This is a genomic window from Mycobacterium paraffinicum (assembly GCF_001907675.1).
Classification (GTDB): domain Bacteria; phylum Actinomycetota; class Actinomycetes; order Mycobacteriales; family Mycobacteriaceae; genus Mycobacterium; species Mycobacterium paraffinicum_A.
On the sequence record NZ_MPNT01000043.1, the window covers coordinates 1 to 41,749 of the forward strand.

At 69.9% G+C, this 41,749-nt stretch carries 37 protein-coding genes and 1 pseudogene; 19 read left to right on the top strand and 19 right to left on the bottom strand.

Annotation, left to right across the window (positions count from 1 at the left end):
• Window positions 1–73: 73 nt before the first annotated feature.
• Window positions 74–325, top strand: a pseudogene (locus tag BRW65_RS27700) (hypothetical protein); the annotation flags it as partial.
• A gap of 58 nt (window positions 326–383) precedes the next feature.
• Here BRW65_RS27700 and BRW65_RS27705 read toward each other — a convergent pair.
• Genes BRW65_RS27705 through BRW65_RS27720 form a run of 4 tightly spaced genes read right to left on the bottom strand, consistent with a single transcriptional unit; the run spans window position 384 to window position 4,462 of the window.
• Entirely contained in the window at window positions 384–1,274 is an 891-nt protein-coding gene (locus tag BRW65_RS27705) for an alpha/beta fold hydrolase (RefSeq protein ID WP_244168245.1), read from the bottom strand.
• A complete protein-coding gene (locus BRW65_RS27710) occupies window positions 1,271–2,074 on the bottom strand; it encodes a class I SAM-dependent methyltransferase (RefSeq protein WP_073880188.1) in 804 nt (267 codons plus the stop codon). The genes BRW65_RS27705 and BRW65_RS27710 overlap by 4 nt, the downstream gene beginning before the upstream one ends.
• The gene (locus BRW65_RS27715) at window positions 2,071–2,895 is read right to left on the bottom strand and encodes a class I SAM-dependent methyltransferase (RefSeq protein WP_073880190.1); all 825 of its coding nucleotides are present in this window, start codon (window positions 2,893–2,895) and stop codon (window positions 2,071–2,073) included. The genes BRW65_RS27710 and BRW65_RS27715 overlap by 4 nt, the downstream gene beginning before the upstream one ends.
• A gap of 31 nt (window positions 2,896–2,926) precedes the next feature.
• Entirely contained in the window at window positions 2,927–4,462 is a 1,536-nt protein-coding gene (locus BRW65_RS27720; RefSeq protein WP_073880192.1) for an MFS transporter, read from the bottom strand.
• Between the two features lie 81 nt (window positions 4,463–4,543).
• Here BRW65_RS27720 and BRW65_RS27725 point away from each other — a divergent pair, with 81 nt between their 5' ends.
• Window positions 4,544–5,185, top strand: a complete 642-nt coding sequence (locus tag BRW65_RS27725; protein ID WP_073880194.1) for a winged helix-turn-helix transcriptional regulator — start codon at window positions 4,544–4,546, stop codon at window positions 5,183–5,185.
• 41 nt (window positions 5,186–5,226) lie between these two features.
• Here BRW65_RS27725 and BRW65_RS27730 read toward each other — a convergent pair whose 3' ends face one another.
• From BRW65_RS27730 to BRW65_RS27740, 3 genes are read right to left on the bottom strand one after another with little or no spacing between them, the layout of a single operon-like run.
• The gene (locus tag BRW65_RS27730; RefSeq protein WP_073880196.1) at window positions 5,227–5,826 is read right to left on the bottom strand and encodes a TetR/AcrR family transcriptional regulator; all 600 of its coding nucleotides are present in this window, start codon (window positions 5,824–5,826) and stop codon (window positions 5,227–5,229) included.
• 12 nt (window positions 5,827–5,838) lie between these two features.
• On the bottom strand, window positions 5,839–6,669 hold the full coding sequence (locus BRW65_RS27735; RefSeq protein ID WP_073880198.1) for an SDR family oxidoreductase: 831 nt from the start codon (window positions 6,667–6,669) through the stop codon (window positions 5,839–5,841).
• Window positions 6,670–6,671: 2 nt separating this feature from the next.
• Complete coding sequence (locus tag BRW65_RS27740) at window positions 6,672–7,475, bottom strand: SDR family NAD(P)-dependent oxidoreductase (protein ID WP_073880200.1); 804 nt, start codon at window positions 7,473–7,475, stop codon at window positions 6,672–6,674.
• Window positions 7,476–7,669: 194 nt separating this feature from the next.
• Between BRW65_RS27740 and BRW65_RS27745 the strand changes: the two genes are divergently transcribed.
• The 4 genes from BRW65_RS27745 to guaA are packed head-to-tail and all read left to right on the top strand — an operon-like array spanning window position 7,670 to window position 12,943.
• The gene (locus BRW65_RS27745) at window positions 7,670–8,098 is read left to right on the top strand and encodes an MmpS family transport accessory protein (protein WP_073880202.1); all 429 of its coding nucleotides are present in this window, start codon (window positions 7,670–7,672) and stop codon (window positions 8,096–8,098) included.
• A 26-nt stretch (window positions 8,099–8,124) separates the two neighbouring features.
• The gene (locus BRW65_RS27750; protein ID WP_432206462.1) at window positions 8,125–10,935 is read left to right on the top strand and encodes an RND family transporter; all 2,811 of its coding nucleotides are present in this window, start codon (window positions 8,125–8,127) and stop codon (window positions 10,933–10,935) included.
• Window positions 10,932–11,312 (top strand): SRPBCC domain-containing protein, encoded by a 381-nt coding sequence (locus BRW65_RS27755; protein WP_073880206.1) that lies wholly within the window; start codon window positions 10,932–10,934, stop codon window positions 11,310–11,312. The genes BRW65_RS27750 and BRW65_RS27755 overlap by 4 nt, the downstream gene beginning before the upstream one ends.
• A 47-nt stretch (window positions 11,313–11,359) precedes the next feature.
• Window positions 11,360–12,943 (top strand): glutamine-hydrolyzing GMP synthase, encoded by a 1,584-nt coding sequence (guaA, locus tag BRW65_RS27760; RefSeq protein WP_139273272.1) that lies wholly within the window; start codon window positions 11,360–11,362, stop codon window positions 12,941–12,943.
• An 85-nt stretch (window positions 12,944–13,028) separates the two neighbouring features.
• On the opposite strand, the gene BRW65_RS27765 is transcribed toward guaA, so the two are convergent.
• Complete coding sequence (locus BRW65_RS27765) at window positions 13,029–13,631, bottom strand: hypothetical protein (protein ID WP_244168246.1); 603 nt, start codon at window positions 13,629–13,631, stop codon at window positions 13,029–13,031.
• A 74-nt stretch (window positions 13,632–13,705) separates the two neighbouring features.
• Here BRW65_RS27765 and BRW65_RS27770 point away from each other — a divergent pair, with 74 nt between their 5' ends.
• From BRW65_RS27770 to cmaA1, 3 genes are all read left to right on the top strand, one after another.
• Window positions 13,706–14,356 (top strand): hypothetical protein, encoded by a 651-nt coding sequence (locus tag BRW65_RS27770; protein ID WP_073880210.1) that lies wholly within the window; start codon window positions 13,706–13,708, stop codon window positions 14,354–14,356.
• Between the two features lie 8 nt (window positions 14,357–14,364).
• Window positions 14,365–15,927 carry a DNA polymerase Y family protein gene (locus BRW65_RS27775; RefSeq protein ID WP_208611939.1) on the top strand — a complete coding sequence of 521 codons (1,563 nt, stop codon included), beginning with the start codon at window positions 14,365–14,367 and terminating at the stop codon, window positions 15,925–15,927.
• A 128-nt stretch (window positions 15,928–16,055) separates the two neighbouring features.
• A complete protein-coding gene (cmaA1, locus tag BRW65_RS27780) occupies window positions 16,056–16,943 on the top strand; it encodes a cyclopropane mycolic acid synthase CmaA1 (RefSeq protein ID WP_073880212.1) in 888 nt (295 codons plus the stop codon).
• 233 nt (window positions 16,944–17,176) lie between these two features.
• Here cmaA1 and BRW65_RS27790 read toward each other — a convergent pair whose 3' ends face one another.
• The 4 genes from BRW65_RS27790 to BRW65_RS27805 form a co-directional block, all read right to left on the bottom strand.
• The gene (locus BRW65_RS27790) at window positions 17,177–18,199 is read right to left on the bottom strand and encodes a nucleoside hydrolase (RefSeq protein WP_073880216.1); all 1,023 of its coding nucleotides are present in this window, start codon (window positions 18,197–18,199) and stop codon (window positions 17,177–17,179) included.
• A gap of 20 nt (window positions 18,200–18,219) precedes the next feature.
• Entirely contained in the window at window positions 18,220–18,963 is a 744-nt protein-coding gene (locus BRW65_RS27795; protein WP_073880218.1) for a 2OG-Fe dioxygenase family protein, read from the bottom strand.
• A gap of 42 nt (window positions 18,964–19,005) precedes the next feature.
• Window positions 19,006–21,021 carry an SDR family oxidoreductase gene (locus BRW65_RS27800; RefSeq protein ID WP_073880220.1) on the bottom strand — a complete coding sequence of 672 codons (2,016 nt, stop codon included), beginning with the start codon at window positions 21,019–21,021 and terminating at the stop codon, window positions 19,006–19,008.
• Window positions 21,022–21,204: 183 nt separating this feature from the next.
• Entirely contained in the window at window positions 21,205–21,918 is a 714-nt protein-coding gene (locus tag BRW65_RS27805; RefSeq protein WP_073880222.1) for a histidine phosphatase family protein, read from the bottom strand.
• An 83-nt stretch (window positions 21,919–22,001) separates the two neighbouring features.
• Between BRW65_RS27805 and BRW65_RS27810 the strand changes: the two genes are divergently transcribed.
• Window positions 22,002–22,874, top strand: coding sequence for a MaoC family dehydratase (locus tag BRW65_RS27810; RefSeq protein WP_073880256.1), 873 nt, complete (start codon window positions 22,002–22,004; stop codon window positions 22,872–22,874).
• Here the strand turns inward: BRW65_RS27810 and otsB are convergent.
• A complete protein-coding gene (otsB, locus tag BRW65_RS27815) occupies window positions 22,871–23,998 on the bottom strand; it encodes a trehalose-phosphatase (RefSeq protein WP_073880224.1) in 1,128 nt (375 codons plus the stop codon). The two genes, BRW65_RS27810 and otsB, sit on opposite strands and share 4 nt — an antisense overlap.
• Before the next feature lie 41 nt (window positions 23,999–24,039).
• Entirely contained in the window at window positions 24,040–25,383 is a 1,344-nt protein-coding gene (locus tag BRW65_RS27820) for a wax ester/triacylglycerol synthase domain-containing protein (RefSeq protein ID WP_073880258.1), read from the bottom strand.
• A 173-nt stretch (window positions 25,384–25,556) separates the two neighbouring features.
• Here BRW65_RS27820 and BRW65_RS27825 point away from each other — a divergent pair, with 173 nt between their 5' ends.
• Both BRW65_RS27825 and BRW65_RS27830 read left to right on the top strand, forming a co-directional pair.
• Window positions 25,557–28,850 carry an error-prone DNA polymerase gene (locus tag BRW65_RS27825; RefSeq protein ID WP_073880226.1) on the top strand — a complete coding sequence of 1,098 codons (3,294 nt, stop codon included), beginning with the start codon at window positions 25,557–25,559 and terminating at the stop codon, window positions 28,848–28,850.
• Window positions 28,851–28,961: 111 nt separating this feature from the next.
• Complete coding sequence (locus BRW65_RS27830; RefSeq protein WP_073880228.1) at window positions 28,962–29,306, top strand: hypothetical protein; 345 nt, start codon at window positions 28,962–28,964, stop codon at window positions 29,304–29,306.
• A 98-nt stretch (window positions 29,307–29,404) separates the two neighbouring features.
• Here the strand turns inward: BRW65_RS27830 and BRW65_RS27835 are convergent, their stop codons facing one another.
• Window positions 29,405–29,815 carry a TIGR03667 family PPOX class F420-dependent oxidoreductase gene (locus BRW65_RS27835; RefSeq protein WP_073880230.1) on the bottom strand — a complete coding sequence of 137 codons (411 nt, stop codon included), beginning with the start codon at window positions 29,813–29,815 and terminating at the stop codon, window positions 29,405–29,407.
• A gap of 22 nt (window positions 29,816–29,837) precedes the next feature.
• Here BRW65_RS27835 and BRW65_RS27840 point away from each other — a divergent pair, with 22 nt between their 5' ends.
• The gene (locus BRW65_RS27840; RefSeq protein WP_073880232.1) at window positions 29,838–30,482 is read left to right on the top strand and encodes a nitroreductase family protein; all 645 of its coding nucleotides are present in this window, start codon (window positions 29,838–29,840) and stop codon (window positions 30,480–30,482) included.
• On the opposite strand, the gene BRW65_RS27845 is transcribed toward BRW65_RS27840, so the two are convergent.
• Both BRW65_RS27845 and BRW65_RS27850 read right to left on the bottom strand, forming a co-directional pair.
• On the bottom strand, window positions 30,483–30,809 hold the full coding sequence (locus tag BRW65_RS27845) for a YciI family protein (protein ID WP_073880234.1): 327 nt from the start codon (window positions 30,807–30,809) through the stop codon (window positions 30,483–30,485).
• A gap of 35 nt (window positions 30,810–30,844) precedes the next feature.
• Window positions 30,845–31,309, bottom strand: a complete 465-nt coding sequence (locus tag BRW65_RS27850) for a tRNA (cytidine(34)-2'-O)-methyltransferase (protein WP_073880236.1) — start codon at window positions 31,307–31,309, stop codon at window positions 30,845–30,847.
• A 17-nt stretch (window positions 31,310–31,326) separates the two neighbouring features.
• On the opposite strand from BRW65_RS27850, the gene BRW65_RS27855 reads away from it, so the two are divergent.
• From BRW65_RS27855 to BRW65_RS27880, 6 genes are all read left to right on the top strand, one after another.
• Window positions 31,327–31,947 (top strand): class I SAM-dependent methyltransferase, encoded by a 621-nt coding sequence (locus BRW65_RS27855; protein ID WP_073880238.1) that lies wholly within the window; start codon window positions 31,327–31,329, stop codon window positions 31,945–31,947.
• 296 nt (window positions 31,948–32,243) lie between these two features.
• Complete coding sequence (locus BRW65_RS27860) at window positions 32,244–35,039, top strand: ATP-binding protein (RefSeq protein WP_073880260.1); 2,796 nt, start codon at window positions 32,244–32,246, stop codon at window positions 35,037–35,039.
• Complete coding sequence (locus BRW65_RS27865; RefSeq protein ID WP_073880240.1) at window positions 35,036–35,458, top strand: roadblock/LC7 domain-containing protein; 423 nt, start codon at window positions 35,036–35,038, stop codon at window positions 35,456–35,458. The genes BRW65_RS27860 and BRW65_RS27865 overlap by 4 nt, the downstream gene beginning before the upstream one ends.
• A 6-nt stretch (window positions 35,459–35,464) precedes the next feature.
• Window positions 35,465–35,851 carry a DUF742 domain-containing protein gene (locus tag BRW65_RS27870; protein ID WP_073880242.1) on the top strand — a complete coding sequence of 129 codons (387 nt, stop codon included), beginning with the start codon at window positions 35,465–35,467 and terminating at the stop codon, window positions 35,849–35,851.
• Window positions 35,832–36,428 (top strand): GTP-binding protein, encoded by a 597-nt coding sequence (locus BRW65_RS27875; protein WP_073880244.1) that lies wholly within the window; start codon window positions 35,832–35,834, stop codon window positions 36,426–36,428. Before BRW65_RS27870 ends, BRW65_RS27875 begins: the two co-directional genes overlap by 20 nt.
• The gene (locus BRW65_RS27880; protein ID WP_073880246.1) at window positions 36,425–36,976 is read left to right on the top strand and encodes a pentapeptide repeat-containing protein; all 552 of its coding nucleotides are present in this window, start codon (window positions 36,425–36,427) and stop codon (window positions 36,974–36,976) included. The genes BRW65_RS27875 and BRW65_RS27880 overlap by 4 nt, the downstream gene beginning before the upstream one ends.
• A gap of 2 nt (window positions 36,977–36,978) precedes the next feature.
• Here the strand turns inward: BRW65_RS27880 and BRW65_RS27885 are convergent, their stop codons facing one another.
• Together BRW65_RS27885 and BRW65_RS27890 are read right to left on the bottom strand one after the other, a co-directional pair.
• A complete protein-coding gene (locus BRW65_RS27885) occupies window positions 36,979–39,534 on the bottom strand; it encodes an ATP-binding cassette domain-containing protein (RefSeq protein WP_073880248.1) in 2,556 nt (851 codons plus the stop codon).
• A 1-nt stretch (window position 39,535) separates the two neighbouring features.
• The gene (locus tag BRW65_RS27890; protein ID WP_073880250.1) at window positions 39,536–41,551 is read right to left on the bottom strand and encodes an ATP-binding cassette domain-containing protein; all 2,016 of its coding nucleotides are present in this window, start codon (window positions 41,549–41,551) and stop codon (window positions 39,536–39,538) included.
• Window positions 41,552–41,749 lie beyond the last annotated feature (198 nt).

Here is a 41,749-nt window from a genome sequence, read left to right on the forward strand (position 1 = left end):
GTGTCGTCGGTGGCCCGGCACCTACCTATCTCGGGGTAACCGGACGGCTGCCAGGAGGGTATATTAGGAACTTGTCACCAACCTGGTGCTGGTCTGCCCGTATCACCACCGGGCGCATCACCGCGGCCTGATCACCATCACCGGACCCGCCGACGATCTCGTCGTCACCGACGACTCCGGTCGACCATTGAGCCCCCGATCACTGGCCCATCCCCCCAACGATCCCCCGCCCACCGTCCCACCATGGCCCGGGCCCCTCGGCGAACGCGCCGACTGGTGGTGGTACGACCCCTTCCAACCCCAGCCACCACCCAACACCAACTAGGTTGGGGCGTAGGGGTTTTCGTTCGCCGCAGCCACCCAAGTTGGTCCGCGTTACCAGCTCATGGCCGCCGTGCGCGCCGGATGATGCGCACCACCTCGGCGGGGCGCTCCAGGGCCGAGAAGTGACCCGCGCCGCTCACCGTGACGGCCCGGGCACCCAGCAGGCGGGCTACTTGGTCGCGCTCCGCGGGGCGCGACCAGTCGTGCTCGCTGTAGACCAGCGTGACCGGCGTCTTCACCTGCGGGTAGCGGCTTTTCGCGTCGATGAGGCCGGGGAGGACGCGCATGATGGCCCGATTGACTCTGGGGTAGCCGCGACGGCGGCCGCTGCGACGGAGTTCGACGAGGAGATCCTTCGGCAACGCGCCGTCGTCGGCCAAACCGCCCCGCAGCACGCCGCGCAGGATAAGGCGATTCTCGAGCGCGGCGAAGACCGGTCCGGATCCGGGCAGGCGGACGCCCGTCCCGATCACGCGGGCGAACCAGTTGCCGCGCTCGAGGCCGCCGGGGTAGTCGTAGGGGTTGAACGCGATCACGTTGCTCACCCGGTCCGTCAGTTCGATCGAGGACAGCAGCGCCAGAGCGCCGCCCATTGACTCGCCCGCTAGCGTGACGTCGCGGAGGTCCAGAGTCCTGACGAATTCGACGACGGCGCCGCGTAATTCGGGCTCTCCGTACCGGGCGCCGGGCACGACGTCGGACCAGCCCATGCCGGGCAGGTCCAGCGCGTACACGGTGAAGTCATCCCACAGCGCCGGCACCACCCGCTGGAAGTAGTCCAGCTGCGTGCGGACGGTGTGCAGCAGGACGAGCGGTGGGCCGGTTCCCGCCGTGAAGTAGCGCAATCGGGAGCCGTCCGACCGCCGGAGGAACCTGACTTCGCCGCGGCCCCGGCTCCACGCCAGCGTGTAGCGCTGCTGCGGAGTACCGTTGAGCGACAGAGTATTCACCGTTCGCACACCGCCTGGATGGCGCGCAGGCGGCCGTCGGCCAGGGCCCGGGTCAGGTTTTCGGCCTTGCGGTCGAAGTCGGTGACGAAGGCGTGCAGGCCCAGCGGGCCGGCGGGCTGGGCCAGGATGACCTGCATGAGCGCGGCCGCCGGGTCGGTGAGGTCGTTCCACGCCGTGACGGCGAAACCCGCGGACTCGATCGCGGCGCGCAGCCCGTCGGGCGTCGTCAGGTGGCTGCGCGCGGGTTCGTCGGCCCAGGGCAGCGGATAGATGAGCTCGCCGCCGTCGCCGATCGTGAGGTCCCACAGGGCGAGTCGCCCGCCGTCCTTGAGAACTCGATGCGCCTCGGAGTACAGGCGCGCCTTGTCGGCCACGTTCATCTGGACGTGCTGGCTGATGGCGACATCGAAAGTGCCGTCGCCGAATGGCAGTGCCGTGACGTCGGCCTGACGAACCGCTATTAGCCCGTCGAGGCCGACCAGGCGGTTGAGCCAGCGGTTCGTTTCGCAGTATTCGTCGGTGAGGTCCACCGCGCAGACTCGGCAGCCGAAGCGGTCGGCCACGTAGCGGGCGGTGCCGCCGACCCCGCTGCCGGCGTCGAGGACGTCGCTGTGGCCGGTGATCCCCGCCAGGTCCACCAGCTGGCCGGTGGCGATGCGGCCCATGGTGTGGAAGTCCTCCAGCATCGCCAGGTCGGCGGGCGCCAGGTGGTCGAGGTCCATCCCGGCGGTGCGCAGCGCACGCTCGATGTTGTTGCGCGACAGGCCGGTCGAGTACTGGGCCTGGATTGTGTCGTTCATTTCCGTACCTCGGCCCATGCGGTGATCATCGGCGCCATCAAGATGAGGGCGTCGGCCGCGAGCGCTTCGCGTCGGAATCGCGGGACGAATTCGTCGATGTCGTCGAGCCCGTCGGTGACCAGGCCCGCCTGTTGTGCGACGGGCAGGACCAACCGCCACACCTCGGCGGCGTAGGCCAGGATGTCGGTGTCGGCGGCGGTCCCGATCGGAGCGCCGAGGGTCAGCCGCGGCGCGCCCAGGCCGGCGTCGCCGAAGACCGCGTGCAGCGTGGTGCCGAACCGGGCGGACAGGCCCATGGCCTCGAAGGAGCGGACGATCCCGTCGGTGACCCGCCCGAACAGCGGCATGTCGGGGATGCTGCGCGTCGCGGCGATGTCGTTCTCGGAAAACGCGATCACGCCGCCGGGCCGCACCAGGGAGCTGAGGCGCCGCAGCGTGGCGGCAGGGTCCGGCAGGTGCATCAGGATCAGCCGGCCGATCACCGCGTCGACCGGTTCGTCCAGGGCGATCGCGTCGATCACGCCCTGTGTGAAACGTACGGTGGACAAGCCTTTTTCGGCGGCGCGGGCGCGGGCCAGCTCGACCATCGCGGGCGCGGCGTCGACGCCGAGGACGCTCCCGGTAGGGCCGACCAGCCGGGCGGCGACGAACGATACGTCGCCGGGGCCGCTGCCGATGTCGAGCACCCGCATGCCCGGCCGCAGCCCGGCGAGCCGCAGCGCGTGCTCGGTGTAGCCATCATAGAGCCGCCCCTGCAGGAGCAGCCGCTGCACCTCGGCGTCGGCGTGCCCGAGGACATAGCTGCTTTCAGTTGTACTCATTGGTTTCGCGCCTTTCTGTGTGTGGGAGTTCTTAGGCCTTGGCCAGTTCGGGAGACGGCGTCACGTGCCGCGCGCGTGCCGGCAGGAGCCAGGCCACGACGATCGCGGTGCCCAGCGCGATGCCCGCGCACACCAGGGAGCTCACCCGCAGCCCGTCGAGGAAGGCGCGATCGACGACGGCACGGACCGGGCCCGCCTGTTGGATAGGCAGCCGCCCGATCACGCTGTGTGCCAACGCCATCGAGCGCCGCATCGACTCGACCGGCAATCCGGTCAACGCGGCCGCCCCGAGATGTCCGGAGTACACCGAGGCGAACACGCTGCCCGCGATGGCGACCCCGAGCGTGCCGCCGAGTTCGCGCGTCGTGTCGTTGACGGCCGACCCGACGCCGGCCTTGTCGACCGACAGCGATCCCATGATGGCCTCGGTGGCCGGCGAAACGGTCAGGCCGAGCCCTCCGCCGAGCAGCAGCATCTGGCCGGCGATCTGGTAGTAGGGCGTGGCGCCGTCGGCCGTGGACGCCCAGGCCAGTCCGGCAGCGAACACGGTCAGGCCGCCGGCGACGACGGCCGTCGTGCCGATTCGTTCCACCAGCCGGGGCCCCAGGATGCTGGCCAGCGCGATGGAGGCGGCGACCGGAAGCAGGCGCACGCCGGCCTGAAACGCGCTGTAGTCCTTGATGAATTGGAAGTACTGGGTGATCACGAAGATAAACCCGAACAACGTCAGGAAGCCGGCGGTCACCGCCAGGCTGCCGCCGGAGAACCGGCGGTTACCGAACACCGAGACGTCCAGCATCGGATGGGTGGTCCGCCGCTCCCACAGCGCGAACCCGGCGAGGAGCGTTGCCGCAAGGGCAAATCCGGTCGCGGTCCGACCATTGGTCCATCCCCAGCTGGGCGCCTGGATGACCGTGTAGACCATGGCCGTGATCCCGGCGGCGGACACCACCAGCCCGGGGACGTCGACGCGCGGTGCGGCCGGGTCCCGCGAGGTAGGGACGAAGAGAAAGCCACCGACGATGGCCACAGCGGCCACGGGGATGTTGACCATGAAAATCGAGCCCCACCAGAAGTGTTCGAGCAGCCAGCCGCCGCTGATCGGTCCGACGGCCACCCCGACGCCAACCATCGCCGCCCACAGCCCGATCGCTTTGGCGCGCGCGGCCGTGTCGGTGAAGATGTTGGTGATCAGTCCGAGCGTGGTCGGGAAGATCACCGCCGCGCCTATGCCCATGGCGGCTCGGGCGGCGATCAGGGCGTCGGCCGAATTGGCCTGCGCCGCGACCGCGGAGGTGAGCGCGAACAGCGCGAGCCCGGAGTTGAGCCACCCCCGCCGGCCGTAACGGTCGGACAGGCTGCCCGCCGAGAGCAGCAGGCCGGACATCACCAGCGTGTAGGCGTCGACGATCCACTGCAGCTGGGCGGTGTCGGCGCCGAGTTCCCGCGACAACGTGGGCAGCGCGACGTTGACGATGGTGGCATCGACGCTGATGACGAACACGCCGAGGCAGATGACGGCGAGTGCGGCAATCGGTCGGTTCCGGAGGAGGGGTTCGGTGCTCATTGACAAGACGCTAAAGCTGCTAGACAAATAAATCAAGTGGGAGCTTGAAAAAGATGTCCGTATCCCGGTAACCTTTGTGTCGTGGCGTCCCGCAGGGTTTACAACCAGAACTGCCCGATCGCCCGCGGCCTCGACGTCGTGGGCGAGCGGTGGACGCTGCTGATCCTGCGTGAGCTGGTGGGCGGCGCCCGCCGCTACGGCGACCTGCGCGACGCGTTGCCCGGCATCGCGACCAACCTCCTGGCCGAGCGCCTCAAGGAGCTGCAGGAGGCCGGGCTCGTCGACCGCGCCGACCTGCCCGCGCCGATCGGGCGCACCGTCTACACCCTCAGCGAACTGGGATGGCAGCGGGTGCTGCCGATCCTGCAGAGCATCGCGTGGTTCGGGCTGGACCGGCTCGACCCGATCGGGGATGGGCCGGCGACGCCGCTGAACGGCTTCCTGGCCGGAATTCTGTTGGGTTTCAACTCGGCCCGCGCGGCCGGCTTGGAGGTGACCTGCCGCGCCGAGATCGACGGCCGCCGATTCGAGTTCGCGATAACGCGGGGGCGGCTGACCGCCGCTCGCGGCGAGCCTTCGGTGACTCTCACCGCCGGCGCGGCGGATCTGGTGAACGCCCGGTTGGGGCCGACCGAAGCCAAGCGCAAGGCGGCGCTGCGGCGCGTCAACTTCGAAGGCGATCCGCAGACCGTCAGCGCGGTGCGGCAGGCGTTCGGGTTGTAGGGCTCAGTCGTCGAGCAGGGCGTCGATCCACGCCCGGCGGCTCACACCTGCAGTGCGGCTATCCACTTTTCGAGGCGGCGAGCTTGGTGGGCCATCACCTCGGGCTGCGCCAGGGCGTTGGTGAGGACGGCGCTGCCCTCGTAAGCGATGACGAGTTCGAGAGCCAAGTCGCGGGCGTCGCGGCGGCCCATCGCCCGGAACTGCTGCTCGGTCCAGTCGAGCAGGGTTTGCATGATAGGAGCGGTCAAGGCCGGCGATTGCCCCGGCTGGTTGGCGAGCTCCGCGCACAGGGTTCCGAGCGGGCAGCCGTGGTCTGCGATCATGTCGCGGGACTCCGCCAGCATTGCCACGAGGGCCTTGAGCCGGGCCTTGGGAGTGCCGTGCCGGCGCTGCAGGGCGGCGGTGGCGGAACGGATTTCCTCGGTGCGCGCCTCGGCGACGGCGGCCACGATGTCGTCTTTGGTCTTGAAGTAGTAATACACGTTGCCCAGGGGCACCTCGGCCGCCTCGGCGATGTGGGCGAGCGTGGTGCCGGCGATCCCCTGGCGATAGAACAGGTCGCATGCGGCGGCGATCAACCGCTCCCGCTTGCCGGGGGGCTTCGGCGGGGCGGCTGCGTCAGCGTCGATTGAGTCAGCCATATCACTCACGGACTATAGACCGCACGCTTCCATGCTCAGGTTCCACAGCAGACCCCGGTTCTCCGGGGTGTTGTGCGCCGTCCTGATCTTCTTCGGCCGGGCGTTCGTGAAGTACTGCCCGGAGAGCTGTGCCGCGTCGGGTGAGTCGGCGAGGAACACCGACGTGGTGGCGCCCTTGTCCGGGGACCGCGAAAAGGGCAGCGCGGCATAGGACACCGCGCGCAACACCCCCTGCGCGCCGCGCATCATCGGCGTTCTGACGATGCCGGGGTGCACGGCGTTCGCGGTGACGCGTGTCGGCGCAAGCCGTTGCGCGAGCTCGGTGGTGAACAGCAACACGCATAGCTTGGATGCGGCATAGGCGCCGATGGTCGAGAACCGGCGTTCGCCTTGCAAATTGCCCGGGTCGAACGTACCGGCGCGGTACACGCTCGAGCTCAGGTTGACGATCCTGCCCTGCGGGCTCTCTTCCAATGCCCCGAGCAGCAATTGGGTGAGATAGAACTGCGCGAGATAGTTGACCTGAAACGTCGTCTCGTGGCCGTCCTCGGTCAGGATGCGGTGCGGCATGACGACGCCGGCGTTGTTGATCAGAACGTCCAGCCGCGGGTAGCGCGCCACGAACGCCTCGGCCAGCCGGCGCAGCTGTGCGAGCGACGTGAGGTCGGCGACGAGGTAGCCGACATCCCGGTTACCCGTGGACGCAACGATTTCGGATGCGACATCCGCGGCCTTGCCCTCGTTGCGCGCGGCCAGCACGATCGTGTGGCCGTTGCGTGCCAGCGCGGTCGCGGTGACCTTCCCGATGCCGTCGGTGGCGCCGGTGATGAGGCAGATGTTCATGGCTACGCGGTGGTGGTCGTGACGCGGCTCGGTCGCGACAACATCCGCGACATCATCGAGCGGGTGACCGCCGCCGGCACCAGCGCGGCGGTCAGCCGGTTGAGGCGGCCGGGTACGCAGCGAACGCGGTTGCGCTGCAGCGCGCGCAGCGCTTCGCGCGCGCAAACATCCGGTGCCATGGGCGGTATCGGCATCCGGTCGGGATCCAGGCCCAATTCGGCGATTGCGGGCGTGCGGGTGGGCCCCGGGTAGAGCACCGTGACATGCACTCCGCGCTTGGCCAGCTCGCCGTGCAGACCGACGCCGAGGCTTGCCGCGTAGGCCTTGGTCGCCGCGGTGTGGGCCAGGTACGGCACGCCGTGTATCGCCCCCAGGGCCGAGACGAGCACGATGCCGCCGCGGCCGCGCCGCGCCAGCCGCTCACCGAAGTGATGCGTGAGGTCCAGGTGTGCGGCCGTGTTGAGCCGCAGAATCGCCCGCTGCATCAGCAGATCGGAGTCCAGGAACGGCCCCGGAAGCGCCGCGCCGGCGTTGGACACCAACAGGCCGACGTCTATGTCCTTGGTGGCCTCGATGATTGGAGTCAGCGCGCCCGGGTCGGACAGGTCGACGCCGACGGCGCGATAGGCGACGCCGTAACGATCGGCAATCGCCGCGCCCAGCTCCTGCAGCGCCGCCAGCCGCCGCGCGACCAGCACCACGTTGATGCCCGCATCGGCGAGTTGGCGAACGAACTCCTGCCCAATCCCCGACGACGCCCCGGTCACCACCGCCCAGGGGCCGAATCGATGTGTGTTGATACCCATGGTCGCTGCGATCCTTTCCGGTAATCCAGTTAGTTGCACAACTTACTCCGAATGCCGGAAGTTGGGCAAGCCTTTTCGGAACCGCCATATTTCGGCCGATCAGCTGATAGTTCGTGATTGTGCGGCGAACCCGGCAGCGCTACTATGTTAGTTATCTGACTTAGAATCGTTTCGAGCGGAGACCGAGGGCGAGGATGATTGTCGTCAAACGCATGTGGATTCCGCTGCTGGTCCTGGTGGTGGTCGCCCTGTCGGCCTTCGCCGTCTACCGCCTGCATGGGGTCTTCGGCGCCTGGGGCGCCGCGTTCGCGGACGGGCGTCGAGCAGATGACATCAAGCCCTTCAACCCCAAGCGCGTGACCCTGGAAGTGTTCGGGCCGACCGGAAGCGCGGCCGATATCAACTATCTCGACGTCGATGCCGCGCCCCAGCGAGCCGACGCCATGCGGCTGCCGTGGACGTACAGCGCGGCCACGACGGCCCCGGCCGTGAGCGTCAACGTCGTCGCGCAGGGCGACGACGCGAGCATCGGCTGCCGAATCACCGTGAACGGTGACGTCAAGGTCCAGCGCACCGTGTCGGGGATCCACCCGCAAACCTTCTGCCTGGTGAAGTCCGCGTGATCGCGCGAACGGTGCGCCGCCTTTCGGTGCCCATTTTGCTCTTCTGGCTCGCGCTGGCAGCGGTCACCAACATCGTTGTCCCGCAACTGGAAGCGGTCGGAGAGGCGCACGCGGTGTCGATGAGCCCCGACGCCGCCCCGGCGGTCCAGGCCATGAAGCGCATCGGCCAGGTGTTCAACGAATTCGACACCGACAGCGCGGTCATGGTCGTCCTCGAAGGCCAAACCCCGTTGGGTGATGCCGCGCACCGGTTCTACGACGACCTGGTGGGCGAGCTCGTCAAGGACCACAAACACGTCCAGCACGTTCAGGACTTCTGGGGCGATCCGCTCACGGCGGCCGGCTCCCAAAGTTCCGACGGTAAAGCCGCCTACGTCCAGGTTTTCCTCGCCGGCCGCCAGGGTGAGACGCTGGCCAATGAGTCCGTCGACGCCGTGCGCCGCATCGTGTCAAACGTGCATGCGCCCAACGGCATCAGGGCCTACGTGGCAGGCCCCGCGGCAGTGACCACCGATGAACTCCAATTCGGCAACAAGAGCGCCCGCAAGGTGATGGGCGTGACCGTCGGGGTCATCGTCCTCATGCTGCTGATCGTGTACCGCTCGCTGGCCACCGTGCTGCTGACGTTGCTGATGGTCGCTATCGAACTGCCCGCCGCGCAAGGGGTGATCGCGTTCCTCGGAGACCACGGCGTCCTTGGGCTCTCGACCTTCGCGGTGCAAATCCTTCCCATACTCGCGATCGCGGCGGGGACCGATTACGCGATCTTCGTCGTGGGCCGGTACCAGGAGGCCCGTCAGGCCGGCGAGGACCGGGAAGCGGCCTACTACACCATGTTCGGAGGCAGCGCCCACGTCGTCCTCGGGTCGGGCCTGACGATCGCCGGCGCGATGTTCTGCCTCAGCTTCACCAGGCTGCCCTATTTTCAAACCCTGGGCGCGCCGTGCGCCATCGGGATGTTGACGATGGTCGCGGGCGCGCTCACGCTCGGTCCGGCCATCATCACGCTCGGTGGTCGATTCGGCCTGTTGGACCCCAGGCGGAAAATCAAGACACGCGGGTGGCGGCGGATGGGCACCGCCGTCGTCCGATGGCCCGCACCGATATTGGCCGCCGCGACCGCGACCGCCCTTGTCGGACTGCTGGCGCTGCCGTCCTTCACGACGAGCTACAACGACCGCAAGTACCTGCCGCCGACCACACCGTCCAACATGGGCTACGCCGCCGCCGACCGGCACTTCTCGCCCGCGCGGCTCAATCCCGACCTGATGCTGGTCCAGGCCGGCCACGACATGCGCAATCCCGCCGACATGCTCGTCCTGGACAGGGTGGCCAAGGGCATCTTTCAAGCCGACGGGGTCGCGCGGGTCCAGTCCATCACCAGGCCGCTGGGCGCCCCGATCACGCACACCTCCATTCCGTTTCAGATCAGCATCCAGGGCACCACGCTGACCGAGAACATGAAGTACCTGCATGACCGCATGGCCGACATGCGCGCCGTCGCCGATCAAATGACCGGCGTCGTCGACACCATGCGACGCATGCTCGCGCTGATGCGTCAGCTCGCCGGCGCCACCCACGACATCGCGGGCGAAACGAGAGAGATCGTCGCCGACACCTCCGAAGTGCGGGACCGCATCGCCGATTTCGACGACTTCTTCCGGCCGCTGCGCGGCTACCTGCATTGGGAGCGGCACTGTTTCGACATTCCCATCTGCTGGGCGCTGCGGTCGGCATTCGACGCCCTCGACGGCGTCGACAAGCTCACCGACGAGCTGGGCGGTCTGGTCAAGGAGACCGACCGACTGGACAGCCTGATGCCGCAACTCATTTCACTGCTGCCACCGATCATCGACGCCACGACGACCATGCGCGACATGACGCTGACGATGTACAGCACGTTTACCGGCCTGCTGGATCAAATGGACGTCGCGCAGCAAGGCGCCTCCGCGATGGGACAAGCCTTCGACGCCGCAAGGAACGACGACTCGTTCTACCTGCCGCCGGAGGTCTTCGACAACCCGGACTTCAAGCGGGGCCTGGCGATGTTCCTCTCGCCCGACGGAAAGGCCGCCCGCTTCGTGATCACCCGCGACGGGGATCCCGCCACCCCCCAGGGGGTCTCGCAAGTGGAGGCGATCCGAAAGGCCGCGCTGAAGGCCGTCAAGGGAACCCCGTTGGAGGACGCCAGGATCTACCTGGGTGGTACCGCTGCGACGTACAACGACATGAGTCACGCGGCCGAATACGACCTGTTGATCGCGGCGACGGCGGCCGCCTGCCTGATCTTCGTCATCATGCTGGTCATCACCGGGAGCCCGATCGCCGCCCTGGTCATCATCGGCACGGTGGTGCTGTCGCTGGGCGCGTCGTTCGGCCTGTCGGTGCTGGTGTGGCAGGACATCCTCGGTATTCCGTTGCACTGGCTGGTCATAGCGATGGCCGTCATCATCCTGCTGGCCGTCGGATCGGACTACAACCTGCTACTGGTGTCCCGGTTCAAAGAGGAAATCGGCGCCGGCATCAAAACGGGCATCATCCGCGCGATGGGCGGAACGGGGGCCGTGGTGACCTCCGCCGGCCTGGTTTTCGCGTTCACCATGTCTTCCTTCGTGTTCAGCGATCTACGGATCATCGGCCAGTTCGGCACCACCGTCGGCATCGGATTGCTTTTCGACACGCTGGTCGTTCGGTCGCTGATGACCCCGTCGATTGCCGCCCTGCTGGGCCGCTGGTTCTGGTGGCCCCGACGAGTGGGCGCTCGGCCCCATGTGCAGAGATCCCAAGTGCGCGAGGCCCTTCCGGCACGGACCAGCGCAGAGAGCCGACGAGCATGATTTTCCGTGGCGCCACGACTCAAACGCTGTCCGACTCGATACGCATCGCCGCACCGCCCGAAGAAGTGTGGGAGCTGATCACGACGGCGGCCAGCATCGCGGAGTGGTATGACACCTGGGAGGCGGTCGACGCCGCCGATCACGAACGACTCCGGGTGGGCACGTCGTTTCGGCTGAGGCGTCACGGTCGCGGCCGGGACAACACCGCACTGTGCCGCGTGACCTCGTTGGAACCGCCCCGGCGGTTGTGTTGGGTGCAGTACGGGCCGCGCCAACCCACCTTGTCAGTCGAGTTCGATCTGATGCCCGAGACCGACGGGGGTGCCGGCACACTCCTGAGGCACACCAGGAGCTGGATCGAGCCCATGGCCCCCTGATGTGCTCGGCAGAAGGGGTGTTACCCGCTACTACTAGACTCACTGCCGTGACCGAACCTGCTGACGTCGACGGGCATGCGGCACCCACTCGACCGGTGCTCGTCGTCGACTTCGGCGCGCAGTATGCGCAGCTGATCGCCCGGCGCGTCCGGGAGGCGCGGGTCTTCTCCGAGGTCATCCCGCACACGGCGTCGATCGACGAGATCAAGGCCAGGCGGCCGTCGGCGCTGGTGCTGTCCGGGGGGCCGTCCAGCGTCTACGAAGAGGGTGCCCCGCAGCTCGATCCCGCGGTGTTCGACCTCGGTGTGCCGGTGTTTGGCATCTGCTACGGATTCCAGGCCATGGCGCAGGCCCTGGGCGGGACGGTCGCCCACACCGGCACCAGCGAGTACGGCCGCACCGAACTGAAAGTGGTTGGCGGTGAACTGCATTCGGGGCTGCCCAGCGTCCAGCCGGTCTGGATGAGCCACGGTGACGCGGTCACGGCCGCGCCGGAGGGCTTCGACGTGGTCGCCAGCAGCGCGGGCGCGACGGTGGCCGCCTTCGAGAACCGGGGCCGCCGGCTGGCCGGGGTGCAGTACCACCCCGAGGTCATGCACACCCCGCACGGGCAGCAGGTGCTCAGCCGGTTCCTGCACGACTTCGCCGGGCTGGGCGCGGAGTGGACGCCCGCCAACATCGCCAGCTCGCTGGTCGAGCAGGTGCGCGAACAGATCGGCGACGGGCATGCGATCTGCGGGTTGTCCGGCGGGGTGGACTCGGCGGTGGCGGCCGCACTGGTGCAGCGCGCCATCGGTGACCGGTTGACCTGCGTCTTCGTCGACCACGGGCTCCTTCGCGCCGGCGAGCGCGCGCAGGTCCAGCGCGACTTCGTGGCCGCCACCGGTGCCAACCTGGTCACCGTCGACGCCGCGGAAACCTTCCTGCGGGCGCTGTCGGGGGTGACCAACCCGGAGGGCAAGCGCAAGATCATCGGCCGCCAGTTCATCCGGGCCTTCGAGGGGGCGGTGCGAGACATCCTCAGCGACACCGGGTCTGAGGTCGAGTTCCTGGTGCAGGGCACGCTGTACCCCGACGTGGTGGAATCCGGCGGGGGCAGCGGGACCGCCAACATCAAGAGCCATCACAACGTCGGCGGCCTGCCCGACGACCTGAAGTTCCGGCTCGTCGAGCCACTGCGGCTGCTGTTCAAGGACGAGGTCCGCGCCGTCGGGCGTGAGCTGGGCCTGCCGGAGGATATCGTTGCCCGCCAACCCTTTCCGGGGCCCGGTCTGGGCATCCGGATCGTCGGCGAGGTCACCGCGGCGCGGTTGGAGACCCTGCGGCGCGCCGACTCGATCGCGCGCGAGGAACTCACCGCCGCCGGCCTGGACAACCTGATCTGGCAGTGTCCGGTGGTGCTATTGGCCGAGGTCCGCTCGGTCGGTGTGCAGGGCGACAACCGGACCTACGGGCATCCGATCGTACTGCGGCCGGTGTCCAGCGAGGACGCCATGACCGCCGACTGGACCCGGGTGCCCTACGAGGTGCTGGAGCGCATCTCGACCCGCATCACCAACGAGGTGGCCGAGGTCAACCGCGTGGTGCTGGACATCACCAGCAAACCGCCGGGCACCATCGAGTGGGAGTAAGGTCGCGTCGCTTTCTGCGGCCGAACGTGCGGCCAGCCGCACACTCGAGGCCGAACGTGCGGCCAGCCGCACACTCGCGGCTGGGCTACTCCACGAATTCGCTTCTGCCGTAGGCGATGGTGGCCGCCTCCCAGTTCCCGCCGGCCTCGCCGACGAGTCGGCGGGCGACGTCTCGATCGTCGTTTCCGGCGACCAGGATCAGGGTGTGGTCGGTGGTGGTGACGGATCCGCCCCGGATGCGGTCACGGGCGACCGGGTCGGCCGCCAGCGCGTCGCTGAAGCGAGCGATGTCGACATCGGGCACGGCGATGATCATCGCGTCTTGGTCCGGCGCGCGCTCGTAGTCGAAGGCCAGCACCGCTTCCTGGTTGAACTGGCGGCGCAGCGCCTCGGCGGCGGTGTGCAACGAGCCGTCGGCGCCGCACAGGTGAAATTCCCGCGAGCGCTCCCGGGTGTTCCGGTGCAGCGCGCTCGACCAGTACACCCCGTCGAGCGGGGTCGATCCCGTCACCGTCGCGCCGCTTGACGCGATCGTCGCGGCGGCCTGCGCCTCGAACAGCGGATCGGTGTTGTCGGTGGCGAACAGCTCCGCCGGTCGGCAGGGCGCGGCGGCGCCCGGCGCGGGAAAAGTGCAGCAAAAAAGCACCATCAGCCACACCAGCACCGAGCGCATAAAGCAGCCTCTCACGTTTCTTGACGGTTGTCGGAGGGTGGGTGTTTACTCCGGAATGTATCGAACATATATTCGAACAGGGGGCGGTCATGACCGCGGCTTTGGCCTCCGATAACCGTGCTGAGCAGCTGGAATCTCTGCGCAGGCGGATGGCTGTGATGTCTGGGCGAGCCCCCGCCGAAGGCCTGCTGCCGGAATCGGAGGCCCAGCTGGCGCTGCCGCGCTGGCTGGCGGAGTCGCTGCCGGCGCCCCTGCCGCGCGGGACGGTGGCGGTCCTGTCGGGCGCGCGGTCGCTGTTGTTGAGCATGGTGGCCGCGGTGACGGCGGCCGGGGGGAACGTGGCCATCGTCGGCCAGCCGGACATCGGGCTGCTGGCCGCCGCCGAGATGGGGGCGGATCTGAGCCGGGTCGCGGTGATCCCGGATCCCGGCACCGACCCGGTGGAGGTGGCCGCGGTGCTCGTCGACGGCATGGATCTGGTGGTCCTCGGCCTGGGCGGGCGCCGGGTGCCGCAGACCCGGGCGCGCGCGGTGGTGGCGCGGGCCCGCAACAAGGGGTGCACCGTGCTGGTCACCGACGGTGACTGGCAGGGGGCGCCCACCCGGCTGGAGGCCCGGGTCTGCGGCTATGAGCTCACTGCCGGAGGCCGCCCCGGATTCGGCCGGATCGGCCGGGTGCGGCTGCAGGTCAGCGGGGTCTGTGCGGGACGGCGGGTGGCCGCCCGGGCGCGAGCCGGATGAATTCTCCAATGGCATCCCGGGTGCTGGCCATCTGGTGCATGGACTGGCCGGCGGTCGCGGCGGCCGTGGCCGCGGGCCTGTCCGCGACCGCCCCCGTGGCGGTCACGTTGGCCAATCGGGTGATCGCCTGCTCGGCGGCCGCCCGCGCGGCGGGGGTGCGGCGGGGGCTGCGGCGCCGGGAGGCGGCGGCCCGCTGCCCGCAGCTGCACGTCACCACCGCCGACGCGGACCGCGACGCCCGTTTCTTCGAGTCGGTCATCGCGGCGGTGGACGACCTGGTGCCGCGCGCCGAGGTGCTGCGGCCCGGGCTCTTGGTGCTGGCAGTGCGCGGGGCGGCCCGCTATTTCGGTTCCGAGGCCGACGCCGCCGAGCGGCTGACCGACGCGGTCGCCGCGGCCGGCGCCGAGTGCCAGGTCGGGATCGCCGACCGGTTGTCCACCGCGGTCTTCGCCGCGCGGGCGGGCCGGATCGTCCCGCCGGGCGGTGACGCGAAGTTCCTGTCCGTGCTGTCGATCCGCCAACTCGCCACCGAACCCAGCCTGTGTGGCCCGGGGCGGGAAGAACTGACGGACCTGTTGTGGCGCATGGGGATTCGCACTATCGGGCAGTTCGCCGCGCTGTCGGCGACCGACGTGGCGTCCCGGTTCGGCGCCGACGGGATGGCCGCGCACCGGTTGGCCCGCGGTGAACCCGAGCGGGGACCGTCCGGGCGCGAGCCCCCGGAGGAGCTGGAGGCCGTGCTGGACTGCGACCCGCCGATCGACCGGGTCGACGCCGCGGCCTTCGCCGGGCGCTCGCTGGCCGCCGCGCTGCATCGGACGCTGATGGGCGCCGGGGTGGGCTGCACCCGACTGGCCATTCACGCCGTCACCGCCAACGGCGAAGAGCTGCACCGGGTGTGGCGGTGCGCCGAGCCGTTGACCGAGGACGCCACCGCCGACCGGGTGCGCTGGCAACTGGACGGCTGGCTGAGCAGCCGGACCGCGCGCAACCCCCGCCCGACGGCGGCGGTGACGCTGCTGCGGCTGCAGGCGGTCGAGGTGGTGTCGGCCGAGGCGCTGCAGCTGCCGCTGTGGGGCGGCCTCGGCGAGGAGGACCGGCTGCGGGCCCGCCGGGCGCTGGTGCGGGTGCAGGGCCTGCTCGGCCCGGAGGCGGTGCGGGTGCCGGTGCTGTCCGGCGGACGCGGACCGGCCGAACGCATCACGTTGACCCCGTTGGGCGACGAACCGGTGCCGCGGGCCGACCCGAGTCTGCCGTGGCCCGGGCGGCTGCCCGAGCCGTCACCGGCGGTGTTGCTGGACGACCCGGTGGAATTGCTTGACGGCCAAGGGAATCCGGTGCGGGTGACCGGCCGGGGGCTGTTCTCCGCCGACCCGGCGTGGCTGACGGTGCACGGCCGGGACGAGCGGCTGGACTGGTGGGCCGGGCCGTGGCCGGTCGACGAGCGGTGGTGGGATCCCGACGTGGGAAGGGGCCGCACCGCCCGGGCCCAGGTCTTGCTGGAAAGCGAGCGGGCGTTTCTGCTGTGCTACCGCCAGCGGCGCTGGTATCTGGAAGGCAGCTACGAGTGACGGCGTCATCCGGACCTTGGCGCCACTGCGGCGGCACGCCGCAGCGTCATCCGTTCGGTATCGACGCCTAGCTGAACGGGAGACTTCACTGTTTTCGGGGCGCTCAAATCGCCGACTAGGCTGTCACGATGCCTACCACGTCGGAGCCCCCCGAGGGGACTGATTTGACGCCGCACTTCGACGATGTGCAGGCGCACTACGACCTGTCGGACGAATTCTTCCGGCTATTCCTCGACCCGACCCAGACGTACAGCTGCGCCTATTTCGAGCGCGACGACATGACGCTGGAAGAGGCGCAGATCGCCAAGATCGACCTCGCCCTAGGCAAACTTGGGCTGCAACCGGGCATGACGTTGCTCGACATCGGCTGCGGTTGGGGAGCCACGATGATGCGAGCTCTGGAAAAGTACGACGTCAACGTCGTCGGCCTAACCCTGAGCCGCAACCAGGCCAATCACGTCGAGAAGCTGATCGCCCAATCCGATAGCCCGCGTTCCGCGAGGATCCTGCTGCAGGGGTGGGAGCAGTTCGACGAGCCCGTCGACCGGATCGTCAGCATCGGCGCTTTCGAGCACTTCGGACACGAGCGCTACGACGCGTTCTTCACCCTGGCGCATGACCTGCTGCCCGACGACGGGGTCATGCTGCTGCATACCATCACCGGGTTACATCCGACGGAGATGGTCGAACGCGGCATGTCCCTTTCGTTCACGTTCGCTCGATTCGTCAAATTCATTGTCACCGAGATCTTCCCGGGTGGCCGGCTGCCCTCGATACCGATGGTGCAAGAACGCGCCACCGCGAATGGCTTCACGGTAAGTCGCGTCCAGTCGCTCCAGCCGCACTACGCGAAGACGCTCGACATCTGGTCTGCAGCACTGCAAGCCCACAAGGACCAAGCCATCGCGCTGCAATCGGAGGAAGTTTACGAACGGTACGTGAAATACCTGACCGGCTGCGCCGAGATGTTCCGTATCGGATACGTCGACGTCAATCAATTCACGTTGCAGAAATGACTTCCACGGCACGCCGGACACGGGGCGGCGCTTGACCCCGCGGTACCAACGACTCGCGCCCTAGGCCGGTCCGCCACGGCCAGGCCGAGCGACGTCACGGAGTGCACCCTATCGACCCACACGCCGGCCGTCAGCACCTCCGAGCCGGGATTGACGCCCAACAGCAGCGCCCGGACCAGGGCGGTCAGCAGCACGACACCCCACGCGCGCGACGTCGGTGAGGCGAATCGTCATCAGGTATTGGGCAACCGGCGCGCGAAGGTCCCAACCCGTTCGATGAACCGGTCGAAGAAGGCGGGCGCGTCCACGTCAATCCCGATGAGCGCGTTGGGTTCTCGGCGCCCCGACCAGTCGGTCACCGTCATGGCGCGGGTCAGCGTCCCCGTCAGCTCGATGTCCACCGTTGCGGGCCGGGTGGTGACGAGCCCCGGGTCGAGCGCCGCGGCGGCGGCCAGCGGATCGTGCAGGTGCGCCTGGAAGCCGTGGCCGATGTCGTGGTAGGCCTCCAGATAGAACCGCATCGCATCCTCGATGACCCGGATCAATGGGTTGGACGCGGTCGACCGTGTGCCGGGCTCGTCGCCGGCGTTCATCGGCGTCGCCGTCGACCCGGCCGCGTCCGCCAGCCTGGCGAGGTGCTCCGGGGTCATCGCCACCTTGCGGGTCAGGTCCAGCCCGCACAGGATCGGAAGCCGTTGCGGCGCAACGGTTGCCCAGCCGTCCAGGACCTCGGCGGCGGCCTCGGGGTCGACGCTGATGTTCCATTCGGCCACCGCGGTGGTGTTGCCGCGGTGATCGTAGGAACCGCCCATGACGACCAGCCGGCGCAGCAGCGTCGGCAGCGCCGGCTCGGCGTGCAGGGCGAGCGCCAGATTGGTCAGCGGGCCGGTGGCCACTCCGATGAGCTCGCCGGGATGGGCGTGAGCGGCGCGCACCCACGCGGTCGCCGAGTCGTGCTCGGTGAGCCGGCGATCGGTGGGCGGCAGGTCGGCATAGCCCAATCCGCGGGGGCCGTGGACCTTCGAGGGCAGCCGCATCGGCCCGGTGAGGGTCTCCTCGGAGCCCTTGGAGACCGGCACGCCGGTGCGGCCGCACAGCTTGAGCAGGCCCAGGTTGTTCTCGCAAACCTGCTGCACCGCAACGTTTCCCCCGGTGGAGGCGATGCCGACCACGTCGGCGTCCGGGCTGGCGAACAGGTACATCAGCGCCAGCGCGTCGTCGACGCCGGTGTCGACGTCGACGAATACGGGCCTCACCGCGGCAACGATACCGTCGCTTAGGGCCAAGCCGAGGCGAAGGTGACCACCAGGACGTCGCGCTGGGCCGGGCCCGAGCCGTCGATCGGCCGGATCGGGGAGACGCCGTGCAGGGTGCGGCGGTCGTCGCCCAGCATCAGCGTGCCGGGTTCGCTCAGCGTCGTCGCCAGCAGCTGCCTGCCGTCCAGGTCACACACCGTGCTCTCGCCGCCGATGGCGTTGCGCCGCCCGACCAGCAGCGAGCTGACCAAGGTGACGCCATCGCGGTGCATGCCCTCGGGTGTGGGGCGGCCGCCGTCGCCGGACAACGAGCGGACCCGGAACGGATGCACCTTGACGTTCCAGTCCGCCACGTCGTCCAGCGCCGCCGCCACCCGGGCGAGCAGGTCGATGAGCCTGCACAGCAAGGGATCCCGGGCGAACGCGTCGGTCAGCGGCTCGAAGTCGCGGTCCTTGCCGATGTAGAGCGGGTTCGAGTCCTCGGGCTGCACGAACGTGCTCTTGGGCACCGGGCGCAGCGCGCCGTCGCGAAAGGAGTACTGGCCGTACCGGCGCAGCCGCTGCACCCCCAACGCCGCCGCGTACGGGTCGGGTCCCAGCCGCTGCCAGTGCCGGGCGAATCGGGTCCACTCCTCGCGGCCCGCGCCCAGGCTTCGCGTCACGTCGAGAGAGGACATCACCGCGGCGCCTCGAGTCGCGACCAGGTGGGCGGCGGCGGCCACCGGGTCGGCGTCCGCCCGCTTCTCGGAAAGCGTCCGGGTCATCGGGCCGGAATACCGCAATCGGGTGCGGCTGAAACGCCCGGCCTACCAGTGCACCCCGGGCACCCGGCGCACCAACCGTTTGACAGCTCGCGGCGTCCGGATGCCGCCGGTGACGGCGCGGACGGGCCGCCTCGGCTTGCGCCGTGGCGGGGGAGCCGCGGCCGGCTCGGTGGGCAGTCCGCGGGCGGCGGCCGAGTCGGGGTAACCGAGGTAGAGCTGGTGCAGGATCCGCCGGGACGTCCGCGGCGCGAAGTAGTTGCCGACCTCGGCGAGCGTGCCCAGCGGGGTGTCGATGCGGGCCGGCTTCTCGACCAGGCCGCGCACGACCATGGCGGCCGCGCGCTCCGGGCTGATCGCGGGGACCGGGTTGAGCCGGTGCGACGGCGCGATCATCGGCGTACAGACCAGCGGCATATGGATATTGGTGAACGTGATGTGGTCCGACAGCGTCTCGGAGCCGACGACGTCGGCGAACGCGTCCAGCGCCGCCTTGGTGGGCAGGTACGAGCTGTACTTGGGGTTGCGTGCCTGCACGCCGGCGCTGGAGACGTTGACCACGTGACCGAAGCGGCGCTCGCGCCAGTGCGGCAGCAGCGCCAGCACCATCCGCACGGCGCCGAAGTAATTGACCGCCATGACCCGCTCGTAGTCGTGCAGCCGGTCGGTCGAGTTGACCACCGAGCGGCGGATCGACCGGCCGGCGTTGTTCACCAGGTAGTCGACGTGGTCGAAGCGGCCCAGGATGTCCTTGATGGTGTGCTCGACGGAGGTGGAGTCGGTGACGTCGCAGGTGAAGGCGTGGGCGTCACCGCCGGCCGCGCGGATCTCGGCGACCAGCTGATCCAGCGCGTCGGCGTTGCGGGCCAGGGCGAACACCGTTGCGCCCCTTTCGGCGACGGCGATGGCCGCCGCGCGGCCGATGCCGCTGGACGCACCGGTGATGATGACGTGGCGGCCGTGCAGCGGCCCGTGCGGGTCGTCGCGGCGCGCCCGGTCCGGGTCGAGGTGCTCGGCCCAGTACCGCCACAGCCTGGCCGCGTAGCTGGAGAACTCGGGTACCTCGATGCCCGTGCCGCGCAGCGCTTTTTGGGTCTGGTCGCTGATAAAGGTGGGTTTGAGGTCGACGAGGTCGAAAACCTCGGCCGGGATCCCGAGCTGGGTGGCCGCCATGTTGCGCAGCACCCTGGCCCGCCCGCGCACCTTCAGCACCGGGGCGGCGACGGAGCCGGGCAGCGATCCACGCGCCGGCGGGAGACCCGCCGCCTTGGCGACGCCGCGGTAAATGCCGCGCAGCCCAATGGTTTTCGGGGCGGTGAGGTGGAAGGTGCGGCCGTCCAGGCCCTCGACGTGCATGAGTGCGGTGAGCGCGTCGACGACGTAGTCGACCGGCACGATGTTGGTGCGCCCGGTGTCGGGCAGCAGGATCGGCGTCAGCCTGGGCAGCACCGCCAGCTTGGCCAGCACGCCGAAGAAGTAGTACGGGCCGTCGACCTTGTCCATCTCGCCGGTGCGCGAGTCGCCCACCACCACCGCCGGACGGTAGATCCGATAGCGCAGTCCGGGCGCCGACCGCACCAGCAGCTCGGCCTCGAACTTGGTCTGGTGGTACGGGGTCGGCAACGGCTGGCCGACGTCGAAGTCGTCCTCGGTGTACTCGCCCGGGAAATCCCCCGCCACGGCGATCGAGGACACGTGGTGCAGCGTCGCGCCGAGCCGCCGCGCCAGCTCAATGACGGCGCGGGTGCCTTCGACGTTGGTGGCCCGCTGCTCGGCGTCGACGGCGGTGATGTCGTAGATGGCCGCGCAGTGCACGACGTGGTCCACCCGACCATCCGAGCTGCCCAGTTCGGCGAGGGTCTCGTCGGTCAGGTCCAGCGCCGGCAGCTCGCCGACCAGGGGTTTGGCCCGCTCACCCCAATCGGCCGCGAGCCGTTCGAAATGGCCCAGCGACTGCCGCCGGACCAGCACCCATACCCGCGCATCGGGCTGGGTGTCCAGCAGCCGGGCGACGACGCGGCGACCAATAAACCCGGTACCGCCGGTAACGACATACTGCATGCAGCCATCGTGGTGGCTGGCGGCAGCCGCGTCAACCCAGTGGTGATCGCAAGCGCGGCGTGAGCCGGGCGCGGCGGGTCGCCACCATCAACCCAGTGGTGATCGCAAGGGCGGCGTGAGCCGGGCGCGGCGGGTCGCCACCATCAACCCAGTGGTGATCGCAAGGGCAAACGAACGCGCTGCTCAGCTGTGGAAGTCGCGAATGCCGTCCCAGTCGACCAGGGTCCAGCCGTTCATCGGGTTGCCGGTGATCACGACGCGCCCGGTGTTGGGCAACGGGTGGCTGGTCAGCAGCGAGTCCTTGGCGTTCTTCGCGTTCATCAGCGTCCAGTACTCGATGGCGAACTTGTGCGAGAACACCACCGGGTTGTGCTGGCCGCTGTTGTAGACCTTGTTGATGGCCGAGGTGAACTGTTCGTTGAACTCCTTGCCGCTGACCGACCCGGGGATGCTGTTCTGCACATCGCCCCTGAGCCAGTCCGCCGGCGCCAGCAGGTATGTCGCGTTCTCCTCGGCAATGGGTTTGCCCTCGAACCAGCCCGCGTTGATCTCCTGGATGCCCTGCAACACCTGGACTTGCTTACCCAGCTCCGCCGCCAGCGGCGCGGCGGTCTGCTGCGTCCGGACCATGGTGGAGGCGTAGATGCCGTCGTAGTCCTTGTGGCCCGCCTGGTGGGCGACCTGTTGCGCCTGCCCCTGGCCCTCGGGGGTCAGGCCGGGGCCCGGCACCGAGGTATCGATGATCCCGCTGGCGTTGGATTCCGACTGGGCGTGCCGGATGAAGGTCACCGTGATGCTGCGCGCCTGCGGCGATCCGCCGCAGGCACCGACGATTACTACCGCGGTGAGCGCCGCGACTGCCTTCGAGACATTCCGGACCAAGCTGCGCTTCGGCATGCCGATAGCCTGCCCTGCCGACGGCGTCGGTGGGAAGGGTTTGCGATGGTTAAGTGGAGAAAATACTCGCGAAGGAGACTCAGATGGCGATTGACCCGAGTGCCGTCGGCGCGGTGACCGAACCGATGCTGTTCGAGTGGACCGACAGGGACACCTTGCTCTACGCGCTCGGCGTCGGCGCCGGCCTCGAGGACCTGTCGTTCACCACCGAGAACAGTCACGGCATCGAGCAGCAGGTGCTGCCCACCTACGCGGTGATCTGCTGCCCGGCCTTCGGGGCGGCCGGCAAGGTCGGAACGTTCAACTGGGCCATGCTGTTACACGGCTCGCAGGAAATCCGGCTGCACGCGCCGCTGCCTCCCGCGGGGAAGCTGTCGGTGGTGACCGAGGTGGCCGACATCCAGGACAAGGGCGAGGGCAAGAACGCGATCCTGGTGTTGCGCGGCCGGGGCACCGATCCGGATTCGGAGAAGCTGATCGCCGAGACGCTCACCACCCTGGTGATCCGCGGCGAGGGCGGGTTCGGCGGCGTGCCGGGCCAGCGCCCGGTGGCCCCCGAGATTCCCGACCGCGAGCCCGACGCCCGGGTCGCGCTGCCCACCCGGGAGGACCAGGCACTGATCTACCGGCTCTCCGGTGACCGCAACCCGCTGCACAGCGACCCGTGGTTCGCTCGCGAACTGGCCGGGTTCCCCAAGCCGATCCTGCACGGGCTGTGCAGTTACGGGGTGGCGGGCCGCGCGCTGGTCGCCGAGCTCGGCGGCGGGATCGCGGCCAACGTCACCTCGATCGCGTCGCGGTTCACCTCGCCGGTTTTTCCCGGCGAGACGCTGACGACGCTGATCTGGCGCACCGAGCCGGGCAAGGCGGTGTTCCGCACCGAGGCCTCGGGCGCCGAGGGCGCCGGCACGCGGGTGGTGCTCGACGACGGCGCCGTGGAATACGTCCAGAACTAGGACGACAGCCGGCGCGCCAGGCGGGCGGTGAACTCGCTGGCCTGCGCGGGGCTGTCGAGCGCGAACTGCGCCGCGGTGGCGCGGTCGCCGTCGTCGCTGTGCCGCACCAGGATTGGCACGCCACCGTCGCGGACTGCGTCGAACGCGTCCTCGTCGGTGATGTCGTCGCCGAGATAGACCGGCGTCCGCGGGCCGGACTCCGCCCCGGTCAGGTGATCGAGCACCCAGCGCAGCGTTTTGCCCTTGTCCCAGTCCAGGTCCGGGCGCAGCTCGATGACCTCACGGCCGGTGGTCACCCGCAGGCCGTCGCGGCGGCCCGCCGCGCGCACCGCGGCCGCCACCTCGCCGACGCGGTCGCGCCCGGCGTTGCGGTAATGCACGGCGACCCCAAAGCGCTTGTGCTCCACCACCACCCCCGGGATGGAGCCGAGCCGCTCGCGCAGCTCGCCGGCCGCGGTCTGAAGCACCGGGATGGCCGCGGCGGCTCCGTCATTCTGGTGGTGCGTGCCGTCGGGCGCGGTCAATTCGAACCCGTGGCTGCCGGCATACCAGATCCCGGGAACGCCAACACGTTTCGTTACATCGGCCAGGTCGCGGCCCGAGAGCACCGCCACCGGGCAGCTGGCCGCCAGCTGCCGCAGCGCGTCGGTGGCGCCGTCGACCGGGACGGCCGCGTCCGGGTCGTTGACGATGTCGGACAGCGTGCCGTCGAAGTCGAAGAACACCGCGGGCCGCCGCGCGGCCAGGTCGTCGAGGGCCGTGAGCGCGTCGGGCAGCTGCGACATCCGGCGGTCCCCGGTGCGCACGGCGACCTCGTCCGGGTCGGCGACCACCGCGTCGGCGCCGGCGTCTCGCAGGGCGTCGCCACGCCCCGCGTCGACGCCGATGACAAGTGCGAATCCGCCGGCGCGCGCGGCCGCGACACCCGCTTCGTCGGCGGTGACGACCGCGCACCGACCGGGCCGGACCTGCAGCCGGCGGGACGCCTGCAGCGGGTCGTCGCCGTAGACGGCGGTGCCCACCCCGACCTCACGCAGCTTGCCCTGCAGGGCCGGCTCCGGCTCGTGAAACAGCACCGCGTCATGGCGGCGCGGGTCGATGACGACCGATCCCGACTGTGGCACGACCCCACCTTCTCACGGTGGTCGGCCGGCCGGGGAGTGGGTCAGTGCCGCGCTTGGCCCGGCGCGGGCGGGCGGGCGCCCGGCGTGCGGCCGTGCGACGCGCGCCGCGCCGGCTTGCGGCGCCGATCGCCGAAGAACAACACCGAATCCTGACTGAGCGCCACGAGCCGCGCCATGCCCAGTTCGATGCCGGCGGCCAGTTGCTTGACGTCGAACGCGGCCCCGGGTTCGGCGGTGATGCCGAATACCAGTTCGTCGCCGTAGCTCAGCACGGCGACTCCAGTGCTCAACTGGACGGCGGTCGGGGGGATGGGCAGCAGGCGCTCCATCGTCTTTCCCATCAGGCGCAGCCGGTGCCGGGGCCCGGGCACGTTGGTGGTCAGCGCGACGATGGCGCGCTGCGGGATCCGCGATAGCAGCGCGATGACGCCGTCCCGCACGACCGTCGGCAGGGAATTGAGCGCCGACTCAACGATGCCGGATTGCGCTGCGCCCGTAGCCTTCTCGCTCCATCGGGTCTGTACGGTCCGCAAGCGCTGGACCGGGTCGTCGTGCTCGACCGGCAGGTACGGTGACCGGACCGGCGTCGGCGCCAGGGCGGGCAGCGAGTCCGCCCGCGGCTCCTCGCCGCGGCCGAGCAGCACCGTCCGGAAGCCCTCGGTGGCGGCGGCCAGCGCGACGTCGTTGACGGTGACCCCGAACCTGCGGCAGACGCGGTCGACGTCGGCGATCGGGACCCGCACCGTGGCATAACGCCGCGGTGTGGCGGTGCGGTCGGGTGCCTGCAGCGCGGGCCAGACCGCGCCGACGACGGCGCCGGTCGCGGTCCAGGACGCCCGCCACAATGCATCGGCCCAGCCGGGTCGGCGCGCCGGGGGCGTCGAAACCGGTTTGGCCGCAGGGATATTGGCGAAAGCGGTGTCGTCGGCATCGTCGCAAAGCCTGGTGAGCAGGTGCGCGGGCGAGTTGCCGTCCAGCAGGCTGGGATGGGTCTTCATCAAGATGGCCCACCGGTTGCCCTTGAGTCCCTCGATCACCCAGCACTCCCACGGTGGGCGGTCCGGGCTCAGGGGTCGCTCGAGGGCGTGGGCGATGCCCCGGGACAGCTCGATGTCGTCACCGGGGCGGGCGATCACCATCCGGCGGACATGCTGGGTGAGGTCGAATTCCGGGCAGTCGACCCAGCCGGCGTGCGTCGGGTGCGCCCGCAGCAATTGCGTGCAGCGCGGTATCGATCGAATGCGTTCCGCCAGAAGGGCTTCGAGGCGCCGGCGGTCGGGTGCGCCGCCCTCGACGATGGCGACCGCGCCGATCGCCAGTCCGGTGTGCTGGTCGGGGTCGTGAGTTTTCAGGAATGCCGCATCCAGTGCCCTCACCTGCGCCATGCTCCACCCCGCCGTCATTTTCTGCCCTAATACAGTGTCTGCCGATCCCTGTGCGCGCGGTAGGCCCGCAGCGTTAAGACCGTGTTTAGGAGTTGAAGATCGGTTTAACAACGGTTGTCCTGCACCGGAGGTAATTCGAACACATATTCGATAGACTGCGGTCGTGGGCCGGTATGGGTTGGTTTAATGGTCCGCCGAGCTGGGCGGAAATGGAGCGGGTGCTCGACGGCAAGCCGCGCCACGCCGGCGCGCCGGCGGAGCCCCCGGAGGACGCCCCGTTGTCGCGCAGGCGCGGGACATACCGGCCGCCCGACGACGCCCGGCCGGCCCGCTCGTCGGTCCCGTATGCCGAGCTGCACGCACACTCGGCGTTCAGCTTCCTCGACGGTGCCAGCACCCCGGAGGAGATGGTGGAGGAGGCTTCCCGGCTGGGCCTGCGGGCGCTGGCGCTGACCGACCACGACGGCCTGTACGGGGCGGTGCGGTTTGCCGAGGCGGCTGCCGAGCTCGAGCTGCGCACCGTGTTCGGCGCCGAACTGTCCTTGGGTCCCGGGGCCCGCACCGAGACGCCGGATCCGCCCGGCCCGCACCTGCTGGTGCTGGCCCGCGGCCCGGAAGGTTACCGGCGGCTGTCGCGGCAGCTGGCCGCGGCGCACCTGGCCGGCGGGGAGAAGGGCAAGCCGCGCTACGACTTCGACACGCTGACCGAGGCTGCGGGCGGACACTGGCACATCCTGACCGGGTGCCGCAAAGGTCATGTGCGCCAAGCGCTTTACGAGGGTGGCCCGGACGCGGCGGAGCGGGCGCTGGCCGACCTGGTGGACCGGTTCGGCGCTCACCGGGTCAGCGTCGAGCTGACCCAGCACGGTCACCCGCTCGACGACGAACGCAACGCGGCGCTGGCCGGGTTGGCGCCGCGTTTCGGCGTCGGTGTCGTCGCCACCACCGGCGCGCATTTCGCCGGGCCGCCGCGGCGCCGGTTGGCCATGGCCATGGGCGCCATTCGGGCACGGCAGTCCCTGGATGCCGCCGCCGGATGGCTGGCCCCGCTGGGCGGTTCGCACCTGCGATCGGGCGAGGAGATGGCCCGGTTGTTCGGGCAGGTGCCTTTTGGGGGGCCCGATGCGGTGACCGCCGCCGCCGAGCTCGGCGAGCAATGCGCGTTCGGGCTGGCGCTGATCGCCCCGCAGCTGCCACCCTTCGACGTGCCCGCCGGGCACACCGAGGACAGCTGGCTGCGGCAGCTGACCATGGCGGGCGCGCGCGACCGCTACGGGCCGGCCGATGCCGCGCCGCGCGCGTACGCCCAGATCGAGCACGAGCTGAAAGTCATTGAGCACCTGAGCTTTCCGGGCTACTTCTTGGTGGTACACGACATCGCCCGGTTCTGCCGAGAGAACAACATCCTGTGCCAGGGCAGGGGATCGGCGGCCAATTCCGCGGTCTGCTACGCCCTGGGCGTCACCGCGGTGGACCCGGTGGCCAACGAGCTGCTGTTCGAGCGCTTCCTGTCGCCGGCCCGCGACGGGCCGCCCGACATCGACATGGACATCGAATCGGACCAGCGCGAGAAGGTCATCCAGTACGTCTACGACAAATACGGCCGCGACTACGCCGCCCAGGTCGCCAACGTCATCACCTACCGGGGCCGGATCGCGGTGCGTGACATGGCCCGCGCGCTGGGCTTCTCCCAGGGGCAGCAGGACGCGTGGAGCAAACAGATCAGCCACTGGAACGGGCTCGCCGATTCGCCCGACGTCGAGGGCATACCCGAACAGGTCGTCGACCTGGCCAACCAGATCCGCAACCTGCCGCGGCACATGGGCATTCACTCCGGCGGCATGGTGATCTGCGACCGCCCGATCGCCGATGTGTGCCCGGTGGAGTGGGCGCGCATGGAGAACCGCAGCGTGTTGCAGTGGGACAAGGACGACTGCGCGGCAATCGGTTTGGTGAAGTTCGACCTGCTCGGGCTGGGCATGCTCTCGGCGCTGCACTACGCCATCGACCTGGTGGCCGAGCACAAGGGGATCGAGGTGGACCTGGCCCGGCTCGACCTCTCCGAGCCGGCGGTGTACGAGATGCTGTGCCGCGCCGATTCCGTCGGCGTGTTCCAGGTGGAGTCGCGGGCCCAGATGGCCACGTTGCCCAGGCTGCGGCCGCGGATCTTCTACGACCTGGTGGTGGAGGTCGCGCTGATCCGCCCCGGGCCCATTCAGGGCGGGTCGGTGCACCCCTACATCCGGCGGCGCAACGGTCTGGACCCGGTCGTCTACGACCACCCGTCCATGGAGCCGGCGCTGCGAAAGACGCTGGGGGTGCCGCTGTTTCAGGAACAGCTGATGCAGCTCGCGGTCGACTGCGCCGGCTTCTCCGCCGCCGAGGCCGACCAGCTGCGCCGCGCGATGGGCTCCAAGCGCTCGACCGAGCGCATGCGCCGGCTGCGCGGCCGGTTCTATGACGGCATGCGCGAACTGCACGGCGCCCCCGACGAGGTGATCGACCGGACCTACGAAAAGCTGGAGGCGTTCGCCAATTTCGGCTTCCCGGAAAGTCACGCGCTGTCCTTCGCGTCGCTGGTGTTCTACTCGTCGTGGTTCAAGCTGCACCACCCCGCGGCGTTCTGCGCGGCGCTGCTGCGCGCGCAGCCGATGGGTTTCTATTCACCGCAGTCGCTGGTGGCCGATGCGCGCCGGCACGGCGTGACGGTGCACGGCCCGGACGTCAACGCCAGCCTGGCCCACGCGACCCTCGAGAACGCGGGCACCGAGGTCCGGCTCGGGCTGGGCGCGGTGCGCCACATCGGGGACGCCCTCGCCGAGCGGCTGGTCGAGGAACGAAAAGCCAACGGCCCGTTCGCCTCTCTGCTGGACCTGACCACCCGGCTGCAGCTGTCGGTGCCGCAGACCGAGGCGCTGGCCACGGCCGGGGCGCTGGGCTGCTTCGGGATGTCCCGGCGGGAGGGGCTTTGTGCGGCCGGGGCGGCCGCCACGCAGCGGCCGGACCGGTTACCGGGGGTGGGATCGTCGTCGCACATCCCGGCGTTGCCGGGGATGAGCGAGCTGGAGCTGGCCGCCGCCGACGTGTGGGCCACCGGCGTCTCCCCGGACAGCTACCCGACGCAGTTCCTGCGCGAAGACCTCGACGCGATGGGCGTGATTCCCGCCGAGAAGCTGCTCAGCGTGCCCGACGGCGACCGCGTGCTGATCGCCGGCGCGGTGACTCACCGGCAGCGGCCGGGTACTGCCCAGGGCGTGACCTTTCTCAACCTCGAGGACGAGACGGGGATGGTCAACGTGCTGTGCACGCCGGCGGTCTGGGCGCGGCACCGCAAGCTGGCCAACTCCGCGCCGGCGATGCTGGTGCGCGGCCAGGTCCAAAACGCCAGCGGCGCAGTCACCGTCGTCGCCGAGCGGCTGGGCCGCATAACGCTGGCGGTCGGCTCGAAGTCACGGGATTTCCGCTGAGCCGGTTCGGAGTTTGCGCAAAAACGCACATAGCAAAATGTGCCGCGTCGTACGCTATTCGAACAGATCGCTTGGAATCGGCTGTATTGATCGAGTGTCAAGGGAGTCGAAATGAACTTCAGGCCCGTTCGTCACGGCACGGCGATACTGGGTTGTGCTGCGGCGCTTGTTCTTTCGCCCGCGGTCGCCAGCGCCGACCCGCCGGACCCGCACCAGCCGGACATGACGAAGGGCTTCTGCCCGGGCGGTCGATGGGGTTACGGCAATTTGGCCGTGTGCGACGGCGAGAAGTATCCCGACGGGTCGTTTTGGCACCAGTGGATGAAAACCTGGATAGTCGGCCCGCAGTTTTATTACGACTGCGTCGGCGGCGACGAACCCCTGCCGGGGCCGCCTCCGCCCGGTGGCTGCGGCGGGGCGATTCCTCCCGACCAGCTGGCGCCGCCCCCAGCCTGATCCAGCGGGTGGTGTCCCGGCCATTGCGCCGAGTGTGCTCTGGTGGCGAAAAATCGGCCAAATTCTCGCCGTCAGAACACGTTCGGCGATGGGTCATGCTACGCGGTCGGCGTCGTCCACACCTTCGTCGGCGTGATCCTCAGCCGGGTGCTGTACGTCGCCATCGCCTCGGTAAGGCCGAATTTCGCGGCAAGGTCCTCGTACTTGGCCCAGTACGGGCCGTCGTCACGACAGTCCACGTCCGTGGCGTCCACCGCCGCGCTGCCGCCGACGACGACGATTCCGCCGCCGTTGCCGTCGGAATCCAGGTTCAGGCTCACCTCGGGGTGCGCCTTGATGTGGGCGACCTTGGCCGCCTGCGGCATGGAATAGACCGTCAGGCCGGCGCCGTCGAAGTGGAACCAGATCAGCCGCGGCACCGGCAGCCCGGACTTCGCCACCGTGGTCAGCCAGCCGTAATAGTCCGATGTCAGCCGCTCGGAAACTTCTTGTGTCAGTTCGAGGCTCATAGCGCAACGGTAGTCTCCCAACATGACCCTCAACCTGTCCTTCGACGAAGTCCTCACCACCACCCGCTCGGTCCGCAAACGCCTGGACTTCGACAAGCCGGTCGGACGCGACGTGCTGATGGAATGCCTCGACCTGGCGCTGCAGGCGCCCACCGGATCCAATTCGCAGGGCTGGCAGTGGGTGTTCGTCGAGGACGGGGACAAGAAGAAGGCGATCGGCGACGTCTACCTGAAAAACGCCCGGGCCTACCTGAGCTCACCCGCTGCCCAATACGCCGAGGGGGACACCCGCGGGGAGCGGATGGACAAGGTGCGCGACTCCGCGACCTACCTCGCCGAGCACATGCACGAGGCGCCGGTGTTGTTGATTCCCTGCATCTTTGGCCGGGAGGAGAAGCAGCCGCTGGGCGGGGTGTCGTTCTGGGCGTCGCTGTTCCCGGCGGTGTGGAGCTTCTGCCTGGCGCTGCGCTCCCGCGGGCTGGGGTCGTGCTGGACGACGCTGCACCTGCTCGCCGGCGGTGAAAAGCAGGTCGCCGACGTGGTGGGCATCCCGTATGACGAGTACAGCCAGGGCGGGCTGTTCCCGATCGCCTACACCAAGGGCACCGACTTCCGCCCGGCCAAGCGGCTGCCGGCCGAGCAGCTCACCCACTGGAACACCTGGTAATCAGGTCTGCAGGGGCCAAACCTCGACGACACCGTGTGCGACCGCGCACGGCGTCTGGCTCACCCGCTCGATCGCCGCGTCGATGTCCTCGGCGTCGATGATCGCGAACCCCGCGATCGGCATCGTCGATCGGAGGAAGGGGCCCGGGTCGATCCGCACCCCCGCGCCGTCCGGATTGCGCACCTGGACCGGGTCTCCGGCTCGGCCGATGAGCGCACCGGACGCGTTGAGTTCGTCGTCGCGGGCGTGCGCGGCCTGTTTGCGGTCGTCGCTCAACTGGTGGTATCCGGCTTCATCGCCGTAACCGATCGTGATGAAGGTGGGCATATCAGTCTGACTCCCGCCTGGTGCGGAACTAATCGCTACACGGCGCCGGAATAACCGTGCTGCCGCCAGGCCTCGTAAACCGCGACGGCCGCGGCGTTGGACAGGTTCAGCGAGCGCCGGCCCGCCAGCATCGGGATGCGCACCTGCTGCGTGATGTGCTCGTCGGCCAGCGTCGCCGCGTCCAGCCCGGTCGGTTCGGGCCCGAACAACAGCACGTCGCCCGGCCGATATCGGACGTCGGCGAACGAGGTGGGCGCGTGCGAGGTGAACGCGATCACCCGTTCCGGCGAGAGCGCCTCCCACGCGGCCGGCAGCGACGGGTGCACGGTGACCGACGCCAGGTCGTGATAGTCCAGACCGGCCCGCCGCAGCTTGGGTTCGGACAGGTCGAAGCCCATCGGCTCGACCAGGTGCAGTTCGCATCCGGTCGCCGCCGCCGTGCGGATGGCGTTGCCCGTGTTGGGGGCGATGCGCGGGGAGAAAAACATCAGCTTGAACACAACGCGATAATGGTCGCATGGTCGAGCAGAGCCTCTGGATGCGGAAAGTCGCTGCCGATCCCGGACATTCGCACTGGTACATCGAGCGGTTCCGCGCCATGGCCCGCGCCGGTGACGACCTGGCCGGCGAGGCGCGCTTCGTGGACGCGATGGCGCCCCGCGGCGCCCACATCCTCGACGCCGGCTGCGGTCCCGGCCGGCTGGGCGGCTACCTGGCCGCCGCCGGTCACCACGTCGTCGGCGTCGACGTCGACCCGGCGCTGATCGAAGCGGCCGAGCAGGACCATCCCGGGCCGCGCTGGCTCGTCGGCGACCTCGCCGAGCTCGACCTGCCCGCCCGGGGCGTCACCGAGCCGTTCGACGTGATCGTGTCGGCCGGCAACGTGATGACGTTCCTGGCGCCCAGCACGCGGCGCCGGGTGCTGGACCGGCTGCGGGCCCACCTCAAGGACGACGGTCGGGCGGTGATCGGCTTCGGCGCGGGCCGCGACTACCGGTTCACCGAGTTCCTCGACGACGCGGCCGCCGCCGGGCTCGAGCCCGATCTGCTGCTGTCCACCTGGGATCTGCGCCCGTTCACCGATGACTCGGATTTCCTCGTCGCCGTCCTCCGCCGCGCCCGGCTCCGCCGCGCGTAACGCGCTGTAAATGGCGGCGACCCGCCGCGCCCGGCTCCGCCGCGCTTGCGATCGCCGGGGGTTTGCCAGGATCGTCGGCCCGCGGGCGGACCCACCTTGGAGGGGCCTGTCTGCTCAGTACGGATTCTGGTGACCTGGGCCGCGGGCTGTCATACTCGTCGGATTGCCACGTCGACGCGCTCGCGCCCATCTGGCGTGGCACGGGTGGATAAAGCAGGAAGTCTCATGAGCCTCTCGTTTTCTCGAGCGCTGAGCGTCAGCGCAGCGGCCGGTCGCGCGGCCGGGCCGACGTGACCATGTTCGCCCGCCCGGCCACCCCCGCCGAGGCGGTCCCGTCCGAGTCCCCGCAGCCCCGCGCCGCCGAGGCGGCGCCGGCCAAACGCCCGCCGACCTGGTCGCTGAGCAACTGGCCGGTCCGGTGGAAGGTCTTGGCGATCGTGCTGGTCCCGCTGGTGCTGGCGACGGTGTTCGGGGGGCTGCGCATCCAGGGCGCGATGGCGAACGCCGCCGGCCTGCGGCTGGCCGCCGCCCGCGCCGACCTGGTCCCGGTGCTCACCAAGTACATGTCGGCCCTGGACGTCGCCCTGCTGGCGGGTAGCACCGGGCGCGACGTGGAGGGGGCCAAGAAGAACTTCGAGGCGCGCAAATACGAACTGGACACGCGGCTGAGCGACACCGATGTGACGCCCGAGGTGCGGACCGGGGTGACCAACCTGCTCGACGGCGGTCAGATGCTGGTGAACAAGGCCGCCGACAACAACCTCGGTTTGCGGGAGCGGGTGACCCTCTACGCGCCGATCCTGTTGACGGCCGAGGACGTCATCAACGCGTCGGTCCGTGTCGACGACGAGAAGATCCGCGCCCAGACCCAGGGCCTGAGCCGGGCGGTCGGTGCCCGCGGGCAGATGACGATGCAGAAGATCCTCGTCACGCGGGGCGCCGACCTGCCCGAGCCGCAATTGCGGACCTCGATGATCACGCTGGCCGGGACCGAGCCGTCGACCCTGTTCGGGATGAGCGAGGTCCTCGGCGCCGGCTCGCAAGAGGCCAAGACGCTGCAGCAGCAGCTGGTCACCCGGCTGGCGATCATGTCCGATCCGGCCAGCGCGCTCGTCGACAACGCCGACCTGCTGCGCTCGATACAGACCACCGACGACATCGCCGACCAGATCATCAACGACGCCACCGCGTCGGTGACCAAATCCGTGCACGCCCAGGCCGCCGACAGGCGCAACGCCGCCGTCCTCGACACCGTCCTGGTGCTGTCCGCGATCGTGATCGCGCTGATCGTGGTGCTGCTGGTGGCGCGCGCGCTGGTCCGGCCGCTGCGCGTCCTGCGCGACGGCGCCCTCAAGGTGGCCCACACCGACCTCGAGGAGGAGATCGCCCGGGTGAAGGCGGGCGCCGAGCCGACGCCCGAGCCGCTGCCGGTGTACACCACCGAGGAGATCGGCCAGGTCGCCCACGCGGTCGACGAACTGCACACCCAGGCCCTGTTGCTCGCCGGCGACGAGGCCCGGTTGCGGCTGTTGGTCAACGACATGTTCGAGACCATGTCGCGGCGCAGCCGCTCGCTGGTCGACCAGCAGCTGTCACTCATCGACGGGCTGGAGCGCAACGAGGAGGACCCCGAGCGCCTGGACAGCCTGTTCCGGTTGGACCACCTCGCCGCCCGCCTGCGCCGCAACAGCGCCAACCTGCTGGTGCTGGCCGGCGCGCAGCTCGCCCGCGACCAGCGCGACCCGGTGCCGCTGTCGACGGTGCTCAACGCCGCGGTGTCGGAGGTCGAGGACTACCGCCGCGTCGAGATCGCCGGGCTGCCCGAGAACAGCACGCTGATCGGCGCGGCCGCCGGCGGCGCGATCCATCTGTTCGCCGAGCTGATCGACAACGCCCTGCGCTACTCACCGCCCGCGACGCCCGTGCGGGTTTCGGCGGCCCGCGGCGGTGACGGCGGAGTCGTGGTGCGGATCGCCGACTCCGGCTTGGGCATGAACGACGCCGATCGGCGCATCGCCAACATGCGGCTGCAGGCCGGCGGTGAGGTCAGCCCCGACAACGCCCGGCACATGGGCCTGTTCGTGGTCGGCCGGATCGCGGCCCGGCACGGCATCCGGGTGGGCCTGCGCGGCCCGGCGGCCAACGAGGCGGGCTCCGGCACCACCGCGGAGATCTACCTGCCGCCAACGATTCTCGAGGGTTCGGCCCCGCAGGCGCGAGTCGCCCGGATCCGGGCGGTTTCGTCGCCCACCGCGCAGCTCGCTGCCGCGGCCGCCGAGGAGCAGCGCCGGCCCGAGCCGGCGGCCCAAAACGCCCACGCCGGGGGCCTGGCCCCGCCGGTCACGTTGCTGCCGCGCCGCAATCCCGGTTCCAGCGGCATCACCGAGGTGCCCGCCGAACCCGCCGATCCGCCACCGCAGCGGCAGCGCCGCGAACTGCCCACCCCGTGGTGGGAAAGCGGGGCGCCGGCCGCACCGAGCGCCCCGGAGCCCAAGACCGCCCGCGCTTCGGACACGTCGGCGTTCTTCGCCGCGCGATCGCGGGAGGCCGACAAGGCGGCCGATGAGCCGGCCGACAAGCAGCCCGACACGCCGCCGGCCCCCGACACACCGCCGGCCCCGGCCGTGCCGCGCCCGTCGATCCCGGCCGTGCCCAAGAGCGCGGCCACGCCGACGAGCGCGACCCCGGACGACGACGACGTCATCTACCGGCGGATGCTGTCGGAGATGCTCGGCGATCCGCACGACCTCGTCAACAGTCCCGACCTGGACTGGCAGTCGGTGTGGGACCGCGGCTGGACGCTGGCCGCGGCCGCCGAGGACAAACCCGTCGAATCGCGCACCGCCGAGCACGGCCTGCCGGTCCGCACGCCCGGCGCCCGGCTGGTGCCCGGCGCGGCCAACGGGACGGGCCGCCCCGACGAGGACGAGGGCCCAGAACCCAACGGCGGCCTGCATTCCGGCCGCGAGCCGCAGCACGCGGCCGCCGCGCGCGACCCCGAGGCGGTGCGCGCCTCGTTCAGCAGCCACTTCGGCGGCGTGCGCACCGGCCGGTCGCATGCCCGCGAGACCCAGGGGCCCGATCAGGAATGAGCGCACCCACGAATCCCCCGCAAGCGGGCGGTACCCCCAACCTGGACTGGCTGGTGACGCGCTTCGCCCGCGAGGTCCCCGGCGTGGCGCACGCCCTGCTGGTCTCCGTGGACGGGCTGCCGATCGCCGCCAGCGAGCACCTCCCGCGCGAGCGCGCCGACCAGCTGGCCGCGGTCGCCTCCGGGCTGGCCAGCCTCGCGACCGGCGCCGCGCAGCTGTTCGAGGGCGGCCAGGTGCTGCAATCGGTCGTCGAGATGCAGAACGGCTACCTGTTGCTGATGCGGGTCGGCGACGGCTCGCACCTGGCCACGCTCGCCGTGACGTCGTGTGACATCGGTCAAATCGGTTACGAGATGGCCATCCTGGTCGAACGGGTCGGGGGCGTGGTGCAGTCCACCCGCCGGTCCGGCGTGTCGTGAGCCGCGATGGACGAACGCGAGCCCCGGCATCTTGCTGAGCCGACCGCACGTCGAGGGAATCTGGTCCGCCCCTACACCCTGACGTCCGGGCGGACCGGCACGGACGTCGACCTTCCGGTGGAAGCGCCGATTCAGACGCTGCAGGCCGGGTTGGCTCACCGATGGCCACCCGACGACGCGAAAGGCAAGATCATCCGACTGTGCGTCGGCAGCCCGTCGGTCGCCGAGATCTCGGCTCGGCTGGATCTGCCGCTCGGCGTCACGCGCGTCCTGGTCGGCGATCTGGTTTTGTCCGGCTACCTTCGGGTGCACAGGACGTTGTCCGAGCGTTCGACCAGAGATGAGCGCCACGACCTGATAGGAAGGACGCTGCGTGGCCTTAAGGCACTCTGAGGCGCACTCCGAGGTGTACTCCGATTCCGCCCACGCCTCGACGAAGATCGTCATCGCCGGCGGATTCGGCGCCGGCAAGACGACGTTCGTCGGCGCGGTGTCGGAGATCATGCCGTTGCGCACCGAGGCGATGCTCACCGACGCCTCGACCGCCGTCGACGCGCTCGAGGCCACCCCGGACAAGCGGACCACCACCGTCGCGATGGACTTCGGCCGGATCACGCTCGACCAGGACCTGGTGCTCTACCTGTTCGGGACGCCGGGTCAGCGCCGGTTCTGGTTCATGTGGGACGACCTGGTGCGCGGCGCCATCGGGGCCATCGTGCTGGTGGACTGCCGGCGGCTGGAGGACAGCTTCGCCGCGGTCGACTTCTTCGAGCACCGCAACCTGCCGTTTTTGGTCGCGGTCAACGAGTTCGACGGTGCCCCGCGCTACCCGGTCGCGGAGGTGCGCGAGGCCCTCACCCTGCCCCCGGACATCCCGGTGATCACGGTCGACGCCCGGGATCGCCGGTCGGCGACCGACGCGCTGATCGCCGTCAGCGAATACGCACTGGCCAGCCTGACGGCCAATTGACCGAGCGGTGGGTCGATCGCCACTTCGAGGGCCACGGTTTCATCGACGAGGACCTCAGCCGGCTGGACACCGAACGCGCGGTGTTCGACGGGTGCGACTTCAGCGGCGCCAACCTGGCCGAGTCCCGACACCGCGGGTCGGCGTTCCGCAATTGCACCTTCCGGCGAACCTCGTTGTGGCACAGCACTTTCGCGCAGTGCAGCATGCTGGGCTCGGTGTTCGTGCAGTGCCGGATGCGGCCGATATCCTTCGACGAGGTCGACTTCACGCTGGCGGTCCTGGGCGGTAACGACCTGCGGGGCGTCGACCTGAGTGGCTGCCGGCTGCGGGAGGCCAGTCTGGTGGAGGCCGACCTGCGCAAGGCGGTGCTACGCGGCGCCGACCTGTCCGGCGCGCGGGTGACGGGCGCCCGGTTGGACGACGCCGACCTGCGCGGCGCGACGGTGGATCCCGCGTTGTGGCGGACCGCCTCGCTGACGGGCGCCCGAGTCGACGTCGGCCAGGCGGTGGCCTTCGCGGCGGCTCAAGGCTTGCGCCTGGACGGCTGAAGTCACTGCTTGAGCCGGATGCGCCAGCGCACCACGGCGGCGTAGGTGACCGACAGCAGCGCGAGCATGCCCATGTCGAACAGCCAGGTGCCCGGCGTGTGCTGGAAGTGGCTATCCCGCGGGCTCTGCGGGCCGGGCGCCACGGCCCACAGATCGACCGTCGACGCCTGCGCGGCGTATCCCCACCGCGAGGGCACCGCCCAGGACAGCTGATCGAGGAAGATCCGGTTGGTGACCGGCACCATGCCGCCGGACAGCACCATCTGCATCATCAGCGACACCACCAGCAGCGGCATGATCTGCTCGTTGGAGCGCGCCAGCGCCGACAGCAACAGGCCCAGCATCGCCGCGGCCACGCACGTCGCCGCGACGGCGACGAACAGCTCGACGGTCGCGTTGCCGAGCAGGACGGCCGGCCGCTTCGGCGGGCCCTTGCCGACCACCACGATCGCGGTCGCGACCGCCGCCTGGGCGACGGCGAACACGCAGAACACCGCGATCTTGGCCAGCAGGTAGGCGGTGGTCGACAGCCCGACCGCCTGCTCCCGCCGGAAGATCGGGCGCTCGCCGATCAGGTCGCGGATCGTCAGCGCGGTACCCATGAACGCCGCGGCCATGGTGAGCAGGGTCAGGATCGTCCCGGCCTCGCCGGCCGACTCGCTGGTCGGATCGGCGTAACCGAAACCGGTGTGGCCGGGGACGGTCAGCGACAGCGCACCCATGATGAACGGCAGCACCGCCAGGAACACGAAGTAGGCGCGGTCGGAGACGACCAGGCGGACCTGGCGGCGGGCGATGGTGGAGAACTGGCGGCGCAGGCTGGTGCGCGGCGGGACGCCGAGGTCGGCGGGCGCCTCGGTCTGCGCCGGCGGCGGCGGTTTGTTCTGCGCCAGGAAGCGGCGGTTGGCCTCGTCGGGGTCGGCGCCCACCTTCGCGAAGATCTGCGCCCAGTTGGTGGTCCCCATGGCCGCCCCGATCTGGTCGGGCGGCCCGAGGAACGCGGTCTTGCCGCCCGGCGCCATCAGCAGCACCTGGTCGCAGACGTCGAGGTAGGTCAGGGAGTGCGTGACCACCAGCACCACCCGGCCGGCGTCGGCGAGCTGGCGCAGCATGGTCATCACCTGCAGGTCCAGCGCCGGGTCCAGGCCCGAGGTGGGCTCGTCGAGGATCAGCAGCGACGGCCCGGTGAGCAGCTCGAGCGCCACCGACGCGCGCTTGCGCTGCCCGCCTGACAGCTTGTCCACCCGGGTCTCCGCGTGCTGCGTCAGCCCGAGTTCGTCGAGAACCTGCGCGACGACCTGTTCGCGGTCGGCCTTGCTGGTGTCGGGCGGCAGCCGCAGCTCGGCCGCGTAACCCAGGGCCTGGTTGACCGTGAGCTGGCGGTGCACCACGTCGTCCTGGGGCACCATCCCGATCCGGGTGCGCAGCGACGCGTACTCGGTGTGGATGTTGTGGCCCTCGAACGTGACCACTCCGGCGGTCGGCGTCGCGTAGCCGGCGATCAGCCGCGACAGCGTGGTCTTGCCCGCGCCGGAGCCGCCGATGAGGGCGGTCAGCGTGCCCGGGCGGGCCGTGAGCGAGATCTTCTCGAGCAGGTTCTTGCCGTTGACGCTGAAGTCGACGCCGTGCACTTCCAGCCCACCGGTGCGCGCCGCCGCCTCCTGGCGGCGCACCAGGATGCCGCCGGACAACACCAGGTCGACGTTGCCGATGGTCACCACGTCGCCCTCGGACAGCACGGCGGACGCGGCCTTGACCCCGTTGACGAAGGTGCCGTTGCTGCTGTGGGCGTCGCGGATCTCGGGGCCCGCCGGGGTCGGGGTGAGGAACGCGTGATGGCGCGACGCCAGCACGTCGTGGATGACGATGTCGTTGTCGAGCGCCCGCCCGATCCAGGCGGCGCGCCCCGGCCGCTCGGTCGGGCGCCCGGAATCCGGGCCCAGGTTCTTCACCCGCGTGGTGGGGAACTCGGCCACCTGGCCGCTCACCCCGATCCGGGTGGGCGGGCTGGTGTCGCGCGGCCCGCCCGACTGCGGCACCGATCGGGTCGCGGCGTCCGGCCGGACGATCGGGACCGCGGTGGTGCGCTGGGGGCCCGCCCAGGGGCGCGGGCGCGGCGGCTGAGCCGGGGGTTGCCGCGGCGGGGCCTGCGGTCGGGGCCCGGTCGACGGCGCGGGCGCCGGATCGATGGGCGGCGTGATCACCGGAATCGACTCCGTGGTGGGCGGAAGCATGCCCACGGTGCCGGTGTGGTGGCCGATCTCGAAGGTGATCCGGGGGCCGTCGGGCTTGCCGATGTTGATGGTCTGGCCGTCTTCGACGTCGACCAGCGGCATCCGCTGGCCGTTGAGGTAGATCCCGTTCAGCGAATTGTTGTCCAGCGCAATCCATTTGCCGCGGTCGAAGCGCAGCAGCAGGTGCGAGCGGGCGACCAGCGGGTGCGCCACCCGCAGGTCTGCCCGCAGGTCGCTGCCGACGACCACGTCGCGCCCGGCCGCGAAGCTGCCCTTCGATCGGTCGGATCGAACAGTCAGGACGGGCTGGCCGGCTTGGGTCATCTCAGCGTTTCAGGCGGATGTGCCACCGGACGAAGCCGGTGTAGGCGATGGACAGGAACGCCAGCATCGCCATGTCGAACACGAAGATGTGTTTCGAGTGCTGCCAGATCGGGTCGTTGGTCGGGATCTGTTTGACCTTGACCAGCGACGGAAAGTCGATCGACGAGGCGCCCGCCGCGTAACCCCAGCGCGCGGGCGTCAGCCAGGCAAGCTCCTCGAGGCCGAAGCGTTGATAGACGGGGATCATGCCGCTGGAGAACACCAGCTGCGACATGATCGACACCACGAGCAGCGGCATGATCTGTTCGTTGGACTGCGCCACGGCCGACAACAACAGGCCCAGCATCGCCGACGCCACACAGGTGCCGGCGACGGTGACGAACAGCGAAAACGTGGAGTTCCCGAAGAAGGGCGGGTTCGCCGTCGGCGCGCCCTTGCCCAGCCGCACGATGATGGTCGCGATCGCCGCCTGCAGCGTCGCGAAGACGCAGAACACCGCGATCTTGGCCAGCAGGTAGGCGGTGGTGGACAGGCCGACGGCCTGCTCCCGCCGGAAGATCGGGCGCTCGCCGATCAGGTCGCGGATGGTCAGCGCGGTGCCCATGAAGACGGCACCGATGTTCAACAGCACCATGATGTACTGCGGCTGCGTGGGCGCGGGGCCGAGCGGGTCGGCCGGCCCGAGGCCGGGATGGGGGCCCTTGACCGTCAGCGACAACGCCCCGATGAGGAACGGCAGGATCGCCAGGAAGATGGTGTAGCCGCGGTCGGATATGACGAGGCGGACCTGGCGGCGGGCGATCGTGGACAGCTGCCGCCACAGGTCGGTCTTCGGCGGCTCGCCCAGGTCGGCCGGGCTCTGCGGGGTGGGCGGCCGCGACGACTGCTGATCGCGCTCCTTGAAGCGGCGGTTGGCCTCGTCGGGGTCGGCGCCCACCTTGGCGAAGATGTCGGCCCAGTTACGGGTGCCCATGGCCGCCTCGACCTGATCGGGCGGGCCGCAGAAGGCGGTCTTGCCGCCCGGCGCGACCAGCAGGATCTGGTCGCAGACGTCCAGGTAGGACACCGAGTGGGTTACCACCAACACCGTGCGTCCGGCGTCGGCGAGCTGGCGCAGCATCAGCATGACCTGCCGGTCCAGCGCCGGGTCCAGGCCGGAGGTCGGTTCGTCGAGGAGCAGCAGCGACGGCTGGGTGAGCAGCTCGAGGGCCACCGACGCGCGCTTGCGTTGGCCGCCGGACAGCTTGTCGACGCGGGTCTCGGCGTGCTTGGTCATGTCCAGTTCCTCGAGGACCTGGGCGACGACCTGGGCACGCTCGGCCTTGCTGGTGTCGGGCGGCAGCCGCAGCTCGGCGGCGTAGTTCAGGGCCTGGTTGACGGTCAGCTGGCGGTGCACGACGTCGTCCTGCGGCACCATCCCGATCCTGCTGCGCATCGTCGCGTACTCGGCGTGGATGTCGTGGCCCTCGAAGGTCACCGAGCCCGAGGTGGGGCTGGTGTAACCCACGATCACCCGCGACAGCGTGGTCTTGCCGGCGCCCGAGCCGCCGATGATGGCCGTCAGCGTGCCGGGCCGGGCGGTCAGCGAGATGTGGTCGAGCAGTTGCTTGTTCTGGTCGACGGTGTAGCAGACCGAGTTGACCTCCAGGCCGCCGGACCGCGTCGCGGCCTCGGTGCGCCGCAGCAGCTCGCCGCGGGTGAACACCAGGTCGACGTTGCCGATGGTGACCACGTCGCCCTCGGTCAGCACGGCGGACCCGACCCGCACGCCGTTCACGAAGGTCCCGTTGACGCTGTGCGCGTCGCGGATCTCGGTGCCCAGCGGCGTCTGGGTCAGGAAGGCGTGGTGACGGGACGCCAGGACGTCCTGGATGACGACGTCGTTGTCGGTGGCCCGGCCGATCGTCAGCGCGCCGGAGGGCTTGTGCATAGCCCCGGACCGCGACGGCATGAGCGCCTGGAACATCTTGGTGGCGAGGTTGGCCACCTCGGGCGGCTTGGCGGCGCTGCGCGCCATCTCGGTCTGCGGCGACGCCGCCCCGGCTATTTGCGGGTGCGGCGGGAAGTTGGCCGGCGGGGGGGGGGGGGGTGGTTCTTTTTAACCTCTCTTCCTCCCCGCGGAGGGGGGAGGTGTTAGGTCTGGGGGGGGGGCGGGTGTTTTAGACAGTAATTGTCGGACGCTAGGTTGCTGGTGGGTGTGTGTTGAGGGTGTGTG

Excerpts from the sequence above, each read along its gene's own strand:
- BRW65_RS27710 (WP_073880188.1), bottom strand. The coding sequence starts at position 2,074 with ATGAACGACACAATCCAGGCCCAGTACTCGACCGGCCTGTCGCGCAAC.
- BRW65_RS27715 (WP_073880190.1), bottom strand. The coding sequence starts at position 2,895 with ATGAGTACAACTGAAAGCAGCTATGTCCTCGGGCACGCCGACGCCGAG.
- BRW65_RS27720 (WP_073880192.1), bottom strand. The coding sequence starts at position 4,462 with ATGAGCACCGAACCCCTCCTCCGGAACCGACCGATTGCCGCACTCGCC.
- BRW65_RS27730 (WP_073880196.1), bottom strand. The coding sequence starts at position 5,826 with ATGGCTGACTCAATCGACGCTGACGCAGCCGCCCCGCCGAAGCCCCCC.
- BRW65_RS27735 (WP_073880198.1), bottom strand. The coding sequence starts at position 6,669 with ATGAACATCTGCCTCATCACCGGCGCCACCGACGGCATCGGGAAGGTC.
- BRW65_RS27740 (WP_073880200.1), bottom strand. The coding sequence starts at position 7,475 with ATGGGTATCAACACACATCGATTCGGCCCCTGGGCGGTGGTGACCGGG.
- BRW65_RS27745 (WP_073880202.1), top strand. The coding sequence starts at position 7,670 with ATGATTGTCGTCAAACGCATGTGGATTCCGCTGCTGGTCCTGGTGGTG.
- BRW65_RS27755 (WP_073880206.1), top strand. The coding sequence starts at position 10,932 with ATGATTTTCCGTGGCGCCACGACTCAAACGCTGTCCGACTCGATACGC.
- BRW65_RS27770 (WP_073880210.1), top strand. The coding sequence starts at position 13,706 with ATGACCGCGGCTTTGGCCTCCGATAACCGTGCTGAGCAGCTGGAATCT.
- BRW65_RS27775 (WP_208611939.1), top strand. The coding sequence starts at position 14,365 with ATGGCATCCCGGGTGCTGGCCATCTGGTGCATGGACTGGCCGGCGGTC.
- cmaA1 (WP_073880212.1), top strand. The coding sequence starts at position 16,056 with ATGCCTACCACGTCGGAGCCCCCCGAGGGGACTGATTTGACGCCGCAC.
- BRW65_RS27795 (WP_073880218.1), bottom strand. The coding sequence starts at position 18,963 with ATGACCCGGACGCTTTCCGAGAAGCGGGCGGACGCCGACCCGGTGGCC.
- BRW65_RS27800 (WP_073880220.1), bottom strand. The coding sequence starts at position 21,021 with ATGCAGTATGTCGTTACCGGCGGTACCGGGTTTATTGGTCGCCGCGTC.
- BRW65_RS27805 (WP_073880222.1), bottom strand. The coding sequence starts at position 21,918 with ATGCCGAAGCGCAGCTTGGTCCGGAATGTCTCGAAGGCAGTCGCGGCG.
- BRW65_RS27810 (WP_073880256.1), top strand. The coding sequence starts at position 22,002 with ATGGCGATTGACCCGAGTGCCGTCGGCGCGGTGACCGAACCGATGCTG.
- BRW65_RS27820 (WP_073880258.1), bottom strand. The coding sequence starts at position 25,383 with ATGGCGCAGGTGAGGGCACTGGATGCGGCATTCCTGAAAACTCACGAC.
- BRW65_RS27825 (WP_073880226.1), top strand. The coding sequence starts at position 25,557 with ATGGGTTGGTTTAATGGTCCGCCGAGCTGGGCGGAAATGGAGCGGGTG.
- BRW65_RS27830 (WP_073880228.1), top strand. The coding sequence starts at position 28,962 with ATGAACTTCAGGCCCGTTCGTCACGGCACGGCGATACTGGGTTGTGCT.
- BRW65_RS27835 (WP_073880230.1), bottom strand. The coding sequence starts at position 29,815 with ATGAGCCTCGAACTGACACAAGAAGTTTCCGAGCGGCTGACATCGGAC.
- BRW65_RS27840 (WP_073880232.1), top strand. The coding sequence starts at position 29,838 with ATGACCCTCAACCTGTCCTTCGACGAAGTCCTCACCACCACCCGCTCG.
- BRW65_RS27845 (WP_073880234.1), bottom strand. The coding sequence starts at position 30,809 with ATGCCCACCTTCATCACGATCGGTTACGGCGATGAAGCCGGATACCAC.
- BRW65_RS27855 (WP_073880238.1), top strand. The coding sequence starts at position 31,327 with ATGGTCGAGCAGAGCCTCTGGATGCGGAAAGTCGCTGCCGATCCCGGA.
- BRW65_RS27860 (WP_073880260.1), top strand. The coding sequence starts at position 32,244 with ATGTTCGCCCGCCCGGCCACCCCCGCCGAGGCGGTCCCGTCCGAGTCC.
- BRW65_RS27865 (WP_073880240.1), top strand. The coding sequence starts at position 35,036 with ATGAGCGCACCCACGAATCCCCCGCAAGCGGGCGGTACCCCCAACCTG.
- BRW65_RS27870 (WP_073880242.1), top strand. The coding sequence starts at position 35,465 with ATGGACGAACGCGAGCCCCGGCATCTTGCTGAGCCGACCGCACGTCGA.
- BRW65_RS27885 (WP_073880248.1), bottom strand. The coding sequence starts at position 39,534 with ATGACCCAAGCCGGCCAGCCCGTCCTGACTGTTCGATCCGACCGATCG.
- BRW65_RS27890 (WP_073880250.1), bottom strand. The coding sequence starts at position 41,551 with ATGGCGCGCAGCGCCGCCAAGCCGCCCGAGGTGGCCAACCTCGCCACC.